This window comes from Streptomyces sp. NPDC045955 (assembly GCF_056430805.1).
The window spans coordinates 1-57,671 of record NZ_JBWKKY010000025.1; the positions used below are offsets into that span (position 1 = coordinate 1).

The window sequence follows — 57,671 nt, forward strand, 5'->3', positions numbered from 1 at the left end:
GGCCCTGCCTGATCTGCGCCAGCAGCGGAGCGTCATCCAGGTTGAGCACCTTCACAGCGATACCGGTCTCCTGCGTGAACGGCGTGTAGATCGCCTTCTGCAGAGCCGCACCGTAGGAACCACCACTGTCACGGACAACCACCGTCTTGCTGCCGCCCTTGCCCGAGCCGGACGAGACACGGCTGGTACCGGTGCCGCAGGCGGCGAGAGAGGGAAGAGCGGCAAAGGCGGCCAGGCCGCCCGCTCCACGCAGGAGCGCTCTCCGGCCGATCATGGAATCACTCATGGCAATACTCCTTGTCCAAGGACGTACGGGAGAAGCTGTGCGGGGAATTACCTCGCGGGTGCGGGGGTGGGATCGTGCAGGGCGGCGAACGCGGACAGGAACCTCGCCCGCTTGCGTTGCCGGTCGCCGCTCTGGGCGCGTATTCGCCGTGGGTCGAAGTCCCCGACGACCTTGTTGTCGGGGCGACGCCGGCTAGACGGCCAGGTGAGCGGCGGTGGGGAAGGTGGAGCCGTCGCAGATGGTGACCAGCAGGGTGGCGGTGGTCCTCAGCGCGATGTGTCGCGGTGGCGTCGGTGTGGCCGGGGTGGCGCGGATGCGGTCCTCGGCGCGGGCGCACTTTGGGTGGCGCAGTTCGAGTGCGGCGATCGCGGCATGCACTCGACTCGTGGTCGTCGGGGATGCTGCAAGCGGCGGTCGCCGGAGGCAGAAGGCGAGACGGAGAGCAGGTCGTTCAGCCCCATGCTGGGGGCGATGCCCAGCATGGGTGTTCAGAAAGCGGTGTACCCGCCGTCGACGGGGAGGACCGATCCGGTCACGTACGACGACTCCGTTGATGCGAAGAAGAGGACCGCGTCGGCGACCTCTTCGGGAGTGGCGAGGCGCTGGAGCGGGATCTGGGTCTCGCGCTCGCGGCGGTAGGCCTCGGGGTCGGAGCTGCGCCGGAACGATGCTTCGATGGTCGGGGTGGCGGTCAGACCCGGAGCGACGACGTTGACGCGGATGTTGCGCGGCGCCCATTCGATCGCCGCGCCCTTGGCGAGCATGATGAGGCCTCCCTTGGCGGCGGAGTACAGGACTTCACCGGGCTTGCCGACCATGCCGAGCCGTGAACTGACGCAGACGAAGGAGCCTCCTGTCTCGGGCATCAGCGGCGCGAAGTGCTTCATCACCAGGAACGCGCTGAGCAGGTTGCTGTCGAGCACGTTCTTCGCGTCGTCGTAGGGCATCTCGGTGAGCGGACTGCTGGCCTGCAGGCCGTGGTTGAGGACGACGACGTCGACGGTGCCGAGGGACTCGGCGGCCTGCTTGGCCAGGTGCTCGACGAACGCCTCGTCATTGAGGTCCCCAGGAACATACAGGTCGTCGAGCTGGGCGGTGTCGAGTTGCTGCTTGCGGCCGGTGAGCAGCAGCCGCGCGCCCTCGCGGCGGAAGTGGGAACTCACCGCCTGCCCGATGCCACTGCTGGCGCCTGTCACCAGGGCCGCGAGGTTCTTGAGTCTCATGTCAGGCATTCCTTTGCGGAGGTCGGTCGGGTTGCGGGCTCTGCTACGAACATCTCGTCCCGCGGGCGGTCAGTTGAGGAATCCGCGGGCGTCGACCGGCCAGCGCTGCAGCGACGTGCCCGTGCTGTCGGTGACGATCAGTTCCTCGAAATTGATGACGACGGGGCATACGTGGTTGGGCACCACCGGTACGACGGTGCCGACGCTGGGGCGGAACTCGCCGTCCGGCAGCGGGATGAATCCGTGGTACTCGTTGAGCTTGGCCAGGACCGCCTTCGTGCCGGCGATGCCGCCGTAGCCGAGCTCGGGGCTGCCTTCGCGGCTCAGGGCTTTGGTGCCCACATCGAGGATGACCTGGTCGGGGACCCAGTCGCTGACCACGGTGCCGGCGACGAACAGTGCGATCTGGTCGTCCGTACAGGAGCCCAGCCGAGCGTTGTTCAGATCGCCGAAGATGTACTCGCCGGGACGGATCTCGGTGATCACGGTGCTGCTGGTGGAGAACTCGACGGTGGGCGTGGAGCCAGCGCTGACCACCTCCGCGGTGACCCTGACGTCGGCGAGGCTGCGTACCGCGGTGGTGAGCGCGGCTTCCTGGTCCTGCGCGGCGCGCCGGCGAGCGTCGCGATCGGCGCTGCCGTGACCGGGATAGGTGAAGACGCCCACCGGCACCAGACCGCGTTTGCGGGCGGCGAGCGCGAGGTCGCCCGCAGCCTCGGGTGGCGCCCCGGAACGACGGGCGCCGCAGTCGACCTCGATCACGACCTGGAGCCGGTCCGGTTCGTCTCCCATCGCGTCGGCGAGAGCCTCGATCGCCGCGGCGTTGTCGACGCCGACCCGCAGCCGGGCGGACTCGGCGAGCCGGCGGATCCGGGCCCCCTTCGTTCCCGCGGGCCAGATCGGGTAGGCGAGAAAGATGTCGTCGAATCCGGCCGCGGCGAAGACCTCGGCCTCACCGACGTTCCCCGCGGTGATTCCGACCGCGCCGGCCTCGATCTGGCGCCGTCCGATCTCCACACACTTGTGCGTCTTGACGTGCGGCCTGACGTCGAGGTTGTGCTGGGCGGCGAAGCCCTGCATGCGGTCGATGTTGTCTTGCATGACGTCGACCAGCACGATCGGCGCGGGGGTGTCGACCCGCTCGACCAGAGCGTCGAGTGCTCGTTGGAGCCGGTTCACACTGCCCTCCTTGTGGTTCTGCCTGGGAATGATCGAGGGGCGCGGTGCTGACTTCCCCGGATGCCGAACGTGCACGGCCCGCGACATCGCGCGCTCGCGTACCCCGCCGTCGCGTCCGCCCTACACCGCGGTGCAGACCATCTGGATCTCGACCGGACTGTTGAGCGGCAGCCCGGCGACACCGATCGCCGTGCGAGCGTGCCGTCCGTTCTCGCCCAGCACCTCGATGAGCAGTTCACTGGCCGCGTTGGCGACTCGCGACTGCAGACCGAAGTCCGGCGTACTGGCCACGAAGACCAGCATCTGCACGATCCGGATCCGGTCCAGATCTCCCACCGCCTGCACAGCGGCGGCGAGCGCGTTGAGCGCGGCATGGCGCGCGAGCTCCCGCGCCGTCTCCAGCTCGACCTCCCGGCCGACAATGCCCTGACCCAGCAGCTCACCGTCCCTGTAAGGCAGTTGGCCCGAGATGTGGATGCTTGAGCCCACCGTCCGGTGGTCCACGTAGTACGGGTTACTGGCGAGGACGGGCAGGTCCAGGCCCAAGGCCTTGAGCCGATCGGAAGCCGAGCCGGTGTTCACTGCCGAAGTCACGGGCCCGCTCACCGAGCCACCGCCGTGGACGGCGTGGGGCGTACACCCTCGCAGCTGGCCCCGAGAACCCGCTTCGCATGAATCTTGATCATCTGTACTCGGTTCTCCTCTCGAGTAGCAGGGGCGGAGAAGCGCCGCATGGTGGCTTAAAATCACCACCAGATTGTCGTTTGTCGACCATATGAGGGCCTGTCGAGAACTGTCAATACACACTTCAGCTTCGAGCGCGACCTGGAACACCGCGTGCGGCTCGATCCGCCCTTGCTGCACGCGACGGTCGACGCCGTGACCCGGCTCACCGGTCTCATGCGGTTCGGTGTGGACGAGATCCCCGTGCCACGAGGGCGGCTTGACCTGCTGCCCGGTTGTTCCGGCAAGGCCTACAGCGACTGGCTGATGTTCCACGGCCGGAAGAAGGCCATGACGTCTCACTTGAGGATCAGGTCGCCTGCTGGACCCTTTCTCCATCGTCAACTCGGCACCCATGCCGTCGACGACGTCCACCGCCGGGTTCAGGGCGACAGGAGATCACGGCTACCGCGGCCGTAAGAAGGACCCGCTCCCCGGCATCTTGACCGTCCTGCGCCGCGGCGCCAAAACCTCACCGCCCGTCGGCGCGTACCGCTCGAGCGGACGATGGTGGCGGTGCGCCGAGCAACTCCGATCCGGATACCAGGAGAGTCGAGGGCCGACGAGTCGGCGAAGATCCTGACCGCCTGCCCTGGCCTGCCCGATCCCCTGGACCAGGCGACTCGGCGAGGCCCTGAAGCAGTGCCGCGAGGTGTTCCCGGCCTACCGCGAGACCGGCCGCGCCGACACCAGAGCCGCCGTCAATGGCCTCATCGAGCTTCACCGGCGCGTCGCCTTGCGGCTTCAGGAATCCTGCCGACCAAGGCACCCGGCGACAGCTGCCTCCGGTGTTCGGGCCGGCGGTCCGGCCGACCGCATACCGGTGCTTCGCCCAGGGGGCGATGCCAAGGACACTGCTGGGTTGATCCTGACTTCACGGTGGCGAGCCGGCTTGGGCACTTCACGCAGGCGGCATGGCCTCATGCGTGCCGGGGCGCGCCTTCCCCTTGATCTCCCGTCTGGGCTCCCAGCCCCATGGGGAAATGGGCAGCCAGTTCCTGACGGAACGCGTCGGTGTCGCCCTCCAGGGCAACCGCGGCCAACCTCTCGTGCTCGACGACCAATTGATGCGGGTCGTCGCTGTAAGTGCGGTGATCGACGCTGAGGTGGAGGCGCAGCTTGGTCTCCCAGCCGTTCCAGAGACTCTGCAGGACGCCGTGCCCCGAGAGATCGTAGAAGAGCCTGTGGAACCGAAGGTGCGCGTCGATGCTGGCCGGGAGGTCGTCCTTCTCCATTGCCCGGCGGAGATCCTCGACGGTTTGCAGCAGCTTGGGCCGCTCAGGGCCGCGCAGTGCTTCGGCCGAGAGCTCGGCGGCGTACGGCTCGACACGTAGCCGCACCGAGTCGATCTCGGCGACCTCACGAGCGCTCACCTCTACGACGAACGCCCCACGGTAGGGGATCTTGACGACGAGCCCCTCCTCCTCCAGCTTGGTCAGCGCCTCGCGCAGCGGGGACCGGCTGATACCGAGATCCCCGGCGATGTGTGCCTCGCGCAGCTGGCCACCAGGAGGTACGGTCCCGTCGAGGATGGCAGCACGCAGTGTGCGGTAGACACCGTCCGGCGTCGTCATCCGCTGCTCCTGCCACTCGAACTTGTGGTCCACCCCGTCGCCCTCTCTTGCCCGTTGCCGACCGCTTGGTCGTTTGTCGACTATACCTCCGCTGATCTGCATCGACACCTCAAGTTGGTTGTCTGCGCCCCAGGTCGGCGTCTCGGAGGTGCATGTGGACCGGCAGCCGGGTGCAACCGGCCATGCAGGCGCCGTGATTGGTGCGGTAACGGACCGAGGCGGCCCTGCTGGGACGTGTCCAGCAGGGCCGACGTGGTTGACCGGGCCGCGGCGGAAGCGGATCCGGCAGGACTCGCGCAGCACGGTGCGTTGAATCCGTTCATGGACTTCGTTGCGCCGTGGAGGCCGGGGCGGGATCCGGTGAGGGACGATCCTCCACTCGGCGACTCGCGCCTTGAACGCCTTGTGTGTGGGGGGGCGTGGCTCAGGGGGCCCCGGATGTGCGGCGCAGCACCCGCGCCTCCGCACGCCAACTGTTCGCCTTCTTCGTCCAGTCGTACCAGGTCTTGCGGGAGGCGCCGAGCTTCTGGCAGATCGGTGACGTCTCCGATCCTGGCGGCGTGCTCGATCACCCGCACCGGCGGTCGTGCACCACCTCCCCGTGGGTCACGGAATGGCCTTGTTCTCTGCATCTCAGCGATCCGGAGACTGCCTCCCGTGACCCGCAACCGCACGTGGGCGTCAGGGGCGGGGCAGGCCGAAGAGGACCGGGAGGTCGGCGATGTCGGTGATCCGCTTGTAGCCGAGCCAGTGTTCGTCGTGCTCGAAGCCGCGGTCGACGTACACCTTGTCCTTGATGCCCAGATTGGCCGCGGAGCGCAGGTCGTACATCGGGCTCGCGGAGACGTGCACGATCTCGTCGGGTGTCACGCCGAGCTTGTCGAACGTGTACTCGAACGCATGGAGCCGCGGCTTGTAGACGCCCATCTCCTCGGCGCTGATGACGACCTCGAACGGGGCCTTGAGGTTCTCCGCGAGGCGCACGGCATGCGCGGTGTCGCTGTTGGTGATGATGACCAGCGGGACTGCCTCGGCCAGGCGGTTCAGCGCCTCGGTGACACCGGGGTACGGGCCCCAGGTGGGGATGATCTCGTACACCGCTCGCGCGTCGTCCTCGCGGTACTCGAGACCCACCCTGCGCGAGGCGCGTTCCATGGAACGAGCGACGACCTGGTGGAACGGCTGGTACGCGCCCGTGCACTCGTCGATCCGGTACGCCTTGCAGATCCGCAGGTACTCGTCGGCGACCTCGGCCGGCAGCCGGTCGCCCAGGACCTCACGCATCGCGTCGTTGATGCTGAACTTGATCAGCGTCCCGTTCATGTCGAACGTGACGAACTTCGGCTTGCTCTCGAACTCCATGGGTCTCTCCAGTTGCCGATCGAAGGAGCCAGGCTCTGTCGCTTGTCGATTGTCGACGATAGGTTTATTGTCGACAACTGTCAACAGGCCCGAACTTCCCTCAGGCCCACTCTGCGGAACCCTCGAAAGGGCCTGACCCACGCGCCGCGCGTTCACGACGGACGGCACTGGCAGGAGAGAGCAGCGACATGAAGTTCACCCCTTACTGGCTCGACACCGCTCCCCAGGGTCCGGACCGGTCCCGGACCGAGATCGGTGGGCGCGTCGACGTGGCGATCATCGGTGCCGGCCTGACCGGCCTCTCGGCGGCACTGCATCTGGCGCGCAAGGGTGCCAACGTGCACGTCTTCGAGAAGGACACGGTCGGATTCGGGGCCTCGGGCCGCAACGGAGGCATGGCCACCACGGGCCTGTCGATCGGGTTCCGGCAGGCGGTTGCCCGCTACGGGTTCGACACCGCGAAGGCGTACCTGATGACCTACCACGACGCGGTCGACACCATCGAGAAGCTCGTCGCCGAAGAGGGGATCGACTGCGACTTCGCCCGCACGGGCAAGCTGGTCCTGGCCTCCAAGCCGGCCCACGTCGACGGTCTGCGCAAGACCCACGAGATCATGTCCGGCCGCCTCGGAATCGAGACCCGGCTGATCCCCAGGAGCGAGCTCCACACCGAGATCGGCTCCGACCGCTTCCACGGCGGGCTGTCCGACACCAAGAGCGCTGGGCTGCACGTCGGCAAGTTCACCAAGGGCCTCGCCGAGGCGGCCGCGCGGCTCGGCGTCACCCTGCACGAGAAGGCACCGGTCGAGAAGGTCGAGCGGCTGGGCGGCACGCGGCACGAGCTGGTCACTGCGCGCGGGACCGTCCGAGCAGATCAGGTGCTCGTCGCGACCAGCGGCTACACCCGCAGGCCGTTCCGCTGGCATCAGGTCAGGCTGGCGCCCGTCGGCAGCTTCATCATCGTGACCGAGCCGCTCGGCAAGGACGTCTGCGACGCGCTGCTGCCGAACCGGCGGATGGCGTCGAACACCTTGAACCTGCTCAACTACTTCCGGATCACTCCGGACCACCGGCTGCTGTTCGGTGGCCGCGCCCGGTTCGCCGGATCCAACCAGCAGTCGGACGCGAAGAGCGGGCGCATTCTGCACAAGGCGATGACCGAGACCTTCCCGCAGCTTACGAACACGCGCGTCGACTACTGCTGGGGCGGCCTGGTCGACATGAGCATGGACCGCATGGTGCACGCCGGCGAGCAGAACGGGCTGTTCTACTCGCTCGGCTACTCCGGCCACGGCGTCCAGATGGCCACCCACATGGGCAAGCAGATGGCCGAGTACATGAACGGCAGCCTCGACGCCAACCCCTGGTGCGATCTGCCCTTCCGACGGATCCCGGGCCACTTCGGCCCGCCCTGGTTCCTGCCCTTCGCGGGCGCCTACTACAAGTTCAAGGACCTCATCAAGTAGGCGTGAAACAGAGATGCTGAGCAGATGGGCGGTGGACGTATGACACCCCTCTCGCATCACTGGTTGTACGTCTCGCCGGATCGCCCCCGGTCTGTGGGTGGAGACCTGCCCGGGATCGACAGGCCCGTGCGCTCCGACGCCTCCGGGCGCAGTCCTGGTTTGGCTCCCGGTGGATGAACCGGGCTCTGGACGACCGGCTCCTCGGCGGACTCCTCGATGGTCTCGCGGTAGTACTTGCCGAGGCCGTCGAGCGTGTGGCCGCGCTGCCATCGACGCCGAGGCGCCGGGTGCTCGGCGAACCTGTCGAGCGGATCCAGCCCGACCTGATCACCCGCAAGGGGGAGAGCGTCCGCAGCGAGCATCTACCGTGCTCGCTGCTGGGCTCAGCCAAACCCATTTGTTGCAGTTCCAGCCTGAAATAAATACTGTTATCCTGACAGATGAGTCGAGAACTGTCCGGCAAGGCGGGAGACACCGATACGGACCCCTTCGAGCGTGCCCGGGCGGGAGTGACGGATCCACCGGAGCACCCGCTTCTCACCGCGTCGAAACCCCTGGTCGGACCACCCACATCGGCCCCTGCCCGAGCGGCGTACCGGGCTCGCTATGGTCATCACGTGACCAACCCGACCTCACGCGACTACAACAAGGCATCAGTCCTCGACGTGGTCCTCTCCCACGCGCCCTTGACGCGGAACCAGCTCATCGAGCTGACGGGCCTGAGCAAGGCCACGGTGTCCAGAGCGGTTGAGGAACTGCGTGCCGACGGCTTCGTCGTCGACAGCGGGGTCGACGAGATCACCGGCCGCGGCCGCCGCTCCACCTATCTGGACCTGCCCGGCACGACAGGGCACGTCGCCGGTGTCAGCTTCGGTGCCCAGACCACCGGTGTGCTGGTGACCGACTTGAGGGGTCGTGAGATCCAGCACGTGACGGTTCCCACCGCCGATCACCAGGAGGTCGAGGGCGCCGCGCGATGGCTGGTCGACCTCATCGCGCAGGCCACCCGATCTGCGCAGGGTCCTCTGCGTCAGATCGTTGCCGCCGTGCCCGGCCGGGTCCGGGGCGGCACGGAGATCTTCGGCCCCGCGGAGCCGGCGAAAATCTTCGCGGGCTCAGGCCTCCAGCAAGCCGTCGAAAACCTGATCAAGGCCCCCGTGCTCCTCGACAGCGATGCCAACGCGTCCCTGCTCGGGATCCTTACGAACGACGCCACCATCAAGAACGCCGCGCTCTTCAGCGTCAGCACCACACTGAACTTCGCCAGCTGCACGGATCGCGAGCTCGCACGGGGAGGCACACCCACCTTCGGCGACATCGGTGTGCTCTCCTCCGGAGTCGGCGACGAGAACCTCGACGAGCTGCTGAGCACCCGAGGTCTCCTCCGGTTCGCCCGCAAGCAGGGGCTCGACCTGGAGCGCATCGAGGATCTCTGGCTCCAACCGCACACCGAGGCGCCGCACGCCGAAGTGCTGCAGGCGTTCACCACCGCGATCGTGACCGCTGTCAGCGTCGTCGCCGTGACGCTCGACCCGGAGTCGGTCTACTTCGTGGGCCGGCTGCGCCCGCTCGTCGATGTCGTCCTTCCCCAGGTGCGCGGGCGGCTCGACCAGAGCCTTCCGGCGGTGCCGGAGATCAGGACGGGTCCGCATCAGATCGGTCTGTCGACGGCACAAGGCGCGGTCTACGCATGCCTGACGATCGTTCAGGAACGGCTGCGTGACGCCGTGCTCGGAGCACGGCAACAGAACCGGCTCTCGGAGAAGTCCGCACCGGCCTTCTGAGCCGACCGCCGGCAGGCGAGACGCTCCGGGCCCGCAGGTCAGGACACGGGGAGGGCATCGTCGGCCGGGATGTCGCGACAGCAGGCGGTGCGGGTCTGGTGCCTGCACGGTCGACGTGGCGATCACTGGGCGGACGTAAAAGTTTCTAGTTTCAGATTGGAACTGGAATTAATGGTGGTATGGTTCCGGCCAACGCAGTGAGCAACCCCGGAACAAGACTGAAGGTGTGCCTGCCGATGACTTCGACGCTGAGTCGGGCGATAGCCCACTACCCCAACCGGTTCGACCCCGGGGTACTGGGCGAGCTCCCCGAGCACCTCCGAGAGACCATCCAGCGCCGGAACAAGGTGCTGGGCCCTGGCTACACGCTGATCTACAGGGAGCCGGTCGAGTTCGTCTCCGGTCACGGGGCCCACCTGATCGACCGTGACGGCAACGACTACCTCGACGCCTACAACAACGTCCCCTGCGTCGGGCACGCCCACCCGCACGTGGCCGAGGCCGTTGCCCGCCAGATGGCGGTGGTCAACACCAACACGCGTTACGTCCAGGAAGCGCTGGTCGACTACGCGGAGCGGCTTCTCGCGACCTTTCCCGAGGAGTTGTCGAAGCTGAGCATCGCGTGCAGCGGCTCGGAGGCGAACGACCTGGCGGTGCGGGTGGCGAGGTTCCACACGGGCGGTGAGGGCATCATCGTCACCCGCTGGGCCTACCACGGCATCACCCGCGAGGTGGCGAGCTTCTCGCCGACCCTGGGCGCCGGCTCGCCGCTGGGCCCGAACGTCCGGCTCATCGACGCTCCTGACCCGCGCCTCGTCGCGCCCGGATCCACGCTCGACGAGCACATGCGGCAGCAGGTGCGCGGCGCGATCGACGACCTCGAGCGCCACGGGTACCGGCTCGCGGCCCTGATCACCGACTGCGCCTACAGCAGCGACGGCATCTTCACCGACCCGCCCGGCTACATGCAGGCCGTGGTGGAGGAGGTGCACGCGGCCGGCGGTGTCTACATCGCGGACGAGGTCCAGTCGGGATTCGCCCGGCTCGGGGAGTCGATGTGGGGCTTCAGCCGCCACGGTGTGCTGCCGGACATCGTCACCATGGGCAAGCCGATGGGCAACGGCCTGCCGATCTCGGGTGTGGTCTTCCGCCCCGAGGTCTGCGAGGAGTTCGGACGCAACGTCCGCTACTTCAACACCTTCGGCGGCAGTTCCATCCCCGTGGCCGCAGGCGCCGCGGTGCTGGACGTCTTCGAGAAGGAGAACGTGCAGCAGCGCGTCCTGGAGAGCGGCAACGCTCTGCGCGCGGGGCTGCGGGAGATCACCAGGGATTCCCCCTACGTCGCCGAAGTCCGCGGCGCCGGTCTCTACGTCGGCGTGGAGATCGTCAAGGACCGCCAGACCCTCGAGCCCGACCGTGCACGTGCCGAAGACGTCATCAACGACATGCGCGATCGCCGCATCCTGATCAGCGGCACGGGCACGTCGGCGAACACGCTGAAGATCCGCCCTCCGCTGGCCTTCGACTCCGCCGATGTAACGCGATTCCTCGAGACCTTCGCCGAGGTCGCGAAGAACCGTCTGTGACAGGCTGACCGAAGGGACTGACCGTGAACACCTCACCAGCTACGAACCATGCTCAGCGGCTCCTCCAGGAGAGCGGCCTGACGTCGTCCCACGAGCCCATCGACGTGATGCTGGTGAGCATTCTCCTTGAGGAGCACTACCGCCTCACCGGGCGCTTGGGGCGACTGGCGACCGAGAAGGACGACACGTTCAGGCTCAGCACCGACTCGAGCGACTACCTCGTGAAGGTCTCACCACCTGACGAGGCGGAGGCGGTCGTCGCCCTCCAGACCGCCGCGATGCGCCACCTCGAAACCACCGCTCCGCACTTGCCTGTCCAGCGGGTGAAGCTGACCGCCGACGGAGACGACCATGTCACGATCAGGCTGAACGACGGCAGGACTCGCAGCATGCGGGTGTTCGACTTCGTCGAAGGCCAGGTCCTGGCCGATGTGAACCCGGACGCGGAGCGGCTCGCCGAGGCGGGCGAGATGCTGGGGCTGATCGACGTGGCGCTCAGGCCGTTCACGCACCCGGCGGACCGGCGAGGTCTGGCGTGGGACATCCGCCATTTCCACCAGCTGACCCCACTGGTCGAGCACACGCCGAGCCCCGAGCACCGCCAGTTGGCCCAGTCGGTCTTCCGGCTCTTCGGCGAAAACGTCGTCCCGAGGCTGAGTGATCTCGAAACCCAAGTGATCCACGGTGACTTCAGCCCTTACAACATCGTGGTGGATCCACAGAGCGATCACTTCGTCACCGGTGTCATCGACTTCGGCGACACGGTGCGCAGTGCGGTGATCTTCGACCCCGCCGTTCCCATGGCGAACCTGCTCGGCAGGACGCCGGACCATCCCTGGCGGGACGCCTGCGCCTTCGCCGCCGGCTACCAACGCAAGCGGCCGATCCAGGCCGCGGAACTTCCGCTGCTCCCGGTTGCCGCGTTGGCACGACTCACACTGCGTGCGCTGATCACCAACTGGCGCGCGGAGCGCGCACCCGAACGGCGCGAGTACCTCCTCGGTCACGCCAAGGACGACTGGATCAATATCGAGCGTTCCTTGACCGTGAGCCTGGACGACGTCGTCGCGCACCTCAGGGAGGCCCGTCACGGGCATTCCTGAAAAGCCAGTCCCGAACATGTGCGGTTGCCCTCAGAACGAAGGCGGTCACGATGCCCCATACGGCCAGTGTTGTCACGGCCACGCCGCCGAGGAGGATCCACGCCTGCGAACCCGCGGATCTGAGCGGGACGAGCCAGGCCAGGCTGGCCAGCGCCGCGACGGCAAGGGACGGCAGCATCCGCGGTAGTACCTGATCGACGAAGCCGTACCCCTCGATCATGGTGGGCGTGCCCTGCCGGACGAACCAGTGCTCGGTCCGGCGCACCACCGCTTCGGACACTGTGAACGGCATGGCCGGTCGCCCCCTCACCACTGTGTGACGGACCCTCTGAGCAGCAGAGCGATCGCACACTACGTCAAGAGGTGTGGCTGGTGAGAGGGGCACCGGCTCCGGCGAAGCCGAGTGACGCCGGGCCGTGAACTGCTCCGGCGGTGGGCGAAGGCCGCCTTGTCAGGGGAGAGGCATGTGGGCGGGCTGTCACGCCGTTGCCAGAATGATCACGGATTCGAACCCGTGACCTCCGGCTCCTTCTGCGAGGCGACCGAGGTCCTGATCCCTTCCACGGGCTCGGACCCACTCCCCGCCCCGGTCTCTGCGATGCGGCCATTGCCCGGGAGCAGGAAGGCCACGGAGACCGCCCCCACTCCCAGGATCGCCGCGCCCACCAGGCTGGTGTGAGCCACCGCGTCCGCGAAGGACGAGCCGACCGCGTCCGCCATCCGGTGCGCGCCGTCGGTGAGTTGCCCGGCCTGCTCCTTGAGCTGCGCGGCCTGCTGCGGGTCGGTCGCCCGCGCCGCCTGCTCGGCGAGCTGCCGTGCCTGGTCGCCGATGCCCCGGGCGACCCCGTACCCGGCGGCGACCGATTCCTGTGCCTGGTTCAGCGCGTCGGCCGGGAGCTTGCTGCCGGCGGTTGCGTCCGACAGGTTCGACGAGTACGCGGTCGACAGCAGCGAACCGAGTATGGCGATGCCGATCGCCCCGCCCAGTTCCTGCGAGGTGTCGTTGACCGCGCTGCCCACGCCCAGCTCCTCCTCGGGGAACGCGCCCATGATCGCGTCCGTGCAGGGCGAGAGCGCCAGGCCGATCGCGAGCCCGAGCGTGAGGAGGGGCGCCACGAAATCGCCGTATGACGACGACTTGTCGACCTGGGTGAGCAGCGCGAGTGCCGTCGTACCGCCGGCCATACCCGCGACGATCGTCACCTTCATGCCGATGCGCGGGGTGAGGTAGCCGGTCAGGGCGGAGCCGGCGAAGACTGCGCCGGCGAGCGGCAGCATGCGTATGCCGGTCTCCAAGGCGTCGTATCGCAGGACGAACTGGAGGTGCTGGGTGAGGTAGTAGAAGGCGCCGAAGACCGCGAGGAGGAACAGGACGACGGCGATGTTGGCACCCGTGAACGCGCGGTTCGCGAAGCGGCGCGGGTCGAGCAGGGGGTGCGGGTGGTGCAGCTCCCACAGGACGAACGCCACGAGCCCCACGACCATGACGACCGTGCCCGTGAGGGCCTTGGCGTCCCAGCCGTGCGGGGCCTCGATGAGCGTGAGGACCAGCGCGGCGATCCACACCACCGACAGCAGTCCGCCGACGTAGTCGATCCGCGGCGCGTGCGTGGCCTTGGACGGCGGTACCAGGACGAAGGTGCCGGCGATGGCGAGGACGATCACGGGAACGTTGATCAGGAAGGTGGACTGCCAGCCGGAGCTCTCCAGCAGCATGCCGGCGATCAGCGGTCCGGCGGCGATGGCGATGCCGGCGGTGCCCGCCCACAAGGTGATCGCCTTGGTCCGCTCGGCGCGCGGGAAGGTCGCGGCGAGCAGGGAGAGCGTGGCGGGCATGATGAGCGCCGCGCCGACACCCATCACGGCACGAGCCGCGATGACCCCCGCCGCGCTGTCGACGAGTGAACCCCAGATCGCTCCGCCGCCGAACAGGACGAGCCCGAGAACGAGCGCGCCGCGTCGGCTGTACTTGTCGCCGATCGCGGCGAACAGCAGCATCAGGGCGGCGTAAGGGATGGTGTAGCCGTCAATCACCCACTGCAGGTCCGTGCTGGTCAGACCGAGGTCCTGGGTCATGGAGGGAGCCGCGACCGTGAGGGCGGTGTTGGCCATCACGATCATCAGCAGACTCAGGCAGAGCACGAGCAGCGCCCACCAGCGCCGGGCGTAGGGCCGGTCCATCCTCTCGACCGGTTCGTTCATGAACACACGCATGGGAGGGCGGTCCTTCCGTGAGGGGCGCGCAAACCCCCTGCGGGCAGGGGCGGGTGCACGGGGCGACAGAGGAGGCAGCGAGCTTCCGTTCGCCAGACTTTATCACTCGACAAAGTCGGAAGACCGAGTCTTGAGCTGTGTGGCTGTTGTGAGGTGGGTCGCGCAGCGGCGAGTCGCCGCTGCGGTAAGGAGGGCCCGCAGTCTCACACCGTGAGGTCGCCGGTGACCGACCCCCCGGTTTCGACAGCGGGTCGGAGGAGATGACCGCCGCCTCGGCGGCGTTCTCGACCGCGGCCGCGACGGGGAACGACACTGCCCCGCCCGCCGGTGCGGCGGGCGGGGCAGTGTCGTCCTGCGTGAGGGGTCGTGGCGCACCGCGGCCCCGCTGGAGCGAATGACCTGCGAGCGTTACGGGATAGGGAGACGGTGTCAGTTCGAAGGCATGGGCACCAGATCCAGGCGACCGCCCGCCATCGCCATCACGGCGGACACGAACGCTTGGAGGCAGGCGTGCTCGGCCTCCTCGTCGGGGTGCGAGAGGCGTTGCATCGTGAGCCCGTCGAAGCCGGCGAGGAAGAATCGCGCGATCGTTTCCGCAGGCTGGGCGAGAGACTGGCCGGTACGCCCGGCCGCCTCGGCCACCAGTCTCGCCGTCACCTCGGTCACGCTCCGGTTGTGACTCTCGAGGGCTTCGCGCAGGGCGGGGGAGCGGAGCGCGAACAGGGTCAGTTCCGAAAGGAGCTGATGGCTGGCCGGTTGCTCGCGAACCGTCTGCCACAGGGCGGCAGCCAGCGTGCCGACCGTCTCCTCGAACCCCGCGCCGACCGGTGCGGCTCGCTCGACCTGCGCGATCAGATCCTGGGTGAGCTGCTCCATGACGGCTCGGTACAGCTCCTCCTTCGTGCCGAAGGTGTAGTGCACCGTGGCCTGGGCCACTCCCAGCTCGGCGGCGATGGCACGAGTGCTTCCGGCCGCGACCCCTTCCCTCGCCATGTAGTCGATGGCCGCTTTGATCAGCTGAGGGCGGCGCTCGGCCGCGGGAACGTGAGCCATGACCGCATCATAACGACTGAGTCTTATGAACAAGTCGTTCGATGAAGTCATTCTGCGCATCGGCCGCTGTCCGTGCGGTCCGGCCGCTGGGTTCCAGTCTGGGCGCTGGGGCGCCGCATGTGGCTCCGGAAGACTTCTTGACGCGCGGGTTGCCGTGTGTCCTTCACGCGTCATGCCTTTCGGCCGAGGTCCTGGTCGGTCAGTCCGCGCTGAGGGGAATCCGCAGCCGTACGCGGTAGCCGCCCTCCGTGGTCGGGCCGGCCTCCAGGGTTCCGTGCAGGATGTCGGCCCGTTCCCGCAGACCGACCAGGCCCTGCTGTGAACCGGGCAGGGGCAAGGAGGGACGCGCCGGCGGGGTGTTGGTGACGGTCACTCCGACGTCGCCGCCGTTCTGCCACAGCTCGACGCGGGCCGTGGCGCCGGGGGCGTGCTTGCGGACGTTGGTCAGCGCCTCCTGGACCGTGCGGTAGAGAGCCCGTTGGGCCGGGGTGCCCACGGTGGGCGGGAGTTCACCCGTCAGCTGTGCGTGAGTGCCGCTGGACTCCACCAGTTTGTGCACGTCGGCCAGGGTGGGCTGAGGAGTCAGCTCGGTGGCCTGGCCGCCGGAGGCGCGCAGCAGTGTGACCATGGTGCGCAGTTCGTCGAGTGTGGTGACGCTCAGCGAACGGATCGTGCGGGCGGCCTCTTTGGCGCTCGGCTCCTGGGCGGCGACCTGCATGGCTCCGGCCTGTACGGCGATCAGGCTGACCTGGTGGGAGACCACGTCGTGCATCTCGCGGGCGAGCTGGGCTCGTTCGCGGGCGAGCACGGCCTGGGCGTGCAGGGCCCGCTCGTGCTCCCTGGCCTCCTCGATCTCGGCCAGCCGCCGCGACAAGTCCCGGTGCGCCTGGAGGAGTTGCCCGAAGAGGACCGGGACGACAGCCGTCGCGAAGCTGTACACGAAGTCGACCAGCGTCATGGTCCGGCCGGCCTCGGAGACACTGGCCAGGGGCCACGGAACGCTGCTCGCCACGGCGGCCAGGGCGACGCACACCGCGAGGAGAGGACGGTTGCGGGAGCGTTCGGCCAGGGTGAACAGCGCCGCGAGCGGGGCGACGGCGACCGGCTGCGTCAGCGAGATGGGCAGGGTGAGCAGGAAGACGCCGAGCGGGAACCGGCGCCGGAAGGCCAGCGCGGCGCAGCCGAGCGTGGCCGGCGCGACGCTGGGACGCATGTCGTCCCAGAGGTTCAGCAGCCATATGTCCGCGGCTGCCACCGCCACCAGGACGATGTCGACGACCGGCGCGGGCACTCGCTCCCACAGGGCGCGTGCGCGGTTCATCGTCCGGCCTCCGACTGCGGGCGCCGATCGAGCAGTCCGGCCCGCTGCGCCAGCAGCGCGGCCTGCACCCGGCTGGTCACCCGCAGCTTGGTGAGGATCGCGCTGACGTGGTCCTTGACCGTGCCGGCACCCAGGTGGATGCGCGCCCCGATGCCGGCGTTCGACAGGCCCTCCGCCACCAGGACGAGGACGTCGCGCTCACGCGCGGTGAGGAACCGGACTCTGGCCGCCTCCTCATCGACCGTGGCCTCGGTGCGGGGGTGGCTGTGCAGCAGGTTCCGCGATGCCCTGGGGGACAGCACGACACCGCCCGCGGCCAGGGTGCGCACCAGGTGGGCGAGTTGCTCCGGCTCGGTGTCCTTGAGGAGGAACCCTGCCGCGCCGCAGTGCAGCGCGGTCAGGATGTACTCGTCGGCGTCGAACGTGGTCAGCATCGCCACCACCGGAGCGTCCGGCATCGTCCGCAGCTCACGCAGCACGGTCAGCCCGTCGACGTCCGGCATCCGGATGTCCAGCAGCACCACGTCCGGCCGCTCCCGGCGGACGGTCTCCACGGCGTCGCCGCCGCTCGCGGTCGCGACGACCTCGATGTCCTCGGACGCGCCGAGAATGAGCCCGAAGCCCGAGCGGACCAGCGCCTCGTCGTCCACCACCACTACCCGGATCACGCGCGCCCCGCCTCACCTTCATCCATACCGTCCGACCATGCCGCCTCGACCCTAAAGCCACGCAGAGCCCCGGCGGCCCGACGAGCGGCAGCTCCAGCCACACGGCGGGGTATCACCCTCCGGGCGGCAGGGACGTCGCAGCCATCCGCCGGATACTTTTTCTGCCGTGCGCCGGGCACCGCATCAGCGGTCCGGCGCACCAGGGGTGGGCATGCGTCGCTTCGGTCAGGGACGGCTGGAGCAGTCCGCCGTGCGGTCGCGGCGGACCGGCCGGGACGAGACTCCGCCGGTCGGCAGGGTCGTACCCGCCGATCGGCGGGGCCGTTACCGAAGCCTGCCGGATGGTCCGCCCCGGGACGCCCACGCGAGATTCTCCGTATGACAAAGTCGCAGCCGCTGCAGGAGACGTCAGCTCCGCAGGAGAACTCGCCTCCGCAGCTCCGAACCCCGCCCGAGTCCGCCGTTTTGGCTTCTTTGGCTTCGCCCGGTCCCTCGATGGGACGCCTCGTCGGGGTGGACCTGGCCCGCGCGTTGGCGGTGTTCGGCATGTACGTCGTGCACATCGGCCCCGCGCTGTCGGCCACGGACGGCGTCGACAGCTGGGTCCGTTACCTGGCGGACGGTCACTCGTCGGTCCTGTTCGCCGTCCTCGCCGGGTTCTCGCTGATGCTGATCGCCGGCCGCCGCGAGCCGAAGACCGGCCTGGCCGGCCGGCAGGCGAAGGCCAGGATCGCGATCCGCGCCGTGGTCCTGCTGGCACTGGGCACCGTGATGGCGATGGAATACGGGGGAGTGGTCATCCTCGCCTTCTACGGGGTCTACTTCCTGCTGGCCCTGCCCCTGGTGCGACTGCGGGCCAGGACGCTCGCGATCATCGCCTTCGTCCTCGCCCTCGTCACACCACAGCTGTCGTTCGCCCTCAACTCGCTGCTGAGCGAGTCGGTCACGAAGAGCATCAACACCCACGACCCGCTCCACCGGCTCAGTGACGTGGGAGTGCTCGATCTGCTGTTCACCGGCTTCTACCCGGCGATCACGTGGATTCCGTTCGTGATCGCCGGCATGGCGCTGGCCCGCCTCGACCTGTCCCGGGCCGCCGTCCAGTGGCGCCTGGCCGCGCTCGGCGCCGCCCTCACCATGGCCGCGTACGGCATGTCCCTGCTGCTGGCCGGCAAGGACGCGTTGCGGAGCATGGCCGAAGACGGGTCGTCGTCCGGCGGCTCCGGGTCGATGCCCCTCGCCGGCGGGTCGCTCGAGGCCGATTTTCCGGCCTCGTCGCTCTTCGCGGCCGGGCCGCACAGCGGCACCACGTTCGACATCATCGGCAGTGTGGGAGTCGCGATCCTCATGATCGTGGGCGCGACGGTGGCGATGGACCGCCTCCCGCGACTGCGCCGCCTGGCCACACCGGTCATCGCCGTGGGCACCATGTCCCTGACCGCCTACGTCGGCCACTTCGTCGTACAGGGCTGGCTGCCCGGGCTCGGCGCGACCGGCGACGAGGAGTCCTGGGTGACGCTGCTCATGTTCGTCCTCGGGGCGATCGTGTTCGCCGGGACATGGTCCCGCTTCTTCCGCCGCGGACCCCTGGAGTACCTGCTCCACGCCGCCACCAAGCCGGCGAAGCACATCCGATGACGCCCGGCCGGGGTGGCTCGCTCTCGACGACCCGCCCCGGCCTGGCCCGCAGCCGTCCCTTCACTCACAGACCTGGACGTGGGGACGGCCGCCATCATGCGGAGACGAACGGCTCCGTCAGATGCGGCGTCGCCAGGTGCAGCGTGGTGGCGGTCTCGCGGCCCAGCATGCGTTCTCTTGAGTGCCTGGCCGTCTCAGGGTCGGTTTCGTGCGCGTAGGCGAGCTCGGGGTGGAGCAACTGGAGCGCGTGCACCAGGAGGTCGCCGGTGACGAGCGCCAGCTCGCGCCCGTCGGCGACCAGCACGCTCTGGTGGCCGGGCGTGTGACCGGGCGTGGCGACCACCCGCCCGGCGCGAAGCGGCGTGTCTCCGTCGAGGAGCCGGAGTCGACCGGCGGCCTTGAGCGGTTCGGTGAGGGTCTCGCGAAGCTGCGGGCTGAGCGCGTCGAGGGCGTCGAACTCGGCCCGCTGGAGGAGGTATTCGGCGTTCGGGAAATAAGGGCGGCGGCCGTCGGCCGAAGTGTCGCCGTCCACCGCGCGACCCGCCGAGGGCACGGCCGCCTCGGTGACGACCGCCCACCCGACGTGGTCGGTGTGCAGATGTGTGAGCACCACGGTGTCGACTTCGGCCGGGTCGATGCCCGCGGCGGCGAGCGACTCGGGGAGCGCACCGGGCACGGGCGCCCACGAGGCGGCCGGGCTGTCCGCCGGACCGATCCCGGCGTCCACGATGGTGAGGCCCTTGTCGCCGCGTATCGCGTACGCGCGGAACTGGAGCCGCCAGCGGCCCTCGGCGTCCACCGCGCCCGGGTCGTAGCGATCCGCCTCGGCCCACTGCGCGGCCGTGGCCTCGGGGAAGGCCTCGGTGCGCGGGGAGAAGAACGGGCCCTCTGCGTCGGCGAGGGCGATGATCTCGGTCGAGCCGATCCGGAGGCGGGGAACGCTGAGGGACATGGCCGCGATCCTGCCACGCCTGGATCTCCACCAACTGCCTTCTCAGAAATGAGCGGGTGATCTTCACGGTGCATGAGCGGAAGCGACTCGGGCGTGGCGCCGCCGAGCTCCTGACCATCGCGGAGGCCTGCGCCGAGCTCGAACTCCCCACCGGCCCTTGGGGGCCTACGAGCCGTCCGGGCGCGGCGCCCGCCCTGTTCGCGTCCGGGCTCCAGCAGCCCGGCGCGGGCCTCCGCTCCGTCCAGGGAGTGGCGGGGAAGAGCGCGGGCGGACGGTCGCGGACTCGGGCAGGGCACGGGGGATGACGGGGCGGGGGTCGATGCAGCGCGCCGGGGGTCGATGCCGCGCGCCCGTTGCTCCTCGACGCCGTGTCGCTCCGCGCGCAGCGCGCACGCCGAGAAGGAAGCGAACCCCCGGGAAAACTGACGCCTCGTCGGGCAACAGGCCTGGGCGAGCCCGCGCAAGCGCCGGGGAACCCGGCCACTACCCCGCAGGGGATCTGTGCCCACAACGCTACCCGCCCCAGCGGCGCGGCTGGTGAAGCAACCGTCAGGCAGATGAGGGCCCGTCAGCCCCGGCTGAGCAGGCCGGCTTCGACGACGGCACGGCCGAAGGGGCTCGCGAGTTCGGCGAGACGCTCACAGCCTGTCTCGCCGAGGGCGGCGTAGGCGGGAAGGGCCAGGCGGTCGGTGCGGTCCTCGATGTGCCGGCGCAGGAGTACGCCTTCCGGGCTGAGGGAGTCGCCCTCCAGGAGGCCTCGCTCGCGCAGGTGCTCCTGGGCGCCGGCCCACTCCTCCTCGGGCCATGCGCGGCTCGCCTTGAGGAAGTCGACGGGTACCTCACCGGTCGCCGCGTGCAGAATCAGCGCCTCCAGGCCTCCGAGCCCCTCGCTCAGCAGGCATGTGACATGGCCGTCTCCACGGAACTCCCGGAGCAGCGTCTGGGCATGCCACAGCTGCAGCACCGGCTCCTTCGGCCACGGCAGTGCGGCATGCGCCGCGAACAGCGGGCGGCCCTGCGGGTGTTCGCAGGCCGCCTCGGCAGCCCGGCGGGTCAGCGCGAGCACCTCGTCCAGGCCGGGCAACTCGTGGATTCCGGCCCGCCGCAGGGCTTCGCCCGCCGCGGCGTACCGTGCGTCCAGCACCTGCTGCGGCGTCGTTGCGTCCCAGGCTCCGTCGACCGCCTGCCGTACGACATCGGGGTTGAAGTTGTAGAAGGTCGAGATGACCAGCTCGGCGGATGCCCGGCCGAATGCGGCGCTCCTGGAGGTGAAGTACCCGGCGCGAGCGCTCAGGCCGAGGTCCGCGTACCGTCGCCGTGCCTCGGGAACGAAGTAGATCATGCCGTGGACGGGCTCGAGACGGCGCCAGGCTGCGCGGGCAGTCTGCATCGGGTCACCTCTTCGGAGAGTCGACGAACGGGACGATCGCTGCGAGTTCACTACTCGCCGTGCGCTTGCAGGTGTTCGAGCAACGGACGGCTCAGCGTTCCGGGCGTATCCTCGGGGATCCAGCTCTTCGTACCGACTGGTCGGTACCCTTCCGGCAAGGCCGAGGACTGTCAAGAGCACGCGGGCGCCGGGCGTTTCAGCCGGGCGGTGCCGACAGGTGGATCAGGATGCCGCACACCTCGTCCACGACCTCCAGGGCCTCCTTCTCGTCCCCGCAGTCGCCGAGTTCGCGTGCCGCCCCGCCGATCACGGTGGTGAGCACTCTCACCCGGACCCGGCCGGCACGTCGCTTCTCGTCCACCTTCAGGAGCCGGGCGTTGCGCCGTACCCACGCGCGGTCCCATTGGCGGCGCAGCGCGTCGAAGCCCGTGGGGCCGTCGTCCTCCACGAGGAGTCGGCCGAACCGCCGGTTGTCCCACGCGCCCTCCAGGTACGCCCTGGCTCCCGCCACGAACAGGGCGATGGGGTCGTCCACGCCACGGCCTCGCTCGGCGGCCAGCGTGGCCGCGGTCCGGCGTTCCTGTGCCTCCCGGAACTCCTCCCACAGAGCGAGGTAGAGCCCTCGCTTTCCGCCGTAGTGCTGGAAGAGGCTGCCCACCGGGAAGCCGGAGCGCGCCGCGATCTCGGCGAGACCGGCGTCGGCGTAACCGCGCTCGGTGAACACCTCCAGCGCGGCGTCCAGAAGCGCACTTCGGGCCGTGCCCCCCTGCTCGTCCGGCAGCCGGCGTGCCGCCCCCGTCCCCGCGGACTCCACGATGCCGCTCACTGGTGATCCCCACCTTCCCCGGCCCCGTCGCGGATGGCGAGGGCGACCAGCAGTTCCAGGAGGTCGGCGATCCGGCGCGGATTGCGCCCCGTGCGTTCCTCGATCCGGCGCAACCGGTAGTGCGCCGTGTTGTGGTGTATCCGCAGCCGGTCGGCGGCCAGCCGCAGGTTGAGGTCGGCCTCCGCGAAGGCCCGCACGGTGGCCGCCAGCGTGTCGCCACGTCTGCGGTCCTCCTCCAGCAGCGCACGCACGCGGGGATCGACCAGCTGGCGGGCGAGGTCGTCGGCGCGCAGCGCCAGGTAGTCGAAGGGGGACAGACGCGGCAGTGCCGCCACCCCGCCCCCGCTCGGCACGAGGTCGAGGGCGGCCCGTGCCTCCTCGTAGGCGCGCGGCAGTTCGCCGGCGCCCTCGGCGACCGTGCTGACGCCCATGGAGAGCATGGTCCCCTCGCGCGCGAGCCGCCGCTGCACCGCCTCGAAGTGCGTGCAGATGTCCTCCGCGTCCATGCCGGTGCGGACCACCGGCACGGCCACCACCTCGCCGTGGCGCACGACGACCAGGGTCCGGCCGGCCCAGGGCCCGGCGATGCCGATGGACGCGCTGGTCGCGTAGCCGTGCTCGGCCGAGGTGAGGTCGCCGGTGCGGGTGTCGCCGACGCACACCGCCACCACCGCCATCATCGGCGAGTGCGGCCCGATGCCGTACGCCTGCGCCGCGGCGAGCAGCGGACCGCGCGTCGGTGCCGCGCCGGCCAGGAGCTGATCCAGGAGGTCCCGGCGTTCACGGTCCGCGTCGGCGACCACGTGCTGCTGGTACTCGACATAGGCCTGCGCGGCATGGGTGCTGGCGAAGTCGACGTACCGCATCAGCGGTGTGACGAGGGACAGCGCGGCCTGCTGTGCCTCGGCGGACGTGCCCGCGCAGTCCAGCAGCACGTCCCACAACACCTGCCGGCCTACCCGGAAGGCACTGATCCAGTCCTCGAGGGCGAACCCCGCGCGAGCTCTGCGCATGGCCGCCGCTCGGCTGAAGACCAGGTCCTCGGGGGCGATGTCCCGGTCGCCGGCCAGCGCCGCCAGCTGCATCCGGTAGTGCGTGAGGACCTGATCCCGTACGTCGTCGAAGAACCGCTCGTCCTGCAGCGCGTACGACGGGATCTCCGTACGCATCACCGCGACGGCGGAACTCGCCACGTCCTCGAGCCGGTCCTGGACGGCGTGCAGGATCCGGTGCCGCTCCCGGCTGAGCGGGTCGGAGAGTGCGGGGGCGCCCAGGGCGGGGCCGGATGACATGGCGCCGATCGTCGCCGCCCTCCTCGTGTCCCGTCAACAGGCTCGGCGGGCGACATGCCGCGGGAGCTGGGCGCGGCGCACAAGTCGATGGCCACGAAGTTGGGTGCTCGCACCCAATGTGCGCTCGGAAGGCCCCCACCTACTGTGACGCTCGCCCACCCCCCAGCACCTCGGAAGGGGCGTCACTCATGCTCGCGGTCGACGGTATCAGCGTGCGCTTCGGCGGGATCACGGCACTGGACGGTGTCGCCTTCACCGTCGAGCCGGGCACCGCCGTGGGGCTCATCGGGCCGAACGGAGCCGGCAAGACCACCTTGTTCAACTGCCTCACCAGGCGCTGCACCCCCGATGCGGGGACGGTGCGGTTCGAGGACGAGGACCTGCTCGCCCTCCCGCCGCACTCCGTGGCCGGGCACGGCATCGCCCGCACCTTCCAGAACCTGGGTCTGTTCCCGCTGCTCACGGTCCGGGAGAACGTCATGGTCGGCGCCCACAGCCGGGGACGCACGGGACACCTCGCTGCGGCGCTCCGGCTGCCCCGCGTCCGGCGGGAGGAGAGGGAACTACGTGACCAGGCGGACGACTTGCTACGGCGTCTCGGCCTGGCGGAGGTCGCCGACCACCCCGCCTCCGGGCTGCCGTTCGGCACGCTCAAACGCGTCGAACTCGCCCGGGCGCTCGCGGTACGGCCCCGGCTGCTGTTGCTCGACGAACCCGTCAACGGGCTCAGCCACGGCGAGGTCGGCCGATTCGCGGATCTGGTCCGGTCGGTGCGTGAGGAGTTCGACCTCACGCTCGTGGTGGTCGAACACCACATGGGCTTCGTGATGGGCCTGTGCGACAAGGTGGTCTGCCTGGACTTCGGGCGCAAGATCGCCGAGGGCGCGCCGGAGGAGATCCAGCGCGACCCGGCGGTCATCGAGGCGTACCTGGGGGTGGCGGCATGACGGAACCCGCCACCGACCGCACCGAAGCGGGGAGGACGCATGCGGAGCCGGACTTCCTGAAGGTCGCCGGCCTGCACGCCGGATACGGCCAGGCCCGCGTGCTCCAGGGGCTCGACTTCTCCGTGGCACGCGGTGAGGTGTGCGCGATCCTCGGGCCCAACGGCGCGGGCAAGACGACGACACTGCGGGCGCTGTGCGGCATGGTCCGCGGACGCGGCTCGGTGACGTTGGACGGCACGGAGCTGCTGGGCCGCTCGCCCGAGCAGACCGCCCGTCTCGGCGTGGCGCACGTACCCGAGGGCCGGGGCACCTTCAACGATCTGACCGTCGAGGAGAACCTGCGCATCGGCGCCCACGTGCGCACCGGGCGGTGGCGGCGGGGCAGCGACGAACGCCCGGCCGTCGCGGCCGACCTGGAACGGATCTACGACTACTTCCCCAAGCTGCGCCAGCGGTCCCGCCAGGCCGCCGGCAGTCTCAGCGGCGGCGAACAGCAGATGCTCGCCATCGGCAGGGCGCTGATGCTGCGGCCCGCCCTGATGCTCCTGGACGAGCCGTCGCTGGGGCTCGCGCCGCTGGTCACGCGGGAGCTGTTCGAGATCGTCCGTGCCGTCAACGAGGAGGAACGCACCACCGTGGTCATCGTCGAACAGAACGCCCAGCTCGCGCTGGATGTGGCGCACCGGGCGCACGTACTGGAGGCCGGCCGCCTGGTGCTGTCCGGGCCGTCCCGGGAGATCCGCGAGGACGGGCAGGTCGCCGAGGTGTACCTCGGTGTCTCCGTCCGCGCCGCAAAGGACGGCGGAGCGCCATGACCGAACTGCTCCAGCAAGTGGTGGAAGGCGTCGGCTCCGGCGCGGTCTACGCCAGCCTGGCGCTGGCCCTGGTACTGATCCACCGGTTCACCGGGATCGTGAACTTCGCGCAGGGCGAGCTCGCCATGATCTCCACGTACGTGGCGTGGCAGCTCGTGGCGTCCGGGATGTCCTTCTGGCTCGCGCTGCCGGTCACCCTGGCCGTGTCCTTCGCCGGGGGCATGCTGGTCGAGCGCGTCGTCATCCGTCCCGTGCGGAACGCGCCCGAGCTGACGATGGTCATCGTCACGGTGGGCCTGTTCATCTTCGTCAACGCGATGGCCGGTCTGATCTGGTCGTTCACCGTGAAGGACTTCCCGCAGCCGTTCCCCGACGGCGGGATCGACCTGGCCGGGGTACGTGTGGACTGGTCGACGCTCGGGATCATCGCGGTCGTCGCCGCCGTGACGGGGCTGCTGTACCTGCTGTTCCAGCACACCTCCAGCGGTCTGGTGATGCGGGCGGTCGCCTGCAATCCCGCGTCCGCCCGGCTGTCGGGCATCAGAGTGGGCCGGGTGCTGATGCTCGGCTGGGGGCTGGCCGCGACGGTCGGCTCCGTGTCGGGCGTGCTGGTCGCCCCGCTGCTGTTCCTCGAGCCCAACATGATGGGCGGGGTGCTGATCTACGCGTTCGCCGCGGCCACGCTCGGAGGCTTCGACAGCCCGGTCGGCGCGGTCGTCGGCGGCCTGTGCGTGGGCGTCGCCGAGACGCTGGCCGGGGCGTACGTGGACGTGGTCGGTGCCGATCTGAAGGTGGGCGTACCCCTGGTGATCATCCTCGCGGTGCTGCTGGTGCGGCCCCAGGGCCTGTTCGGGCGGGCGGCGGTGGAGCGCGCATGAGCACGATCGCCGCACCACTCGGCACCCACCGCGCCCGGCGTCTGCGGGCCGCGCTCACCACGCTGCTCGTGGCGGCGGTCGCCGTCGGCGCACCGTTCTACTTCGCCCCCTTCCAGGTCTTCCAGCTGACCATGGTGCTGCTGTACGCCGTGGCGCTGGCCGGACTGAACCTGCTGGTCGGCTTCGGCGGGCAGATCTCCCTCGGGCACGGCGCGTTCTTCGCGGCCGGGGCCTACACGGCGGCGGTCATGCTCGGCCGGTACGACACCGGCCACCTGGCCACGCTGCCGGTCGCGGCCGCCGGATGCTTCCTGCTGGGCCTCGGTTTCGGGGTGCCCGCCCTGCGGCTGCGCGGGCTGTACCTGGCCCTGGTCACCCTTGCCTTCGCGGTGTTCCTGCCGCCGTTGCTCAAGCGGCTCGAACCGGTCACGGGCGGCTCGATGGGGCTGACCGTGGACAAGCTGCAGCCGCCCGCGTGGAGCGGGATGGCCGAGGACCAGTGGACGTACTTCGTCGTCCTCGCCGTCACCGCGGTGGCCCTGCTGCTCGCCCGCAACCTGCTGCGCTCCCGCGTCGGCCGGGCGCTGCTCGCCGTACGGGACAACGAGAGCGCCGCGGAGGTCATGGGCGTACGGCTGTCGCTGCACAAGACGCTCGCCTTCGCGTGGAGCGCGCTGTTCGCGGGTGTCGCCGGGTGCGTCTACACCTGGGTGATCGGCTTCGTCTCACCCGACTCGTTCAGCTTCGTCCTGTCCATCACCCTGCTGGCCGGCCTGGTGGTCGGAGGGCTTGCCTCGCTGTACGGACCGCTGCTGGGAGCGGCCTTCGTGATGTACGTGCCGAGCGTCGCCCAGGACATCAGCGAGGCGGCGCCCGGTGTGGTGTTCGGCCTGCTGATCATCGCGGTGATGTTCGTGGCGCCGACGGGACTGGCCGGTCTGGCGGGCCGCGTCCGGGGCGCCGCCGCCCGTCGGCTCACCCGCACCACCACCCCCGCCGCCGGCGACGACCGGACGCCCGACACCGAACCCTCCGCGCCTCCCACCCCGGCGGATCCCGCCCCTGCCGTTGCCGATCCCGTGGGCGCACCGCCCCGCACGGAAAAGGAATGAATCACATGCACAAGACGACCACCCTGCGTGCGGCTGCGGCCGCGTCCGCCGCCCTGCTCCTCGCCACCGCCTGCAGCAGCCAGCGCGGGCAGGACGACAAGGACGCCGCCGCCGACGGCGCGTGCCAGGGCCAGCAGACCACCGGCATCACCGACAAGAGCATCAAGCTGGGCGGCATCTACCCGCTGTCGGGACCCGCCTCCGCGTACGGCACGATCAGCAAGGGCGTGAGCGCCTACTTCAAGCACGTCAACGACAAGGGCGGCATCGACGGCCGCACGGTCGAGTTCATCGTCCGCGACGACGGCTACCAGCCGCCCAAGGCGGTCGAGGAGGCCCGCAGACTCGTCGAGCAGGAGAAGGTCTTCGCCGTCTTCCAGACCCTGGGCACCCCGTCCACCGCCGCCGTGTGGGACTACCTCGGCAAGCGGAAGGTGCCGCAGCCCTTCGTCGCCACCGGCGCCTCCGTCTGGGGCACGGACGACAAGCACCCCTGGACCACCGGCTGGCAGCCCAACTACGTGTCCGAGGCACGCGTGTACGCCAAATACCTCAAGGAGGAGAAGCCGAAGGCCGAGGTCGCCGTCCTCTACCAGAACGACGACTTCGGCAAGGACCTGCTCGGCGGGTTCAAGGAGGCCGTCGCCGGCAGCGGCATCAAGGTGGTCGCCGAGGAGAGCTACGAGGTCACCGACCCCTCCGTCTCGGCGCAGATGACGAGCCTCGCCCGGTCCAGGGCGGATGTGCTGCTCGACATCACCACGCCGAAGTTCGGCAGCCAGGCCCTCGCCGCCGATGCCAAGAACAGCAAGTGGAACCCGCTGCACATCGTGAACAACGTGTCCTCGTCCGCCAGCGTGCTGAAGCCGGTCGGGTTCCGGAACGTCCAGGGCGTGGTCTCGGCGACCTACTTCAAGGACCCCGCCGACCCGCAGTGGGCGGACGACGCGGAGATGAAGACGTACCGCGAAGCGTTGCGTGAGCACACGCCCGGCTCCGACCCGGCCAACCAGTTCAACGCCTACGGCTGGGCCGCCGCCTCCAGCCTGCACAAGGCCCTGGACGCGATGAAGTGCCCGACCAGGGAGGGGCTGCGGGACGCGGTGCGCAACCTGAAGGACGTCAAGGTGGACATGCTGCTCCCCGGTGTCACCCTCTCCACCGGGCCCGAGGACGCCTTCCCGATCGAGACGATGCAGCTGATGCGGTTCAAGGGCGAACGGTGGCAGCTGTTCGGCGAGCCGGTCGACACCCGGAAGGAGTTCGGCCCGCTGGCGAAGTGAGCGGGTTTCCATAGGCTTACAGGGTCAGCAGGAGACATCGGCGACCGAGAACACGGTGGTGTCCAGCGGTGGAGAAGCCGGTGACGGAGCTCAGCGAAAGCCACGAGGACCCGTTCGCCCTGCACCTCGCCGCCCTGGTGGTGCTCGACGACCGGGGCGTAGTGGTCGGGTGGAGCCGGCGGGCTCAGGAACTGCTCGGCCATCCGGACACAGCCGTGCTCGGCCGTCCGGCGTTCGGGGTCCTCGTCGATCCTCGTGATCTGCCGGCGGTCACCGAGGCCGCGGCGAAGTGCAGGAGAGCCGGTGGCTGGTTCGGGGTGCTCACACTGCGCCACCGCGACGGGCAGCTCGTGGAACTGGGGCTCAGGGCCCATGAGCTGTCGCGCGGTGGCGGGGGCCGTGAGTGGTTTCTCGCGGGGGCACCCGCGGGTGACGTCCTCGAATGGCAAAGGGACCGCGCGGTTCTCGACGGGTTGTACCGCCAGTGCCCGATCGGATTGGTCATCCATGGCCCCGACCAGAGGATTCTCCGGGTCAACCGGGCCATCGAACGATTCAGCGGCGTCCCGGCGGCGGACTTCCGGGGGCTGTCCACCGGCCGGCTGCTCCTCGCCGACGACGCGCGCAAGGCCGTGGACCGTGTGCGCCAGGTGATGCAGACCGGAAGACCCCTGGTCTACTCCGAGCAGTTCGTTCGCCTGGAGCAGGATCCGGCACGGGAGCGGGTCGCGTTGGTCTCGTCCTTCCGGATGGAGGATCCCTCCGGCCGCGTCCTGGGCGTGGCCGAGATGATCGAGGACATCACCGAACGGCATCGGGCCCAGCGCCGGCTCGCGCTCCTCGACCAGGTGGGCAGCCGCATCGGAACCACACTCGACGTGGCCGAGACGGCCCGGGAACTGGCCGAAGTGATGGTGCCTCACCTCGCGGACCATGTGTCGGTGGACCTGCTTCAGGCGGTGACGCGCGGTGAGGAACCGACGCGTGCCGTGGCGGGGCCCGTGGTCCGGCTGGGGACCTGCAGCGTCGGTGCCCAGCAGCCCGGCCCGCCCCACCCCGAGGGCGAGCCCGTGGAGTTCGGGCCCGGCACACCGCAGGCCGGATGCCTGGCCCAGGGACGGCCCGTCCTGGAGGCGGTTCTCCCGCCCGACTGGGTCTCGGCGGCAGGCCGTCAGGGGGCCCAGGCTCCGGACCTGGGCGCCCACTCCCTGATCGTGGTCCCTCTTGCCGCGCGCGGCCTGGTGCTCGGTGTGATGACCCTGTGGCGCTCGCGCCGCCCCGATGCCTTCGAGACGGACGATCTCACCCTCGCTCAGGAACTCGCCTCGCGGGCCGCCGTCGCCATCGACAACGCCCGGCGCTTCACCCAGCAGCAGCAGACCGCGTTCGCACTCCAGAGCAGCCTTCTGCCCCGGGCGGTGCCGGACCAGTCGGCCGTCGAGGTGGCCCTGCGGTACCTGCCGGCCGGCGCGGGCCCGGGTCTGGGCGGCGACTGGTTCGACGTCATTCCCCTGTCCGGGGCCCGGGTCGCCCTCGTCGTCGGCGACGTGGTGGGACGCGGCATCCATGCTGCCGCCACCATGGGCCGGCTGCGCACCGCCGTCCATACGCTCGCCAGCCTCGACCTGGAACCGGACGAGGTCCTCTCCCGCCTGGACGACCTGGTCAACCTGCTGGCGGCCGAACAGGAAGCAGCGGGGGAGCGGCCCCTGGGTGAGCAGGTCGTCGGTGCCACCTGCCTGTACGCCGTGTACGACCCGGTGTCCGGACGCTGCTCCGTGGCCCGCGCCGGTCATCCGCCGCCGGTGGTGACCGCTCCGGACGGGCAGGTGGCTCTGCTCGACCTGCCCGCCGGCCCGCCCCTCGGCCTGGGCGGCCTGCCGTTCGAGGCCCGGGACATCGAACTGGCCGAGGGAAGCCTGCTCAGCCTCTACACCAACGGAATCATCGGCCAGCGCCACATGGATGCCGACGTCGGCCTGACGAAGCTGTGCGCGGCGCTCGCCCGCCCCGCGGGCGCGCTGGAGCGCACCTGCCAGTCGGTCGTCGACGCGCTGGTGCCCTCGCGCCCCAGCGACGACGTCGTCCTGCTGATCGCCCGCACCCGCGTGCTGCCACCGGACAGTGTCGCCTCCTGGCGGCTGCCGCCGGAGCCCGCCAGCGCCGGCCGGGCCCGGGCGTTGGCCTCGGCCAAGCTGACCGAGTGGGGTCTGGAGCACCTGGCGTTCACCACGGAGTTGATCGCCAGCGAACTGGTCACCAACGTCTATCGCTACGCCGGCGGCCCCGCGACCCTACGGCTGATCCGTGAGGAGCGTCTGGTGTGCGAGGTCAGCGACACGAGCCACACCTCACCACACCTGCGCCGCGCCCGTACGACCGACGAGGGCGGGCGCGGCCTGTTCCTGGTGGCCCAGATGACCGAACGCTGGGGTACCCGCTACACCCGCGAGGGCAAGACCGTGTGGACCGAACAATCGCTGACCGGCACGCCCGCCTGACCCTCTGTCCTCCCTCGTGAACAGGTCAGCGGGTGGGATCGAGGAGGATCTTGCGCACGCCGTCGGAGCGGTCCGCGAACAGTTCGTACGCCGCCGGACCTTCGGAGAGGGCGTAGCGGTGGGAGACGACCACCTCGGGCTTGATGCGGCCGGCACGGGTGAGGGCGATCAGGGGAGGGAGTTCGTAGTGCACCGAGCACAGCCCGATGGCGAACTCCAGTTCCTTGATCTGCGCCAGCCCCATGTGGAAGGGGAACGCCTTGCTCTGGCTGACCCCGATGACGCTGACCCGGCCGGCTTGCCGGACGGCCTTGAGGGCGAGCGCGATGGTGGCGTCCGAGCCCACGGCCTCCACCACGGCGTCCGGCCCGCGTCCGCCCGTCATCTCCCGAACGGCCGTCCGCGTGTCCTCGCCCTCGACCGGCTCGACACCCAAGGTGGCGGCGAAAGCGCGGCGTTCCGCGACCAGGTCCGCGCCCAGCACCCGCGCGGCGCCCATCGCGAAGGCGCCCTGGGCGGCCATGAGTCCGACCGGGCCGAGGCCGACGACCAGGACCGTCTCACCGGGCTGGATGCGGGCACGGCGGCAGCCGTACCAGGCCGTGGGGGCGTTGTCCGTCAGGACGACTGCGGCTTCGTCGGAGATGTCCTCGGGCAGGTGCACCAGATTGACGTCGGCGTACGGCACGGCGAGGGCCTGGGCCTGACTGCCCTGAAGCTGCGGGCTCACCCCGTAGCAGAGTTCCGTGCTGGACTTGGCGCGCTCGCACCGGGCGGTGAATCCGGCCGCGCACGACCGGCATGCGGCACAGCCGACCGAGGCGGGCACCAGAACCCGGTCGCCGGGTTTGAACCGGGTGACCTGGCCGCCGGTGTCGGCCACCACGCCGACGCACTCGTGCCCCGGTGTGTAGCCCAGGGCCGGGCTGAACGGGTTGCCGTGGTAGATGTGCAGGTCGCTGCCGCAGATACCGGCCGTGGTGACCTGGACGACCGCGTCGGTGGGGCTGGTGACGGCCGGCTCGGGGACGTCCCCGTAGCGGATGTCGTGACGTCCGTGGTAGCTCAGTGCTTTCACCGGATTCCTCCCTCCCTCCGCCCGGTCAGTCCGCGATCTTCAGCACGAGCTTGCCGTGGTTCTCACCACGGAAGAGCCGCATCAGGGTGTCGGGGAACGCCGCCACGCCGCCGGACACCACGTCCTCCAGGGACTTCAGCCGGCCCTCCGCCCGCCATGCGGCCAGCTGCGCGATGCCCTCGGCATACCGCTCGGCGTAGTCGAACACCACCATGCCCGTCATGGAGGCGCGGTTCACCAGCAGCGACAGGTAGTTGCGGGGGCCCTGCGGTGTCGTGCTGTTGTACTGGGAGATCGCCCCGCACACGACGATCCGGGCACCGCGCGCCAGCCCCAGCAGCACGGCGTCCAGCACATCACCGCCGACGTTGTCGAAGTACACGTCGACGCCGCCGGGGGCGTGTTCGCGCAGCGCCTTGCGGACGTCCTCCTTCTGGTAGTCGATCGCGGCGTCGAAGCCGAACTCGTCGACCACCAGCCGGCACTTGGCCTCGCCACCGGCGATGCCGACGACCCGGCAGCCCAGGATCTTGGCGACCTGCCCGACGACACTGCCGACCGCCCCCGCCGCTCCGGAGACGACGACGGTCTGACCGGGCTCGGGACGCCCGATGTCGATCAGACCGAAGTAGGCCGTCAGACCCGACATCCCGAGAGCCCCGAGATACGTCGGCAGAGGGGCCGCCTCCGGGTCGACCTTGGTCACGTCGCGGCCGTCCGACACGCAGTACTCCTGCACGCCGAACGACCCCGACACATGGTCGCCGACCGCGAAACCGGGATGCCGGGAGACGATCACCCTTCCCACCGCGCCGGCGCGCATCACCTCGCCGATCTCCACCGGACGGATGTAGGACCGCCCCGCGTTCATCCAGCCGCGCATCGCCGGGTCGATCGACAGGCAGAGCACCTGCACCAGGAATTCCCCGTCGCCCGGCTCCCCGGCCGGCTCCTCGACGTGCTCCCAGTCGGTGGGCCGCGGCTCGCCCACGGGGCGTGCGGCCAGACGCACCTGGTGGTTGATTCTGCTCATCTCCGGCGGCTCCTCAGACGGTCGCGTGGGATCGGCGGTCAGCGCGGTGTGTGCGGGCCCGCGGTCGTCGCGTACCGACACGTCCGTCTGACATACCGGCCAGTCGGTACGAGCGGTGAGCGTACGGTGCCGTCCCGTCGGAGGCAAGAGGGGCCAGGTGCCGTACGGGAGGGTGTTCAGGGCGACGCCGGCGCGCTCGGCGGCACGAAGCTCAAAGCGCGGTGCCCGTCTCCTCGGCCAACGTCCGCAGCAGGAGGACCTGGAACGCCTCGTCGTGGACGGCGCGATGCGGTTGCAGCCGCTCGCCGTGGTACCAGTAGCCCGCCGCTCGCCTGGCAAGCCGGCATCGTGCGCGAGTACGCGCGCCCTGGACGGCAGCGCGGTCCCGGCCGGTACGCCCGTGCGGCTCGGTGCCTGGGACGTCCACGTCCTCGCTGCCGCACCGGAGGCTGCCACGCAGGAACGGTGACGCGAACCCTGGGCCTGCAGATGGCCGTCATGGTCCTCGCCCTGATCCCCGTCGCGGTGGCCTCGCCCTTCGTCCAGCGGCACTTCAAGAAGGGCATGCTCACAGGAGCCATCAAGGGCTGAGGCCAGTGGGGCGACGGCGAGCCCGGCCGCCACCGGCATGGGCCCCGCACGAGCGGCGGGGCCCACGTCGGTGGCGGATCAGCAGGTGGAGTTGGTCTGGGTGAGCAGGCCCAGCCGCCACGGCAGGCTGTTGTAGTCACCGCCGGCGTTGGGATCCTTGCCCTGGTACAGGTACTGCAGCTTGCAGGCCGGGATCGTGAGCGTCTGGTCGTTGCCGGCGCGGATCATCTCGCCGTGACTGATGTCCCGGGTCCAGGTACCGGCGGGGAACGTCACGTTGTTCGACTTGGCGAAGGGGTTGCCCTCGGACGCGGCCAGCGGTGACCACGAGCCGGCGAGGCTGTTCGAGGTCCAGGACCGGAAGTAGCGCCGGCCGTCCGAGGCGATGGCCTCGACGAGCAGCAGATACTGATTACTGCCCTGCACCTTGTAGACGTTGCTCGCTTCGAACATGGCGTACTTGGAGTCCCGCGCCGCGATGACGGTGTTGGTGAAGCCGTTCGGGAACTGGCCGACGGTCGTCTGGGAGCGGTACAGGTGCCCGTTGTCGTCGGACGAGAACAGGTAGCAGTTGGCGCTGTCGCAGATCACCCACATGTCGACCCAGTAGCCGTTGCCGATGTTCTGCCTGATGATGTCCGGCATCGACGAGTAGAAGTGGCGCGGTGCGCTCCACCCGTTCGGATTGCTGATGTCGGGGTTGGTGGAGTACGAGGCGTTGCCCGTCTGGTAGACGAGGTACCACAGGCGCTGCGGCGCGTAGTAGAAGACCTGCGGCGCGGCTCGGTACCCGGCGCCGATGGCGGTGCGGTCGAGGTAGTGGTGCGTGGCCGAACCCGCCTTCGACCAGTCACTGAAGTTCAGGTACACCAGGTTGTACCCGGAGGCGCTCGCGGTGCTCGCGAACACGTGGTATTTGCCGTTGTGGTAGACGACCGACGGGTCCTTGATCCCGGCGATCCTGTGGGTCGCGTCCGGCTTGGGAGAGATCAGGGAGCCGCTCGAGCTCCAGCGGAAGGAGGAGGGGAGTGCGGCGGCGGACCGGGGCGAACGGGTGTCGGCCCGCCGTGCCGCGACCGATCCGCCCAGGGCGTTGAGCGTTGCCTGGTAGGCCGGTTTCTTGTTGCCGTTGCGGTCGAACAGCAACGGGTTCTCCCCGCTGCGCCAGGAGTCGCTGTCGCGGATGCCCCAGACGGTGATGCCGGTGCAGCGCCGCACGTTCATGCAGGCCCGCACCGTGTTCGCGTACGCGTTCGGCGGCGCCTGCGCGATGTCCAGCTCGGTGATCTGGACGTCCACGCCGAGCGCGGCGAAGTTCGACAGCGTCGTCTGGAAGCTGCCGGGGGGACCGCCGGCGCCGAAGTGGGCTTGGAGGCCGACGCAGTCGATGGGCACGCCGCGGGCCTTGAAGTCGCGGACCATGCGGTAGACGCCCTGGGTCTTGGCGTCGTTCCAGTTCTCGATGTTGTAGTCGTTGTAGCAGAGCTTGGCCGCAGGGTCGGCCGACCGTGCGGTGCGGAAGGCCTGCTCGAGGAAGCCCGTTCCCAGGACGTCCCGGAAGACGGAGCCACGCAGCTGGCCGCTGCCGCCGTCGGCGAAGGCCTCGTTGACCACGTCCCAGGAGTGGATCCGGCCCTTGTAGCGGTTCATCACCGTGGTGATGTGGTTGTTCATCACGCCGCGCAGCGTGTTCGCGTCCCTGATGCCCTTGACCCAGTCGGGCAATTGGGAGTGCCACACCAGCGTGTGGCCCCGCACGCGCTGACCGCGGGCCGACGCGCCGTTCACGATCTGGTCGGCGGCGCCGAAGGTGAACTGTCCGCGGGACCGCTCGGTCGCGTCCCACTTCATCTCGTTCTCGGGCGTGACCGAGTTGAACTCGCGGCCCAGGATGCCGGTGTACGTGCCGTCGCCGAGCCGGCCGGCGGCCACGGCGGTCCCGAAGTACCGTCCGGACTGGGCGGCTTGGGCCCCGAGCGTGGAGGCCCGGACGGCGTCGGGTGCGCTGGGCGCGCTGGATGCTTCGGGTGCGGCGGTCGCGGCACCGGGCGTCACCAGGGCACCCAAGGCCAGCAGGGATAACACCGACGCGCGGCGCCGGCCGAGCCGTTTCAGCGGGTTCATGCTTCTCCTCGTGATCGGTGGGGGGTTGGGTGGTGCGGTCGGTGGGATCGGATCAGGGCGTCGACAGTTCGAACCGCGAGACGCGGACCGCGCCGCCGAGCGCCCGGGTGGCGTGGTTGAAGAGGGCGAATCGGTAGCCCATGAAGAACCGCCAGTCGTTGCCCAGGGGGAAGGCGGGCCCGAGGCGGGTGAAGTTGGTGCCGTCGGTGCTGTACGAGAAGGTGCCGGGGCGGGCCGCGCCGGGGCGGATGTCCGCGCTCGCGCGCAGCCAGATCCGGCCACCGGAGACGGGCGCGCTCGCGACCTCGGTGCCGGTGCCGGTGGTGTTCCAGTTGCCGTCCATGGTCAGCCCGTTGACCATCGCCACCCGTGTCGCCCCGCCGTCGCGTTTGACACCGATCCAGGCGGACGAGTCACGCAGCAGCGCGAGTCCGGCCCGGTCGCCGTCCCGCATCGCCGAGTAGTCGAGCAGGGCCGTCGCGGTGGAGGTGGGGCCCTGAATGCGGTGCGTGAGGTGTTGCGGGCCCCGTACAGGTCGTCGGTGACGGTCGCGGTCCGCAGGGTCAGCCCGTTGCCGACGGACCACTTGGTGTTGTCCGGGTTGTGGTTCCACTCCCATCTCGGCTTGAGGCGTGTGCCGTCGAAGGTGTCGACGCCGGTCATGGGGGTGACCTGGCGGGGCGGCGTGGGCACGGCCGGACTGGGATACGAGGTGCCCCAGGCGCCGTTCACCAGTTGCACGACGGGCCAGCCGTCCGGAGTCCAGGTGACCGGCGCGAGGGCGGGCATCCGGCCGCCGGGGTAGGCGTCCACGAAGGCCATGTAGTACCAGGCGCCGTTCTGCGTCTGGACCAGCCCGCCCTGGTGCGGGACGCCACCGCCGGGGATCGGCCCGCGCAGGTCGAGCAGGACCTGCCGCATCGTGTAGGGGCCGAAGGGGCCGTTCGACGACTTGAGGATGTAGTGACCGTTGGCGGGGCGGGTCAGGAAGATGTAGTACTGCTCGTTGATCTTGTAGAAGCGGGAGCCTTCGAGGGTGCCGACGCTCGACGGTGTGGTGAAGACCTGCTGCGTGCGTACCTGGGTGCGTCCGTCGCGCGAGAGCTGGGCCACGCTGATGGTGGTGTTCCCGTACGCCACGTAGAGGGTGTCGTCGGTGTCGACCAGCAGTCCCGCGTCGTAGTAGGGCGTGCTGATCGTCGTGAGCCGGCTCCACGGGCCCTCGGCGTCGGTGGCGGTGTAGACGTACGTCCTGGCGAAGTCGATCTGGCCGAGCCAGTAGAAGGTCCTGTTGCTCGGCCGGTAGGCCAGCGAGGACGCCCAGATCCCTCTGACGTAGCCACGGGCACCGTTCAGGTCGTACTTGGCGCCGAAGTCGAGGACGGGCACCGAGTGACCTGCGACCTCCCAGTTCACCAGGTCGTACGAACGCAGGACGGGAGCGCCCGGCGAGTAGTGCATCGTCGAGGCGGAGGCGTAGTAGGTGGCGCCGACGCGGATGACGTCGATGTCCGCGAAGTCCTGCCAGATGACCGGGTTCGTGTACGCCGGGGCGGCCGCGGCGGTCCGGGAGGCACCGGCCGGCGTCAGGAAGGCACCGGCGACCAGGCCGGTGCCGACGGCCAGCGCCCGGCGGCGTTCCATAGATTGACGAGGGCATGACATATCCATGTGTCGCTCCCTCTGTGATGTTCGAGATGGAGAACGGCTGTCGACTGGTGAGCATCCTGGATGCTAGGGGGCTGAGAGCTCCCGTCAATATGTCTCGCATCATTCGTTGAGACATCCGAAATATTTCGGAGAACCGAGGTTGTGTGGAGGGTGTCGATGGGAGTCCTGAACGGTCGGTGGAGTTGACAAGCGCGGCTATCTCCCTAGGATCCGTGGCGTCGACGAACCGAAAGCAGGCCGAAATTTCGAATGACCGAAAATGTCATGTGCCTGCCAATGATCGGCGACCATGCAGCAGCCATCCCCTGTCTTGGTGTCGGCCTGCCGACAAAAGGAGCCCACTGTGCCCAGACGATCAGGCAGACGACTGCTCCGTCTCCTCGCGGCCGTCGCGCTGACGATCACCGCGTCCGTGACGGCCTCCGCTCACTCCACCGCCTCGGCCGCGCCCGGCAGTCCGGCCCTCACCCCACCGCTGGGCTGGAACAGCTGGAACAGCTTCGGCTGCGGGATCACCGAGGCCCAGGTCCGTCAGGCCGCCGACGCGATGGTGTCCTCGGGCATGCGGGAGGCCGGTTACCGGTACGTGGTGGTCGACGACTGCTGGTTCGACCCGCAGCGTGACGCGGCGGGCAACCTGCGGGCCAATCCGACCAAGTTCCCCAGCGGGATGAAGGCGCTCGGGGATTACATCCACAGCAAGGGCCTGAAGTTCGGCATCTACCAGGTGCCGGGCGAACGCACCTGCGCGCAGACCAGCGGCGCCTATCCCGGGGCGACGGGCAGCAGGGGACACGAGGTCCAGGACGCCAACACGTTCGCCTCATGGGGCGTGGACTACCTCAAGTACGACTGGTGCTCCTCCAGCGGCACCCGTGACGAGCAGGTCGCACGGTTCAAGCTGATGCGCGACGCCCTGCGCGCAACCGGCCGTCCGATCGTCTACAGCATCAACCCCAACAGCTTCCACGCCATCACCGGCGCCACGTACAACTGGGGTGAGGTCGCCGACCTGTGGCGGACGACCGAGGACCTGCTCGACATCTGGCAGAACGGCAACACCAACAGCTACCCGATGGGCGTCGGCAACGTCCTGGACGTCACCGCGCCGCTGGCCGCCCAGTCGGGCCCGGGGCACTGGAACGACCCCGACATGCTGGTCGTCGGCCGTCCCGGCCTGTCCCTGACCGAGTCCCGCTCGCACTTCGCCCTGTGGGCGCTGCTGAGCGCACCGCTCATGGCCGGCAATGACATCCGCACCATGTCCGCCGACGTGAGCGCGATCCTGCGCAACCCGCGTCTGCTGGCGGTGAACCAGGACCCGCTGGGAGCGGGAGGGCGCAGGGTGCGCGACGACGGCAACACCGAGGTGTTCGCCAAACCCCTGTCCGACGGCTCGGTCGCGGTGGGCCTGTTCAACCGGGGAGGCGGCACGGCGACGGTCACGACCACGGCCGCGCAAGTCGGCCTGTCCGGCGGGTCGTTCACCCTCACCGACCTGTGGTCCGGCGGCACGTCGAGCACGTCCGGGCAGATCTCGGCGAGTGTCCCCGCGCACGGCGTGGCCGTGTTCCGGGTGAGCGGGGGCAGCCCGCTGGCCGCCACCACCTCGCGGCTGCGCGGCGCCGCGTCAGGCCGCTGCCTGGACGTGGACAACGCCTCCACCGCGGCCGGGGCCACGGTCCTGATCTGGGACTGCCACACGGCCGCCAACCAGCTGTGGACCACGTGGACCGGCGGCGAGATCCGCGTCTTCGGCGACAAGTGCCTGGACGCCCGCAACCAGGGCACCGCCAACGGCACCCGGGTCGTCACCTGGCCCTGCAACGGCCAGGCCAACCAGAAGTGGACGGTCGGCTCCGACGGGTCGATCCGCAACGTCCACGCCGGGCTGTGCCTCGACGTCGACCGGGCCGGCACCACCAACGGAACCCCGCTGGTGCTGTGGACCTGCAACGGCCAGGCCAACCAGAAGTGGACCCGCGCGTGAGGACTGTCACCTGACCGGCAAAAGCCTCAGGCGCGCCTGACGCCGGTGCCCTGGTTGTCCGGGAGGTGGGCAACCAGGGGTCTGGCGGGCGCTGTTGCCGTCGCCGTACCTGTCGATCCATGGTGGCCTGCATGTCACCCTTGTCCTGGGTCGAGCGGCTCGTAGTCGAACCAGTCGAAGTGGACGGTGCCTGCCGCGGCGTACATGCCGATGACCCGGCCGGTGAAGCCGCCGGCGACCTCGGTCGACAGGTAGCGGCCGTCGAGCGTCGCGAGTTCGCTGAACGTGCCGTCGGGCTGCTCGACGCCGAGGGACACGACGTCGGGTCCGGTGCACGGCCCGTGCGGAGACGGCGGTTCCGTGATCGTGACGGCGAGGACCACCGGCCCGGTCGGCACGGACTGTGCGGCCACGACCGTGCCCAGGGAGCCGACCCGCGCGACCACCCGCACCCGCGTGCCCGACACCTCGATCTCGTAGTGGTGCCGCTCGTCGAGCCGGACGGCGAGGCCACCACTGCCCTCCGCGGCATCGACCAGCGTGCGCGCCCGGCACGACAGATGCTGCTGGCGGCGGCCGGTGAACACCACGTCGGGCTCGTCCAGGGAGCCGCCCCGCGCACGGAGCGTCAGCCATCCGGGGCGCTCCTTGGTGGTGCAGAGTTCGGCGGGCCGGTCGCGCAGGGAGATCCAGTACGGCCGCAGTTCGGCGAGTTCGAAGTCGTCCCGGTGCTCTTCCGCAGGGCCGGGGGAGAGCGGCCACGGGACCTCGGGCAGGTCCAGGGCGACGTCGCCGACCACCGGCCAGTCGTCCACCCAGCTCACGGGGGCCAGGAAGGTCTCCCGGCCGAGCACGTGCCAGCCCGGCGTGCCGCCGCCCGGCCGTACCCCGAGCAGCACCATCCACCAGGAGCCGTCGGGGCCTTGGGCCAGGTCGGCGTGCCCGGTGTTCTGGACGGGGTGGTCGGTGCCGCGGTGGGTGAGGATCGGGTTGGCCGGGCACGGCTCGAACGGGCCGTCGGGCGTTCGGCCGCGGGCGATCGAGACACCGTGGCCGCGTTCGGTGCCGCCCTCGGCGATGAGCAGGTACCAGTAGTCGCCGATCCGGTACAGGTGCGGCGCCTCCGGGGCCTTGGCGCCGGGACCGCCGGACCAGAGCTTGTGCGGTGTTCCGTACGTCTGCCCGGTGGACGGGTCGAGACGGACCTGCGAGACGCCGGCCACCGTGCACCAGCAGGTGCCGTCCTCGTCCCAGACCAGGTCGGGATCGATTCCGGGGACACCCGGCGCCCAGATGGGGTCCGACCACGGTCCGGCCGGGTCGGTGGCCGTAACGATCAGATTGCCGCCGCCCTCGCTGCAGTTGGTGACGATCAGCCAGAAACGGCCGTCGTGATGGCGCAGGGTGGGGGCGTAGATCCCGCCGGAGGACGGCATGGAGGCCGGCAGACGCAGTTGCTCCGGCCGGTCCAGCACGTTGCCGATCTGCGTCCAGTGCACCAGGTCCCGGCTGTGGAAGAGGGGCACCCCGGGGAAGTACTCGAAGCTGGAGCAGGCCAGGTAGTAGTCGTCGCCGACGCGGCAGACGCTGGGGTCGGGGTGGAAGCCGGGGAGCACGGGGTTCAGGGGGGTGGCGACGCGTCCGTCCGGCTGGTGCAGAGGGGGCACCCGATAGTCCTCTCGTCGATGCGTGATGCGGGCGTGGGGTAAGTCGGTTCAGGGAGCGGCGACGGCGCCCTGTTCGGGTGTGACGGCGGTGGGCGCGGACGTGGCGATGGGGCCGAAGTGGAAGGTGCCTTGTTCCCTGGACATGTCGGCCCTTTCGGCGGCTGTCGAAGCGCTTCACTGCCAGGCGCAAGGTAACGGACAATTTTCATCTGCCCCAACACCGCCGCCGCAGCGGCTTGTTCGGTGCTCGCTGCCTCTCCGCCGCTGACTCCTCAACGCCGCTGACTCCTCAACATCCTGTGTCTGGGAGCGGCTGGGGCTCGGAGAGGCTCTGCGCGCACCAGATCGTCTTGCCGTCGGTGGTGTGCCGGGTGCCCCAGCCCTGGGTGAGCTGGGCGACGAGCAGCAGGCCCCGGCCGCCCTCGTCGAAGGCGCGCGCCCGGCGCAGGTGCGGGGCGGTGTTGCTGGCGTCTGAGACCTCGCAGATCAGGGAGGAGTCGCGAATCAGCCGCAGCATGATCGGGGGCTCGCCGTATCTGATGGCGTTGGTGACCAGTTCGCTGACTACCAGTTCCGTGACGAACGACGTCTCCTCCAGGCCCCAGGCCCCCAACTGCTCGAGAGCGAACTTCCTGGCGCGGGGCACCTGCGCGGGGTCGGGTCCGACCTCCCAGTCGGCGACATGCTGGGGATCCAGCGCGTGCGTGCGAGCGAGCAGCAGGGCGGCGTCGTCGGTGCGGCGCTCGGGAAGCAGGGCGTCCATCACCGTGTCGCAGAGGCCCTCCAGCGAGGTGACCGAATGGTCCAGGACCCGCAGCAGTTCGGCGGCCCCCTCGTCGACGTCGCGCTCACGGCTCTCCACCAGTCCGTCGGTGTAGAGGGCGAGCAGGCTGCCCTCGGGCAGCTCGAGTTCGGTGGACTCGAACGGCAGCCCACCGATGCCGAGGGGTGGTCCCGGCTGCGCGGGCACCGGTGTCCTGGTGCCGTCCGGGGAGATGATCAGCGGCAGCGGGTGCCCGGCGCTCGCCATCGTGAAGCGCCGGGAGACCGGGTCGTAGACGGTGTACAGGCAGGTGGCCCCGAACTCCCCGGTCGGCTGGAAATGGCCGGCGGGCTGGAGGTCGCTGGCGAGGTGGATGACCAGGTCGTCCAGGTGGGTCAGCAGCTCGTCCGGCGGCAGGTCCACGTCGGCGAGCGTGCGGACCGCCGTGCGCAACCGGCCCATGCTGGCCGAGGCGTGCAGACCGTGACCGACCACATCGCCGACGACCAGGGCGACCCGGGCACCGGAGAGCGGAATGACGTCGAACCAGTCACCACCCACTTCCGCGCCGGTCCCGGCGGGCAGGTAGCGGGAGGCGACTTCGAGCGCCTCCTGGCTGGGCAGCTGCTGCAGCAGCAGACTGCGCTGCAGCGTCAGCGCGGTCGTGCGCTCGCGCGAGTACCGGCGGGCGTTGTCGATGGCGACGGCTGCCTTGGCGGTCAGCTCTTCGGCGAGGATCAGGTCGTCGGCGGTGAAGGCCTCGGGCCGGTCGCTGCGGGAGAACGTGACGACACCGAGCAGCGCGCCGCGGGCCCGCAGCGGCACGGTGATCCGGCCGGTCAGCCCTTCCGCGGCGAGGGACTCGTCGATCAACGGGTTGCCGGGCGGCCAGTGGGCCGGGTCGGCGGCGAGCCCGGGCCCGAAGGCCCACTCGCCGCCCTGGCCGGGCTCGGCGGCGAGCTCGACCATGGACCTGCCGGTGGCAAGGCAGCGGGCGGCGACGGAACCGGGGGCGTGACCGACCGGCATCGGGTGCCCGGGAGCCCGGTCGGTGTCGTCCTTCGCGCTGTGCGTGGCGGCGCGGCTCAGCGCGATGGTTTCGCCGGAGCCGGAGCCGGAGCCGGAGCCGGAGCCGGAACCGGAACCGGAGGTGGGGGAAAGGGGCGGTTCCTCTCCGCGCAGCACCTCGTCGAAGAGATCGACGGTGACGACGTCGGTGAATCCCGGCACCGGGCTCCTGGCCAGTTCCTGGGCGGTGCCCAGCACGTCGAGTGTCCGGCCGATGCCGCCGCTGGCCTGGTTGAGCATGAGCAGGCGCTGCCTGGCCCAGTACTCCGCGCTCATGTCGAATCCCCAGTTGGCGACCGCGCGGACCCTGCCCTCGGCATCCCGGACGGGCCAGATGCTGGTGGCCCAGGCGTTGGCGTAGTTACTGCCGAGCGGCCGGAAGACGGTGATGAGACGTGCGGGCTTGCCCGTCCTCGCCACTTCGGAGAGCTGGTCGGTGTAGGGCTTGTCGTCCCTTTCGGGGAACAGTTCGCGGTCGAATTCGGGAAACAGCTCGCGGTACTTCTTACCGAGCACTTGCTCCTCGGAGTGCGCGATCACCCGGCCGGAAGAGGCGTTGATCCACAGAAACCGCAGCTCAGGGTCGTAGACGCCCAGAGCGAAGGGGCTCTGCTCGAAGGCCAGGTCGGCGATCACCGGGCGGCGTTCCCAGCGCTGGGCCGTCACCGCATGGCCCAGCGCCCGGCCGTCGGCGCCGAACAGCGGGTGAGCCGACACCAGAGCGTCCACCGTGGAGCCGTCCCGGTGGCGCAGCGGGACGAGCGCCGTGTGGTCGGGGCCGCTGCCGGAACTGCCGGGGAAGCCGGGTGGCGGGGGAGCGGCCAGCAGGTCGGTCACGGGGCGCCCGACGGCGTCCTCGGCAGTCCAGCCCAGCAGCAGCCGCCCGCTCTCGCTCCACCCGCTCACCGCGCCGTCCGGGCCCACCACGAGCGCGGCCGCGCGGACGTCCTGCTCGTCGGCCATGTCCACGCGCCTCGCCTCCGTCCGGACACCCTGGGCCCGTCAGGGCCGGTTCCCAGCCGCAGCTTCCAGCCTAGGCCCGGGCATCAGATTCCCGCCTGCTCCGCGACGCCGTGCACAGGGCGGTCACCGTGGCGAGCACCCCCGTACGCCTCCCGCGTCCCCATCGCGACGCGGTGACTGTCATATGCATGCCATCCTCTCGCGCTACAGCGCGGTGAAGGTCCACAGCAGGTTGGTGCTGTTGCCGTAGGTCCACTGCTTGGTGAGGGAGCCCGAGGGGACGTTGCCGCCGCCGTCGAGGACCAGGCCGGTGGTGCGGTTGGCGATCGCATAGCGGTCGCCGCCCCGGTGGGTGAGGGTCCACTGCTGGTTCGTGCCGCCGTTCCAGGGGGCCTGCCGGGCGGCGGAGCCGTCGGCCGTGGCGCCCCAGCCGTCGACGACCATGCCGTTCGTGGGGTTGACCAGCCTGTAGTAGCCGCCTCCGACAGCCTCCGCATGCCACTGCAGGTTCGGACTGCCGTCCCAGGTCCACTGCTTGAGGTCGGAGCCGGAGGCGACGCCGCCCCCGCTGTCCAGGGCGAGGCCGTTCGTGGCGTTGGTGATCCGGAAGTACGTCGCCGGGTTGAACTGGACCCTCAGCGAGGTGATCTGGTCGTTGTTGCCGGTGTCCCTGAGGTCGGGGTTGTCGGCGGCGAAGGTCCAGGAGGTACCGGTGAAGTTGTCTCCGGAGTAGCCGACCACCTGGTACCCGGGGGCCGGCCGGAGGGAGGAGAGGGTGCGCGGGCCCGGTCCGGCGGCGGACAGGTCGGCCGCGGTGTAGTCGCCGACCGCGAGGACGGCAGAGCCGCCGGTGTACTGGACGTCCGTGAAGGCGACGGCGCCGGCGAGCGGGCGCAGGCCGGGGATCGTGCCGGAGAAGGTGAGCTTGAGGACGTAGGCGTTGGCGTGGTACGGCGCCGAGGACGGCAGGGTGACCTTGAGGCCGGAGGCACTCTGGGCCGGCGCCGGCAGGTCGATGGAGGTGCCGGCGGTGGTGCCGAGGAGCTTCACCGAGGCCAGCGAGGAGAGGTTGATCCGGTCCGAGCTGAGAGTCTTGATCGTCAGAGAGCTGCCGGGCCAGCCCAGGACCGTGGCGTACAGGACGTTGTTCGCCTTGTTGCGGGTGAAGCGGATGTCCTGCGCGGTTCCGGCGTGCGGGGTGGTGAACGAACCGCCGCCCATCTTCGTCGGGCCCTCGCCGTACGCCGTCCAGGCGCGGGTCGCGTACACCGACTCGCCGAAGCGCTTCAGGTGGTCCCCGATGCCGAGCAGGACATCCTTCTGCGCCTGGGGGATGGTGCCGTCGGCCATCGGCGCGATGTTCAGCAGCACATTGCCGTTCTTGCTGACCCGGTCGATGAACGAGTGCAGCATCTGCTGGGTGGTGTAGTAGCCGATGCCCTGGGTGTAGCACCAGCTGCTGCTGGAGATGCTGTCGTCGGTCAGCCAGTAAGGGGTGGTGAGATCGGCCGGGCCGCCGCGTTCGTAGTCGAAGACCTCGCCCTTGCCGTTCATGCCGTCCTTGTAGGTGGCGACGACTTCACGGCCCCAGCTGTCCGCCTGGTTGTAGTAGTACGCCAGGAAGTTCAGGCGCTGCTTCTCGTCGACGGCGTCCAGATTGAAGTCCTGCCACAGGATGTCCGGCCGGGCCCGGTCGATGACCTCCTTGAGCTTGTCGAACCAGAGCTCGTTCTGTGCGGCCGGACCCAGCTGCCCGTAGAGCTTCTTGAGGCTGGGATCCGTCTGCGCGGGGGCGTACTCGTAGAAGCCGGTGAAGTTGTACGCGTGGTGCATGGCCACCAGCAGCTTCAGGCCCTTGGCGCGGATGGCCGTGGAGAACAGTCGCAGCAGGTCGAGACCAGGGCCCTTCTTCACCGAGTTCCACTCGTTGACCTGGCTGTCCCACATGGAGAAGCCATCGTGGTGCTCGGCGACCGGACCGGCGAACCTGGCGCCGGCGTCGACGAACAGCTGCACCCACTCGTCGGGGTCGAACTTCCCACCGGCCGACTTCAGCTTCGGCGCGAACTTCACGGCGTTGCCCGCCAGGTCCTTCGCTCCGTCGATGAAGTTGTGGTACGGCCACGCCGACGGCCGGCCGTAGGTCGCTATGTGGTGCTTGTTGGGCGAGCTCCCGGCCTGGTACATGCTGCGCGGATACCACTCGTTGTCGAAGGCGGGGACGCTGAAGGCACCCCAGTGGAAGTAGATCCCGAACTTCGCGTCCTGGAACCACTCCGGGGCCGGCGGGTGCTGGTCGACCGAGTCCCCGTCGGGCGTGTACGTGCGCGGCGCCGCCTCGGCGGCACCGGCACGCCACACATCTCCGGCAACGGCCGCCGCGGCCACGCCGGTTGCGGAGGCCACGAACTGGCGTCTGTTGAGCGAGCTCGACATGGACACATCCCTGATGCGGAAGGGGCAGGGGGAACGCAGGACCACGCATGAAGGTCCGTCATGTCGCCATGGGATGTCAACCAGCGCGCAGGGATGAAAGTGGCCATTTCTTCAGGTGAGTTGACTGATTTGCGGTGATGTGGCGAGTGTTTCGATCACCAGACATGGCATGTCTCGCAGTGCTTCGAGTCTGGCCGATCGCCGCCGCGCACCCGCGCCCCAGTATCATCAGCGTCACGCTGATCAGGTCGGACGTGCTCACGGGCACGGTGGGGGGGAGGGGCGAGCGGTGTCTCTGACGGACAAGGCCATCGAGCAGATCCGTGAACTGATCCGGACCGGTGCCCTGCCTCCGGGCTCCAAGCTCCCTCCGGAGCCGGATCTGGCCGTCCAGCTGGGCCTGTCCCGCAATCTCGCCCGCGAAGCCGTCAAGGCGCTGGCCGTCGCCCGGGTCCTGGAGGTCCGGCGGGGCGACGGCACGTATGTGACCAGCCTGCAGCCGAGCCTGCTGCTGGAGGGCCTCGGCGGCGCGGTGGAACTGCTGCAGGGCGACTCGGTCGCCCTGCAGGACCTCATGGAGGTACGGCGGCTCCTGGAACCGGTCGCCACGGCGCTGGCCGCGACCCGGATCTCCGACGCCCAACTGGCCGAGGTGAAGCGGCATCTGGACGCCATGCGCGAGGCCCGCGACGACGTCGAACAGCTCAACGCCCACGACGCCGCCTTCCACCGCGCCGTCGTCTCGGCCACGGGCAACGAGAGCCTCCTCACCCTCCTGGAAGGGATCTCCGGCCGTACCCTGCGCGCCCGCATCTGGCGCGGTCTGGTCGACGACAGGGCCGCGGGCCGTACTCTCGCCGAGCACGAGGCGATCTTCAACGCGCTGTCCACCCGTGACGCCGCCCTCAGCCAGGCCGCCGCGCTCCTCCACGTGAGCAACACCGAGCAGTGGCTGAGGGAACACCTGCGCTCCAGCGAACCGCTCCCCGTCGGAACGACCGAGCGGAGCTGACGGGCAGGCGTCGGGCACGCCCGTCGGGAACGCCCCCGGCGCAGCCGGTGCCGACTACATACGCCTGCCCTGGCGGATGGGTCTGCTCACCCAGACCAACTCCCCCTGCTGACCGTCCGAACCTCGGTCATCCCCGTGCCCCGCCGGGCAACTCACCCGACGGGGCGGACCCCGGAATTCCAGTGCGGTCTCAGATACGGCTCACCACCGTACCCACGGAAAGGGATAGGGCGATCCGATTGCATGCCCGGGCGGAGTGAGTGCTGGTGTCCGCCCGCGGCCTGGCCGGCATCGGGTCGCGCGGACACGACCTAGGGAAGGGGCGCGGCCTGCTCCCCCGAGCCGCGGACGATCAGCCGGGTGGGAACGGTGATGGTGCGAGCGCGGGAGCGGTCGCCGTCGAGGCGGGCCAGGGCTGTGGCCGCGGCGCTGCGGCCGAGTTCTTCGGGGTCCTGCGCGACGACGGTCAGGGCCGGTTCGAGTGCCTCGGCGAGTGAGACGTCGTCGAAGGCGACGACCGCCACGTCCTTGCGCTTTCCGCGGGCGAGTTGGGCGACGATGCCGAGCGCCATGATGTTGTTGCCGGCGAACAGGGCGGTGGGGGGATCGGCCAGGTCGAGGAGGCGGGCGGTCGCGGCCTCGGCGCCCGGCTGGTCATGGGCGTTGGCGACGAGCGAGCGGTCGTAGGGGAGGCCGGCTTCCTGCAGGGCCGCGCGGTATCCGGCGAGGCGCTCGCGGCGGGTGTACAGCTTGACCGGCAGGTCGCCGACGAAACCGATGCGGCGGTGCCCGTGGGCGATGAGGTGGGCGACGCCCTCCTGGGCCCCCGCACGGTTGGAGCTGACGATGCTGTCCGTGGGCAGGCCGACTCCCGGGCGGTCGAGGAAGACCACGGGCAGCCCGGCCCTGCGGTGGGGCTTGAGGTGGGAGTGGTCGGCGCCGACGGACGGCACGACGACGAGGATGCTGACGCGACGGGCGAGGAACTTGTCCGTCAGGGCGCGTTCGCGGTCGGGGTCGTCCGCGGACGAGCCCATGAGCAGGGTCAGTCCGCGTTCGCGGACCGTGTCCTCGATGGCGCGGGCCACGGCTCCGAAGAAGGGGTTGCCGAGGTCGGGGATGACCAGTCCGATGGTGGTGTCCGGTCCGCCGACGCGCATGTTGCGTGCCATGAGGTTCGGCTGGAAGCCCAGCTCGGCCACCGCGGCGAGTACCTGTTCCCGCGTCTGTGCCGAGACGGGACCGTCCTCGTTGAGGACGCGCGAGACTGTCTTGGCACTGACGCCGACTTCTCGTGCGACATCGGCAAGGGTGGGGCGGCGGCTCGCTGCCATGGAGGAAACCGTCTCCTGAGTGCTCCCGGGTTCCGGCCGCGGCCTCGACCGGAACATGCGAGAGCGGGGTTGAGCTGTCAGGTGGCCTGGACTCCGGCGGCTTTCGCCGCCGCGGAATCCGCAACGACAGTATCTCCGGCCGCGTCGACGCTGAGCGCGCCGGTCATGATGGCGACGACCTCCGCCATGGAGTAGTCGGAGGGCTTGATCACGGCGGCCCGCCTGCCCAGCCGGTGGACGTGGATCCGGTCGGCAATCTCGAAGACATGGGGCATGTTGTGGCTGATCAGGACGACCGGCATGCCCTTGTCGCGGACGCGGCGGATGAGGTCGAGGACCTGTCCGGACTCCTTGACGCCGAGCGCGGCGGTGGGTTCGTCCATGACCACGACACTGCGGGCCCAGGCCACGGCCCGGGCGACCGCGACGGCCTGCCGCTGTCCGCCGGAGAGCGTCTCGACCGACTGGGTCAGCGAGCGCAGCCCGATCTTCAGGTCGGCCATGTGCTCGGCGGCCTCCTTCCGCATGCGCTTCTTGTCGAGCATGCGGAAGGCGCTGCCGAGGATGCCGGGGCGGCGCAGTTCGCGGCCGAGGAACATGTTGGAGGCGATGTCCATGGAGGCGGCCACGGCCAGGTCCTGATAGACCGTCTCGATGCCGTGGGCGCGCGCGCTCTGCGGGCCGGAGAAGGTGATGGGCTCACCGTTCAGGCGTATCTCGCCCGCGTCGGGGACCACCGCGCCGGTGAGGGCCTTGATGAGGCTGGTCTTGCCCGCGCCGTTGTCGCCGATGACGGCGAGGACCTCGCCGGGCATCAGGTCGAAGTCGGCGCCGTCGATGGCGGTGACATGGCCGTAACGCTTGACCAGACCGCGGGCCTGAAGGACAGGGGTGGGGGAGGTCATCGGGCCTTCTTCCGGGAGATCTGGTCGACGGTCACCGCGAGGATCACCAGGACGCCGGTGATGAGGGTCTGGTAGATGGAGGCGACGCCCATCAGCTGAAGGCCGTTGCGGAAGACGCCGACGATGAGGACGCCGATGAACGTGCCCAGGACCGAGCCGCGTCCGCCGAAGAGGCTGGTGCCGCCGAGCACCACCGCGGTGATGCTGTCGAGGTTGTCGGTCTGGCCGGCCTGGGGGTCGCCCACTCCGGTGCGGGAGATGAGCAGCAGGGCGGCGACGCCGTACATCAGGCCGGCCACGGTGTAGACGCCGATGGTCAGCCGCGAGGTGCGGATGCCGTTCAGCCGCGCCGCTTCCGGGCTGTTGCCCAGGGCGTAGACATGCCGGCCCCAACTGGTGCTGCTCAGCGCGTAGGCGAAGAGGAGGAACAGGGCGATGGTGACCAGCGAGCCGTAGGTGATGTCGGTCTTGCCGAGCGGGAAGGTCTGCCCGAGAGCCGTCAGCGGGCCGGGCAGGCTGGTGACGGTCTGTTCCTCGGAGTAGATGTGGGTCAGCGCGAACGCCACGTTGAGCATGCCGAGGGTGACGATGAAGGGCGGGAGCGGGATCCTCTGTACCAGCGCGCCGTTGAGCAGCCCGAAGCCGCCGCAGACCACCAGGCCCAACGCGATCGCGGCGAGCGGTGGCAGTGAGCCCTCGGCCGCCATCTTGGCGATCACGATGCTGCCGAACGCCATCACCGCTCCGCAGGACAGGTCGATGCCCGCGGTGAGGATGATCAGCGTCTGGCCGATGGCGAGGGTGCCGACGACCATGACCTGCTGCACGATCAGCGAGAAGTTCCCGCCGGTGAGGAACTGGTCGGTCGAGACGGAGAAGAAGACGCAGGCCAGGAGGAGCGCGGCCAGCGGGCCGGTGGTCGGTTGCGTGAGCAGTCTGCGGACCGTGGTCGGTGCTTTGAGCTCTGCGTACGGAGTGGACGTGGAGGGTGGCGTGGACGTGGCAGTCATGCGAGGTCCTTGTCGGAAGACAGAAGTCCTTGCCGGTCCTTGTGGGACGGGAACGTCAGTCCGTGTCGGACGGGAAGACCAGTCCGTGTCGGACGGGGACGTCAGTCCTTGTCGGACGGCAAGAGGACGAGGGGGCGGCCGTCCCCGGTCGGGGAGGAGGGACCGGCCGCCCCGCTGAGGGGTGTCGAACGGCGGCAGCTACGGGAGCAGCCGGGGGCCGGCGGCTCAGCCCCAGCAGTTGTCCAGGCCGTAGGCGGTGTCCTTGGACGTGACACCGTCCTGCGCCTTGTCGGTGATCAGCGTGACGCCGGTGTCGGTGTAACCCGACGCCTTCTTGCCGTCCTTGGCGAACGTCGCGACGGCCTTGACGCCCTCGGCGGCCATCTTCAGCGGGTACTGCTGCGAGGTCGCGGCGATCTTGCCGTCCTTGACGGCCCGGGTGCCCGTGCAGCCGCCGTCGACGGAGACGATCAGCACGTCCTTCTCCCGGCCCTTGGCCTTCAGCGCGGTGTACGCGCCCAGCGCGGCCGGTTCGTTGATGGTGTAGACGACGTTGATGCCGGGTTCCTTCTGGAGACAGTTCTCCATCGCGGTCTGGCCCTTGGACTGGTCGCCGCCGGTGTCCTGAGCACAGGCGACATCCTTGTCGGTGGCGCCGAAGCCCTTGAGGAAACCGTTGTGCCGCTGAACGCCGACGGACACACCCGGCGCGAGGTCGAGGGCGGCTATCTTCGCGGTCCTGCCCTTCATCGCGGCCTTGGCGTACTCGCCGATCAGCTCGCCCGCCTTGAGGTTGTCGGTGGCGAAGAGGGCGTCGGCCGCGCTCTCGGGGTCGGTCGGGGTGTCCAGGGCGATGACCAGAACGCCCTTGGCCTTGGCCTTCTCGATCGCCGGCACGATCGCCTTGGAGTCGCTCGGCGTGATCAGGATGCCCTTGACCCCCGAGGCGACCATGTTCTCGACGGCGGTGACCTGCCCGGCGTTGTCACCGTCGAACTTGCCCGCCGCGGTGACGAGTTGGACGCCGTTCTCCTTGGCGGCCTTCTCCGCGCCTTCCTTCATCTTCACGAAGAACGGGTTGGTGTCGGTCTTGGTGATCAGACCGACCTTGACGCTGCCCGATCCGGCGTTCGCGGTGCCCGAACCGGATCCGGATCCACAGGCGGTCAGGGTGAGGGCCGCGATGCCCGTGCACGCGGCGACTCTGAGCATGGAGGAAGGCAGACGAGAGATACGTGACATGAACGACTCCTGCGGGATTGCGGACGAGCGGCCGGCATCGGGCGCATGCCGCCCGAGGTGTCATCGTTGACTCATGTCAGCGTTGACACTGCTTGGCGAGGATGATGGACTCCGCCTTCAGGCAACGTCAATGCCTTTCACCCGTCACAAATCGGCAACGCCGTGGCCGCCGCCCCGCCCGAACCGCTCCAGGGACTGCCCGCAATGTGCCCGTCTCGCCGGCGCGTCCCAAGAGAAGAGCCGCCCATGTGCCCGCGTCAGATCACCGTCCTCGGGGAGTGCGTCGCCGACGCGTTCACCGCATCCGCGGGGGCCCGGAACGAACTCGCCCTGCGCGTCCTGCCGGGCGGCGGACCAGCCAATACAGCGGTGGCACTGGCCAGGCTGGGCACCCCGGCCCGCTTCCTCGCACGGCTGTCCGGCGACGTGTTCGGCCGCCTCTTCCGGAGCCATCTGGAGGCGTCCGGCGTGGACCTGTCGCACGCCGTCGAGGCCGCCGAGCCCAGCACGCTGGCCGTGGCCGAGCTGGACGCCCAGGGGCAGGCCACGTTCTCCTTCCACGCCCAGGCCACCGCGGACTGGCAGTGGACGAGCGCCGAACTGGCCGGGGTGGACCTGGCCGGCGCCGCTTGCGTCCACACCGGGTCACTCGCCCTGGTCAAGGACCCCGGGGCAGGAGTGGTGGAGGACTTCCTGGCAACGGCCGCGTCCCACGCGACCATCAGCATCGACCCCAACGTCCGCCCCCTCCTGGTGCACCCCGAGGTCTACCGCGCCCGGCTGCCGCACTGGTGCAACCTCGCGGATGTGCTGCGGCTGAGCGAGGACGACCTGGAGCTCCTGCTCCCCGGGACGCCGCCCGAGCAGGCGTGCGACACCTGGCACGCGGCGGGGGCGCGGCTTGTCGTGATCACACGCGGCGCCGACGGTGCGCTGGCCTCACTCGACGGGGAACGGGTGCAGGTGCCCGCGGCGCCGGCGCAGGTCGTCGACACGGTCGGGGCAGGTGACTCCTTCACGGCGGGACTGCTGCACCACCTCGGCACCCGCGGACTCCTCGGCGGCAGGCTGACGGACCTGCGTCTCGGCGATGTCGAGGCGGCCTGCCTGTTCGCCACGCGGGTCGCGGCCCTGACCTGCTCGGTCGCCGGCCCGAACCCGCCGTGGCAGGACCAACTGGCGCCACTCGCGACGGGCGAGGCCGTCGTCCGGCACCTCGACTCCACCCACTGAAAGGACAGAAACCATGACAAAAACTCTGCTCGCCGAGTTCACCGCCCGAGAGGGAGCGGAGGGCGAGGTCGCCCGCCTGATCCGGGAGTACGCCCTGAACGTGCGCGAAGAGGAAGGCAACCTGGCTTTCGACGTCTACACCAAGGCGGCCGACCCGCGCGCCTACTGGATCTTCGAGGTCTACCGGGACGAGGAGGCCTTCAAGGCACACCTGGACGCCCCGTACGGCGCCCCGTTCAACGCCGCCCTCACTCCGCTGATCGAGGAGGACACCTCGGTGCTGACGTTCCTCGATCCCCGGGACACGCGTCCGTAGCGGCACTTGGTCGCCCCGGACATGCTCCCCCCAACCGGCGGCGGGCCGAGCCGTAATTCGTTTGACCGGGCCACGGGTCGGCGCTGCACTGTGGCGGCAGACCACGGAGTCGTGGTGCAGGTATCCCGAGGAGGCAGCGGCCGCGATGGAGATCCGTCCCACGACCGACCAGGATCTCGACGTCTTCGTCGACACGGTCCATGCCGCGTTCGGACGCTTCCCGGAAACCCCGGTCGAGGGCGGCGGGCTCTGGTGGTCGGCCCTCGAAACGGACCGCTGCCTGCTCGCCCTGACGGCGGACGGGCGGCCCGTCGGCACCGCCGCCACGTACCCTTTCGAACTCACCCTGCCCGGTGAGATCCTCGTCCCGGCCGCCGGGGTGACCGCCGTCGGCGTCCTGCCCTCCCACCGGCGCCAAGGCGTGCTCAGCACGATGATGCGGCACCAGCTCACCGAGCTGTGGGCCCGAGGCGAGTTCCTCTCCGTGCTGCTGGCCTCCGAGGCCACGATCTACGGCAGGTTCGGCTACGGACCGGCGACTTACACGCAGCAGCTGACGGTGCCGCGCCACCGGGCCGCCCTCGCCGTTCCCCGGGCCCGCAGCATGGCGGGCGCCCCGGCGGCCGGCTCGGACAACGGCTCGGTCGAAGTGCTGCGCCGCGCCGAGTGCGGCGAAATCCTGGAAGAGGTGTACGACCGGTATCGCCGCGCCCAGCCCGGCGCGCTGTCCCGGCCGCACCGCTGGTGGGCCCTGCGCGCGGGACAGCCCCCGATCTCGCCGGCCCCGCGCTACATCGCCGTCCACCGTGACGCCGACGGCATCCCGGACGGGTACGCCAGCTACTCGATCGGCGAAACCAACACCCTGACGGTCGACGAGACCATCGCCACCGACGACGCCGTCTTCACGGCCCTGGCCCGGTTCGTACTCGGACACGACCTGGTCACTCAGGTCGTGTTCAAGCATGTCCCGCGCGAGCACCCGCTGCGCCGGCAGCTTGCGGACTTCCGCGCCGGCCAGGTGAGCGACGACATGGACTGGCTGTGGGTACGGCTCCTCGACATCCCGCAGGCGCTGACCTCCCGTGGCTGGTTCACGGACGGCGAACTCGTCCTCGACGTCGACGACCCGTTCCTCGGTGAACACGGCCGCTACCTGCTGACCGTCCAGAAAGGCAAGGCCGACTGCATCCCGACGGACCGGGAGCCCGACCTGTCCCTCGACATACGCGACCTGGGCTCGGTCTACCTCGGCGGCACCGCCCCGAGCACGCTCGTGCGTGCCGGACACGTCCTGGCCCACCACCCGAGCGCGGCCACCCTCGCCGACGCCCTCTTCCGCGCCGACCGTCCCCCGCACTGCCTGCACTGGTTCTGACCGCACGCCCGCCGACCCTGTACAGGTGGGGCCGACAGTGTGGCGCCCCCTCCGGGGCGATCCGGCCGATCGTCAGTGGTAGGCGTGGACGACGGCGTGGCCCTTGCCGCGGCCGATCATCCACTTGTTGACCGGCGTGGTGATCACGAAGGCGACCGCGAAGCCGCCCAGCAGCGCAGACCAGAACAGCCCGTCGGACAGGTGGGCGTCCATCGCGCCGGGCGTGAGGGCGATGATGCCGTTGTCGACGAGCTCCATCACGGCGATGGAGACGGTGTCGGCGGCGAGGGCGACCTTGAGCGCGGTCTTGAAGTCCAGGCCGGCCCGGCGGACCGCGAACAGCGTGAAGGAGTAGCCGAAGAGGAACGCGAGCGCGACCGCCAGGATCATGGTGGGCACGTTGCCCCACATCAGGGCCGTGCCGATGACCATGCCGAGGATCTCGCCGACGGCGCAGCCGGTCAGGCAGTGCAGCGTCGCCTTGACCGCCATTCCCCAGGACGCTCCGGCGTTCCCGTCATGGTCCGCGTGGCCGTGATGACCCTCGTGGGTGGCGTGGTCGTGCCCGGTGCCGGCGTGGTGAGCGGTGTGGTCCATGACCTTCTTCCCCAATCCCGTCGAGTGCGGCCCATTCCTTGAGCCCACAGTCAGGAACTATATACCCCCCAGGGGTATAGGCCCAGACGCTTCGGCATCGGAAATGGAAAAGCAGGGAGGCAGGCGCCACCGGAAGGGCTGCCGGCGTCGGCGCGCTTACGAACGGGCCGAGTGGCCGTCATGGGTGGCGCCGTGCCGAGCGTGGTGCGGCGCATGGGTGGTGGCGTCGGTCCATGATCTCCGCCGAAGCAAACCGGTCATGTGTGTGGCTCGCTAACGCGCTGTACCACGCGAATTGGCGGACCAAGGTCGACGAGCCGTTAGTATCACGGCATGATTACGGCCTGGTCACTCCCGCGCCTGGTGCGGGCCCGCGCGTCTGCGGGTCCGTTGCTGCGCGTGCTGGCCATGGTCGTGTTGCTGTTCGGTATCGTGTCCGCCCATGGACTGAGCGCCGAGAGCACCCCAGGACACCTGGTGACCAGCGCCGCGGCGCCCGTGGCCCCGTCGCACGAGGAACTCCTCGGAGCCGAGGACGAGCAGGCTCCTCCGCGGCTCGTTGCGATAGATGAGCCGGGCGGTGGTCATGGCTCCTCGCACACCAGTGAGCACTGCGTATCCGGCCAGCCGCAACAGGGCCCGGTGCTGACACCGCCGTGCTTCGTGGTGTCGGTCGCCGAATCGACCGGCGCCGGGCGCAGTTCGGGCAGGCCGAGCCTCGACGCAGCGACGCCGCCTGCCGCGTCGTCGTCCGCTCTGAGAATGTCCGTGGTCCAGCAGGTCTAGGCACAGCGGCCCTCCTTCCTGCGGCTGCTCCGGCCACGCCTGCCCACGGGCGCTGGCTCCGCGTCTCGACGCCGCACTTCCCCCACCCATGCCTGCCGTTCCTCTCTGCCGTGGCTGCCGCTGCGACCGAAAGAGCGCACGGAGAACCTGTGCCGACACACTCCCGTCCCCCCACGCCCGCCCTGCGCGCCCCGGCCGGCTCGCGTCGGCGGCGCCCGCTTCTCGCTCTGCTGTCCGGAGCTCTGCTCGTGATGCTCGGGCTGTGCACCCTCCCGCATGGGCAGTTCGCAGAGCAGGAGCGGCTGACACCCGCCCTCGCCACGGACTTCGGACGGCCGGCGGTGGCGGGCACTGTGGTGCCGCATGGGCCGCATCGGCACCATGAGGCCGAGGAGTGCGGCCTGGACGGGGCTGCCCGCATGACGGCGCAGGTCGCTCACCAGCCACCCCCCGAGGCCGCGGCGACGGCGCTCGCCGCCCTCCCCGAGGCCCTGATGCGGCCGCGACCTCGGCGCCGACAGGTCCGAACCCGCATAAGACGTACAGGCAGAACCGCGCTGGTCCGCACCTCGCGGTGGCGCATCTAGACCTCTCGCTCGCAGCCGGCCCCGCCCGGCTGCCGCGCCACGGCCCCGCCGACTCGGACGGATCGACCGTCCCCCTGGGGTCGTGGCGCGAGATGAACGTGCACCGCGTATTCATCGAGCGAGAGCGAAAAGACATGCAGTCGATGACGAACACCGCCGCCATGCCCGAGCGGTCCGCCTTGTCCGCACTGGTGGGCAACACGCCGCTGCTGCGGGTGTCCCAGCCCCTGACGCCCCCGGACCGCGGCTTCTGGGCGAAGCTGGAAGGCTTCAACCCCGGCGGCATCAAGGACCGGCCGGGTCTGCACATGGTGGAACGGGCCCGCGCCCGGGGCGACCTGCGCCCCGGCGCCCGGATCATCGAGTCCACCAGCGGCACCCTCGGACTGGGTCTCGCCCTGGCCGGAATGGTGTACGGCCACCCGGTGACCCTGGTCACCGACCCCGGCCTGGAGATGTCGATGACCCGGCTGCTGACCGCGTACGGCGCCCAGATCAACGTCGTCTCCGAGCCGCACCCCACCGGCGGCTGGCAGCAGGCTCGCCGTGAGCGCGTGCAGCAGCTCATGGCGCGGCATCCGGGTGCGTGGTGCCCGGATCAGTACAACAACCCGGACAACACCACCGCCTACACCCCGCTCGCCCTGGAACTGGCGTCCGAGCTGGGCCACATCGACGTCCTCGTGTGCAGTGTCGGCACGGGCGGGCACT

At 69.9% G+C, this 57,671-nt stretch carries 45 protein-coding genes and 4 pseudogenes (1 of these 49 running past the window's edge); 19 read left to right on the forward strand and 30 right to left on the reverse strand.

The window, feature by feature from the left end; translation table 11 throughout:
* The 7 genes and pseudogenes from AC07F0_RS34480 to AC07F0_RS34510 form a co-directional block, all read right to left on the reverse strand.
* Positions 1-286, reverse strand: a pseudogene (locus AC07F0_RS34480) (ABC transporter substrate-binding protein); the annotation flags it as partial.
* Positions 287-354: 68 nt separating this feature from the next.
* Positions 355-553 (reverse strand): annotated as a pseudogene (locus AC07F0_RS34485) (transposase); the annotation flags it as partial.
* A gap of 221 nt (positions 554-774) precedes the next feature.
* A complete protein-coding gene (locus AC07F0_RS34490; RefSeq protein WP_478983861.1) occupies positions 775-1,509 on the reverse strand; it encodes an SDR family NAD(P)-dependent oxidoreductase in 735 nt (244 codons plus the stop codon).
* A gap of 69 nt (positions 1,510-1,578) precedes the next feature.
* Entirely contained in the window at positions 1,579-2,688 is a 1,110-nt protein-coding gene (locus AC07F0_RS34495; protein ID WP_478983862.1) for an alanine racemase, read from the reverse strand.
* Between the two features lie 120 nt (positions 2,689-2,808).
* A complete protein-coding gene (locus tag AC07F0_RS34500) occupies positions 2,809-3,282 on the reverse strand; it encodes a RidA family protein (protein ID WP_478983863.1) in 474 nt (157 codons plus the stop codon).
* A 1,049-nt stretch (positions 3,283-4,331) separates the two neighbouring features.
* On the reverse strand, positions 4,332-5,018 hold the full coding sequence (locus AC07F0_RS34505) for a GntR family transcriptional regulator (protein WP_478983864.1): 687 nt from the start codon (positions 5,016-5,018) through the stop codon (positions 4,332-4,334).
* A 648-nt stretch (positions 5,019-5,666) separates the two neighbouring features.
* Positions 5,667-6,347 carry a haloacid dehalogenase type II gene (locus AC07F0_RS34510; RefSeq protein WP_478983865.1) on the reverse strand — a complete coding sequence of 227 codons (681 nt, stop codon included), beginning with the start codon at positions 6,345-6,347 and terminating at the stop codon, positions 5,667-5,669.
* 188 nt (positions 6,348-6,535) lie between these two features.
* Here AC07F0_RS34510 and AC07F0_RS34515 point away from each other — a divergent pair, with 188 nt between their 5' ends.
* Entirely contained in the window at positions 6,536-7,813 is a 1,278-nt protein-coding gene (locus AC07F0_RS34515; protein WP_478983866.1) for an NAD(P)/FAD-dependent oxidoreductase, read from the forward strand.
* A 56-nt stretch (positions 7,814-7,869) separates the two neighbouring features.
* Here AC07F0_RS34515 and AC07F0_RS34520 read toward each other — a convergent pair whose 3' ends face one another.
* Positions 7,870-8,175 (reverse strand): hypothetical protein, encoded by a 306-nt coding sequence (locus AC07F0_RS34520; RefSeq protein WP_478983946.1) that lies wholly within the window; start codon positions 8,173-8,175, stop codon positions 7,870-7,872.
* A 255-nt stretch (positions 8,176-8,430) separates the two neighbouring features.
* On the opposite strand from AC07F0_RS34520, the gene AC07F0_RS34525 reads away from it, so the two are divergent.
* The 3 genes from AC07F0_RS34525 (at position 8,431) to AC07F0_RS34535 (ending at position 12,286) form a co-directional block, all read left to right on the forward strand.
* A complete protein-coding gene (locus AC07F0_RS34525) occupies positions 8,431-9,597 on the forward strand; it encodes an ROK family transcriptional regulator (protein ID WP_478983867.1) in 1,167 nt (388 codons plus the stop codon).
* Positions 9,598-9,833: 236 nt separating this feature from the next.
* The gene (locus tag AC07F0_RS34530; RefSeq protein WP_478983868.1) at positions 9,834-11,183 is read left to right on the forward strand and encodes an aspartate aminotransferase family protein; all 1,350 of its coding nucleotides are present in this window, start codon (positions 9,834-9,836) and stop codon (positions 11,181-11,183) included.
* A 23-nt stretch (positions 11,184-11,206) separates the two neighbouring features.
* The gene (locus tag AC07F0_RS34535; protein WP_478983869.1) at positions 11,207-12,286 is read left to right on the forward strand and encodes a phosphotransferase; all 1,080 of its coding nucleotides are present in this window, start codon (positions 11,207-11,209) and stop codon (positions 12,284-12,286) included.
* On the opposite strand, the gene AC07F0_RS34540 is transcribed toward AC07F0_RS34535, so the two are convergent.
* The 5 genes from AC07F0_RS34540 to AC07F0_RS34560 all read right to left on the reverse strand — a co-directional run bounded on the left by AC07F0_RS34540 (position 12,258) and on the right by AC07F0_RS34560 (position 17,542).
* Entirely contained in the window at positions 12,258-12,578 is a 321-nt protein-coding gene (locus AC07F0_RS34540) for a hypothetical protein (protein WP_478983870.1), read from the reverse strand. The two genes, AC07F0_RS34535 and AC07F0_RS34540, sit on opposite strands and share 29 nt — an antisense overlap.
* Before the next feature lie 206 nt (positions 12,579-12,784).
* Complete coding sequence (locus AC07F0_RS34545) at positions 12,785-14,500, reverse strand: DHA2 family efflux MFS transporter permease subunit (protein ID WP_478983871.1); 1,716 nt, start codon at positions 14,498-14,500, stop codon at positions 12,785-12,787.
* A 429-nt stretch (positions 14,501-14,929) separates the two neighbouring features.
* A complete protein-coding gene (locus AC07F0_RS34550) occupies positions 14,930-15,553 on the reverse strand; it encodes a TetR/AcrR family transcriptional regulator (protein WP_478983872.1) in 624 nt (207 codons plus the stop codon).
* 199 nt (positions 15,554-15,752) lie between these two features.
* A complete protein-coding gene (locus AC07F0_RS34555; RefSeq protein ID WP_478983873.1) occupies positions 15,753-16,874 on the reverse strand; it encodes a sensor histidine kinase in 1,122 nt (373 codons plus the stop codon).
* Positions 16,871-17,542 (reverse strand): response regulator, encoded by a 672-nt coding sequence (locus AC07F0_RS34560; RefSeq protein WP_478983874.1) that lies wholly within the window; start codon positions 17,540-17,542, stop codon positions 16,871-16,873. Before AC07F0_RS34560 ends, AC07F0_RS34555 begins: the two co-directional genes overlap by 4 nt.
* A 495-nt stretch (positions 17,543-18,037) precedes the next feature.
* On the opposite strand from AC07F0_RS34560, the gene AC07F0_RS34565 reads away from it, so the two are divergent.
* Positions 18,038-19,180: a DUF418 domain-containing protein gene (locus tag AC07F0_RS34565; protein ID WP_478983875.1), complete on the forward strand. Its 1,143-nt coding sequence runs from the start codon at positions 18,038-18,040 to the stop codon at positions 19,178-19,180.
* A gap of 94 nt (positions 19,181-19,274) precedes the next feature.
* On the opposite strand, the gene AC07F0_RS34570 is transcribed toward AC07F0_RS34565, so the two are convergent.
* The 4 genes from AC07F0_RS34570 to AC07F0_RS34585 form a co-directional block, all read right to left on the reverse strand.
* Positions 19,275-20,132: an MBL fold metallo-hydrolase gene (locus AC07F0_RS34570; protein ID WP_478983876.1), complete on the reverse strand. Its 858-nt coding sequence runs from the start codon at positions 20,130-20,132 to the stop codon at positions 19,275-19,277.
* A gap of 568 nt (positions 20,133-20,700) precedes the next feature.
* A complete protein-coding gene (locus AC07F0_RS34575) occupies positions 20,701-21,522 on the reverse strand; it encodes an SCO6745 family protein (protein WP_478983877.1) in 822 nt (273 codons plus the stop codon).
* Between the two features lie 196 nt (positions 21,523-21,718).
* Entirely contained in the window at positions 21,719-22,348 is a 630-nt protein-coding gene (locus AC07F0_RS34580; protein ID WP_478983878.1) for a TetR/AcrR family transcriptional regulator, read from the reverse strand.
* On the reverse strand, positions 22,345-23,640 hold the full coding sequence (locus AC07F0_RS34585; protein WP_478983879.1) for a PucR family transcriptional regulator: 1,296 nt from the start codon (positions 23,638-23,640) through the stop codon (positions 22,345-22,347). Before AC07F0_RS34585 ends, AC07F0_RS34580 begins: the two co-directional genes overlap by 4 nt.
* Positions 23,641-23,828: 188 nt before the next feature.
* On the opposite strand from AC07F0_RS34585, the gene AC07F0_RS34590 reads away from it, so the two are divergent.
* The 6 genes from AC07F0_RS34590 to AC07F0_RS34615 all read left to right on the forward strand — a co-directional run bounded on the left by AC07F0_RS34590 (position 23,829) and on the right by AC07F0_RS34615 (position 31,176).
* A complete protein-coding gene (locus AC07F0_RS34590; protein ID WP_478983881.1) occupies positions 23,829-24,587 on the forward strand; it encodes an ABC transporter ATP-binding protein in 759 nt (252 codons plus the stop codon).
* A complete protein-coding gene (locus AC07F0_RS34595; RefSeq protein ID WP_478983882.1) occupies positions 24,584-25,402 on the forward strand; it encodes an ABC transporter ATP-binding protein in 819 nt (272 codons plus the stop codon). The genes AC07F0_RS34590 and AC07F0_RS34595 overlap by 4 nt, the downstream gene beginning before the upstream one ends.
* The gene (locus AC07F0_RS34600) at positions 25,399-26,280 is read left to right on the forward strand and encodes a branched-chain amino acid ABC transporter permease (protein ID WP_478983883.1); all 882 of its coding nucleotides are present in this window, start codon (positions 25,399-25,401) and stop codon (positions 26,278-26,280) included. Before AC07F0_RS34595 ends, AC07F0_RS34600 begins: the two co-directional genes overlap by 4 nt.
* Entirely contained in the window at positions 26,277-27,392 is a 1,116-nt protein-coding gene (locus tag AC07F0_RS34605) for a branched-chain amino acid ABC transporter permease (RefSeq protein WP_478983884.1), read from the forward strand. Before AC07F0_RS34600 ends, AC07F0_RS34605 begins: the two co-directional genes overlap by 4 nt.
* A gap of 5 nt (positions 27,393-27,397) precedes the next feature.
* Positions 27,398-28,675, forward strand: a complete 1,278-nt coding sequence (locus AC07F0_RS34610) for an ABC transporter substrate-binding protein (protein ID WP_478983885.1) — start codon at positions 27,398-27,400, stop codon at positions 28,673-28,675.
* Positions 28,676-28,755: 80 nt separating this feature from the next.
* Positions 28,756-31,176, forward strand: coding sequence for a SpoIIE family protein phosphatase (locus AC07F0_RS34615; protein ID WP_478983886.1), 2,421 nt, complete (start codon positions 28,756-28,758; stop codon positions 31,174-31,176).
* A 25-nt stretch (positions 31,177-31,201) separates the two neighbouring features.
* On the opposite strand, the gene AC07F0_RS34620 is transcribed toward AC07F0_RS34615, so the two are convergent.
* From AC07F0_RS34620 to AC07F0_RS34630, 3 genes are all read right to left on the reverse strand, one after another.
* On the reverse strand, positions 31,202-32,254 hold the full coding sequence (locus AC07F0_RS34620) for an alcohol dehydrogenase catalytic domain-containing protein (protein WP_478983887.1): 1,053 nt from the start codon (positions 32,252-32,254) through the stop codon (positions 31,202-31,204).
* A gap of 25 nt (positions 32,255-32,279) precedes the next feature.
* Positions 32,280-33,287, reverse strand: a complete 1,008-nt coding sequence (locus AC07F0_RS34625; protein ID WP_478983888.1) for an NADP-dependent oxidoreductase — start codon at positions 33,285-33,287, stop codon at positions 32,280-32,282.
* Between the two features lie 211 nt (positions 33,288-33,498).
* Entirely contained in the window at positions 33,499-33,714 is a 216-nt protein-coding gene (locus AC07F0_RS34630) for a hypothetical protein (protein WP_478983889.1), read from the reverse strand.
* A gap of 50 nt (positions 33,715-33,764) precedes the next feature.
* Between AC07F0_RS34630 and AC07F0_RS34635 the strand changes: the two are divergent.
* Positions 33,765-33,878, forward strand: a pseudogene (locus AC07F0_RS34635) (carbohydrate ABC transporter permease); the annotation flags it as partial.
* A gap of 78 nt (positions 33,879-33,956) precedes the next feature.
* Here the strand turns inward: AC07F0_RS34635 and AC07F0_RS34640 are convergent.
* Both AC07F0_RS34640 and AC07F0_RS34645 read right to left on the reverse strand, forming a co-directional pair.
* Complete coding sequence (locus tag AC07F0_RS34640; protein WP_478983890.1) at positions 33,957-36,002, reverse strand: glycoside hydrolase; 2,046 nt, start codon at positions 36,000-36,002, stop codon at positions 33,957-33,959.
* Positions 36,003-36,054: 52 nt separating this feature from the next.
* A pseudogene (locus tag AC07F0_RS34645) lies at positions 36,055-37,646 on the reverse strand (glycoside hydrolase family 43 protein).
* A 370-nt stretch (positions 37,647-38,016) separates the two neighbouring features.
* Between AC07F0_RS34645 and AC07F0_RS34650 the strand changes: the two are divergent.
* Positions 38,017-39,663 (forward strand): glycoside hydrolase family 27 protein, encoded by a 1,647-nt coding sequence (locus AC07F0_RS34650; protein WP_478983891.1) that lies wholly within the window; start codon positions 38,017-38,019, stop codon positions 39,661-39,663.
* Positions 39,664-39,797: 134 nt separating this feature from the next.
* On the opposite strand, the gene AC07F0_RS34655 is transcribed toward AC07F0_RS34650, so the two are convergent.
* From AC07F0_RS34655 to AC07F0_RS34665, 3 genes are all read right to left on the reverse strand, one after another.
* Positions 39,798-41,330 (reverse strand): glycoside hydrolase family 43 protein, encoded by a 1,533-nt coding sequence (locus tag AC07F0_RS34655; RefSeq protein WP_478983892.1) that lies wholly within the window; start codon positions 41,328-41,330, stop codon positions 39,798-39,800.
* A gap of 289 nt (positions 41,331-41,619) precedes the next feature.
* Positions 41,620-44,124, reverse strand: a complete 2,505-nt coding sequence (locus AC07F0_RS34660) for a SpoIIE family protein phosphatase (RefSeq protein WP_478983893.1) — start codon at positions 44,122-44,124, stop codon at positions 41,620-41,622.
* Between the two features lie 204 nt (positions 44,125-44,328).
* The gene (locus AC07F0_RS34665; RefSeq protein ID WP_478983894.1) at positions 44,329-46,560 is read right to left on the reverse strand and encodes an alpha-L-fucosidase; all 2,232 of its coding nucleotides are present in this window, start codon (positions 46,558-46,560) and stop codon (positions 44,329-44,331) included.
* Between the two features lie 289 nt (positions 46,561-46,849).
* On the opposite strand from AC07F0_RS34665, the gene AC07F0_RS34670 reads away from it, so the two are divergent.
* The gene (locus AC07F0_RS34670) at positions 46,850-47,572 is read left to right on the forward strand and encodes a FadR/GntR family transcriptional regulator (protein ID WP_478983895.1); all 723 of its coding nucleotides are present in this window, start codon (positions 46,850-46,852) and stop codon (positions 47,570-47,572) included.
* Positions 47,573-47,883: 311 nt separating this feature from the next.
* Here AC07F0_RS34670 and AC07F0_RS34675 read toward each other — a convergent pair whose 3' ends face one another.
* The 4 genes from AC07F0_RS34675 to AC07F0_RS34690 form a co-directional block, all read right to left on the reverse strand.
* The gene (locus tag AC07F0_RS34675; RefSeq protein ID WP_478983896.1) at positions 47,884-48,906 is read right to left on the reverse strand and encodes a LacI family DNA-binding transcriptional regulator; all 1,023 of its coding nucleotides are present in this window, start codon (positions 48,904-48,906) and stop codon (positions 47,884-47,886) included.
* Between the two features lie 77 nt (positions 48,907-48,983).
* Positions 48,984-49,811 carry an ATP-binding cassette domain-containing protein gene (locus AC07F0_RS34680; protein WP_478983897.1) on the reverse strand — a complete coding sequence of 276 codons (828 nt, stop codon included), beginning with the start codon at positions 49,809-49,811 and terminating at the stop codon, positions 48,984-48,986.
* Positions 49,808-50,821 carry an ABC transporter permease gene (locus AC07F0_RS34685; RefSeq protein ID WP_478983898.1) on the reverse strand — a complete coding sequence of 338 codons (1,014 nt, stop codon included), beginning with the start codon at positions 50,819-50,821 and terminating at the stop codon, positions 49,808-49,810. Before AC07F0_RS34685 ends, AC07F0_RS34680 begins: the two co-directional genes overlap by 4 nt.
* A gap of 225 nt (positions 50,822-51,046) precedes the next feature.
* Positions 51,047-52,063 (reverse strand): substrate-binding domain-containing protein, encoded by a 1,017-nt coding sequence (locus AC07F0_RS34690; RefSeq protein WP_478983899.1) that lies wholly within the window; start codon positions 52,061-52,063, stop codon positions 51,047-51,049.
* Positions 52,064-52,309: 246 nt separating this feature from the next.
* On the opposite strand from AC07F0_RS34690, the gene AC07F0_RS34695 reads away from it, so the two are divergent.
* From AC07F0_RS34695 to AC07F0_RS34705, 3 genes are all read left to right on the forward strand, one after another.
* On the forward strand, positions 52,310-53,296 hold the full coding sequence (locus AC07F0_RS34695) for a carbohydrate kinase family protein (RefSeq protein ID WP_478983900.1): 987 nt from the start codon (positions 52,310-52,312) through the stop codon (positions 53,294-53,296).
* 13 nt (positions 53,297-53,309) lie between these two features.
* Complete coding sequence (locus AC07F0_RS34700; RefSeq protein ID WP_478983901.1) at positions 53,310-53,612, forward strand: putative quinol monooxygenase; 303 nt, start codon at positions 53,310-53,312, stop codon at positions 53,610-53,612.
* A 145-nt stretch (positions 53,613-53,757) separates the two neighbouring features.
* Positions 53,758-54,990 (forward strand): GNAT family N-acetyltransferase, encoded by a 1,233-nt coding sequence (locus tag AC07F0_RS34705; protein WP_478983902.1) that lies wholly within the window; start codon positions 53,758-53,760, stop codon positions 54,988-54,990.
* Between the two features lie 72 nt (positions 54,991-55,062).
* On the opposite strand, the gene AC07F0_RS34710 is transcribed toward AC07F0_RS34705, so the two are convergent.
* Positions 55,063-55,587: a DUF4396 domain-containing protein gene (locus AC07F0_RS34710; protein ID WP_478983903.1), complete on the reverse strand. Its 525-nt coding sequence runs from the start codon at positions 55,585-55,587 to the stop codon at positions 55,063-55,065.
* Between the two features lie 333 nt (positions 55,588-55,920).
* Here AC07F0_RS34710 and AC07F0_RS34715 point away from each other — a divergent pair, with 333 nt between their 5' ends.
* Both AC07F0_RS34715 and AC07F0_RS34720 read left to right on the forward strand, forming a co-directional pair.
* Positions 55,921-56,373, forward strand: a complete 453-nt coding sequence (locus AC07F0_RS34715; RefSeq protein WP_478983904.1) for a hypothetical protein — start codon at positions 55,921-55,923, stop codon at positions 56,371-56,373.
* A gap of 721 nt (positions 56,374-57,094) precedes the next feature.
* On the forward strand, positions 57,095-57,671 hold the 5' portion of the coding sequence (locus AC07F0_RS34720) for a PLP-dependent cysteine synthase family protein (RefSeq protein ID WP_478983905.1). The gene runs 602 nt beyond the window's last position; 577 of the gene's 1,179 nt are visible here — the first part of the coding sequence; its start codon is at positions 57,095-57,097; the stop codon falls past the right edge of the window.

Bases quoted from the DNA above. Each gene is read 5' to 3' on its own strand.
- AC07F0_RS34685 (WP_478983898.1), bottom strand. From the start codon at position 50,821: ATGACTGCCACGTCCACGCCACCCTCCACGTCCACTCCGTACGCAGAG.
- AC07F0_RS34700 (WP_478983901.1), top strand. From the start codon at position 53,310: ATGACAAAAACTCTGCTCGCCGAGTTCACCGCCCGAGAGGGAGCGGAG.
- AC07F0_RS34640 (WP_478983890.1), bottom strand. From the start codon at position 36,002: ATGAACCCGCTGAAACGGCTCGGCCGGCGCCGCGCGTCGGTGTTATCC.
- AC07F0_RS34545 (WP_478983871.1), bottom strand. From the start codon at position 14,500: ATGCGTGTGTTCATGAACGAACCGGTCGAGAGGATGGACCGGCCCTAC.
- AC07F0_RS34510 (WP_478983865.1), bottom strand. From the start codon at position 6,347: ATGGAGTTCGAGAGCAAGCCGAAGTTCGTCACGTTCGACATGAACGGG.
- AC07F0_RS34530 (WP_478983868.1), top strand. From the start codon at position 9,834: ATGACTTCGACGCTGAGTCGGGCGATAGCCCACTACCCCAACCGGTTC.
- AC07F0_RS34565 (WP_478983875.1), top strand. From the start codon at position 18,038: ATGGGACGCCTCGTCGGGGTGGACCTGGCCCGCGCGTTGGCGGTGTTC.
- AC07F0_RS34595 (WP_478983882.1), top strand. From the start codon at position 24,584: ATGACGGAACCCGCCACCGACCGCACCGAAGCGGGGAGGACGCATGCG.
- AC07F0_RS34575 (WP_478983877.1), bottom strand. From the start codon at position 21,522: ATGCAGACTGCCCGCGCAGCCTGGCGCCGTCTCGAGCCCGTCCACGGC.
- AC07F0_RS34490 (WP_478983861.1), bottom strand. From the start codon at position 1,509: ATGAGACTCAAGAACCTCGCGGCCCTGGTGACAGGCGCCAGCAGTGGC.
- AC07F0_RS34520 (WP_478983946.1), bottom strand. From the start codon at position 8,175: ATGCTCGCTGCGGACGCTCTCCCCCTTGCGGGTGATCAGGTCGGGCTG.
- AC07F0_RS34540 (WP_478983870.1), bottom strand. From the start codon at position 12,578: ATGCCGTTCACAGTGTCCGAAGCGGTGGTGCGCCGGACCGAGCACTGG.
- AC07F0_RS34710 (WP_478983903.1), bottom strand. From the start codon at position 55,587: ATGGACCACACCGCTCACCACGCCGGCACCGGGCACGACCACGCCACC.
- AC07F0_RS34690 (WP_478983899.1), bottom strand. From the start codon at position 52,063: ATGTCACGTATCTCTCGTCTGCCTTCCTCCATGCTCAGAGTCGCCGCG.
- AC07F0_RS34660 (WP_478983893.1), bottom strand. From the start codon at position 44,124: ATGGCCGACGAGCAGGACGTCCGCGCGGCCGCGCTCGTGGTGGGCCCG.
- AC07F0_RS34590 (WP_478983881.1), top strand. From the start codon at position 23,829: ATGCTCGCGGTCGACGGTATCAGCGTGCGCTTCGGCGGGATCACGGCA.
- AC07F0_RS34705 (WP_478983902.1), top strand. From the start codon at position 53,758: ATGGAGATCCGTCCCACGACCGACCAGGATCTCGACGTCTTCGTCGAC.
- AC07F0_RS34600 (WP_478983883.1), top strand. From the start codon at position 25,399: ATGACCGAACTGCTCCAGCAAGTGGTGGAAGGCGTCGGCTCCGGCGCG.
- AC07F0_RS34605 (WP_478983884.1), top strand. From the start codon at position 26,277: ATGAGCACGATCGCCGCACCACTCGGCACCCACCGCGCCCGGCGTCTG.
- AC07F0_RS34555 (WP_478983873.1), bottom strand. From the start codon at position 16,874: ATGAACCGCGCACGCGCCCTGTGGGAGCGAGTGCCCGCGCCGGTCGTC.
- AC07F0_RS34550 (WP_478983872.1), bottom strand. From the start codon at position 15,553: ATGGCTCACGTTCCCGCGGCCGAGCGCCGCCCTCAGCTGATCAAAGCG.
- AC07F0_RS34680 (WP_478983897.1), bottom strand. From the start codon at position 49,811: ATGACCTCCCCCACCCCTGTCCTTCAGGCCCGCGGTCTGGTCAAGCGT.
- AC07F0_RS34715 (WP_478983904.1), top strand. From the start codon at position 55,921: ATGATTACGGCCTGGTCACTCCCGCGCCTGGTGCGGGCCCGCGCGTCT.
- AC07F0_RS34610 (WP_478983885.1), top strand. From the start codon at position 27,398: ATGCACAAGACGACCACCCTGCGTGCGGCTGCGGCCGCGTCCGCCGCC.
- AC07F0_RS34675 (WP_478983896.1), bottom strand. From the start codon at position 48,906: ATGGCAGCGAGCCGCCGCCCCACCCTTGCCGATGTCGCACGAGAAGTC.
- AC07F0_RS34625 (WP_478983888.1), bottom strand. From the start codon at position 33,287: ATGAGCAGAATCAACCACCAGGTGCGTCTGGCCGCACGCCCCGTGGGC.
- AC07F0_RS34695 (WP_478983900.1), top strand. From the start codon at position 52,310: ATGTGCCCGCGTCAGATCACCGTCCTCGGGGAGTGCGTCGCCGACGCG.
- AC07F0_RS34570 (WP_478983876.1), bottom strand. From the start codon at position 20,132: ATGTCCCTCAGCGTTCCCCGCCTCCGGATCGGCTCGACCGAGATCATC.
- AC07F0_RS34665 (WP_478983894.1), bottom strand. From the start codon at position 46,560: ATGTCGAGCTCGCTCAACAGACGCCAGTTCGTGGCCTCCGCAACCGGC.
- AC07F0_RS34515 (WP_478983866.1), top strand. From the start codon at position 6,536: ATGAAGTTCACCCCTTACTGGCTCGACACCGCTCCCCAGGGTCCGGAC.
- AC07F0_RS34585 (WP_478983879.1), bottom strand. From the start codon at position 23,640: ATGTCATCCGGCCCCGCCCTGGGCGCCCCCGCACTCTCCGACCCGCTC.